The 49,327-nt window shown below is 44.2% G+C and carries 40 protein-coding genes; 14 read left to right on the top strand and 26 right to left on the bottom strand.

Going from position 1 to position 49,327, the window contains the following annotated elements; genetic code table 11:
* From B3014_RS11035 to ileS, 10 genes are all read right to left on the bottom strand, one after another.
* A partial coding sequence (locus B3014_RS11035; RefSeq protein WP_289286981.1) for a cbb3-type cytochrome c oxidase subunit I occupies positions 1-902 on the bottom strand: 902 nt, incomplete at its 3' end.
* Between the two features lie 389 nt (positions 903-1,291).
* Positions 1,292-1,678: an MTH938/NDUFAF3 family protein gene (locus B3014_RS11030; RefSeq protein ID WP_289243850.1), complete on the bottom strand. Its 387-nt coding sequence runs from the start codon at positions 1,676-1,678 to the stop codon at positions 1,292-1,294.
* A gap of 5 nt (positions 1,679-1,683) precedes the next feature.
* The gene (locus B3014_RS11025; protein WP_286305202.1) at positions 1,684-1,977 is read right to left on the bottom strand and encodes an integration host factor subunit beta; all 294 of its coding nucleotides are present in this window, start codon (positions 1,975-1,977) and stop codon (positions 1,684-1,686) included.
* Between the two features lie 121 nt (positions 1,978-2,098).
* On the bottom strand, positions 2,099-3,772 hold the full coding sequence (rpsA, locus tag B3014_RS11020) for a 30S ribosomal protein S1 (protein WP_289243851.1): 1,674 nt from the start codon (positions 3,770-3,772) through the stop codon (positions 2,099-2,101).
* Between the two features lie 110 nt (positions 3,773-3,882).
* Entirely contained in the window at positions 3,883-4,548 is a 666-nt protein-coding gene (gene cmk / locus B3014_RS11015; RefSeq protein WP_289243852.1) for a (d)CMP kinase, read from the bottom strand.
* On the bottom strand, positions 4,541-5,860 hold the full coding sequence (gene aroA, locus B3014_RS11010) for a 3-phosphoshikimate 1-carboxyvinyltransferase (RefSeq protein ID WP_289243853.1): 1,320 nt from the start codon (positions 5,858-5,860) through the stop codon (positions 4,541-4,543). The genes cmk and aroA overlap by 8 nt, the downstream gene beginning before the upstream one ends.
* Positions 5,861-5,877: 17 nt before the next feature.
* Positions 5,878-6,765: a prephenate dehydrogenase gene (locus B3014_RS11005; protein WP_289243854.1), complete on the bottom strand. Its 888-nt coding sequence runs from the start codon at positions 6,763-6,765 to the stop codon at positions 5,878-5,880.
* On the bottom strand, positions 6,765-7,859 hold the full coding sequence (gene hisC, locus B3014_RS11000) for a histidinol-phosphate transaminase (protein WP_289243855.1): 1,095 nt from the start codon (positions 7,857-7,859) through the stop codon (positions 6,765-6,767). Before hisC ends, B3014_RS11005 begins: the two co-directional genes overlap by 1 nt.
* Complete coding sequence (gene lspA / locus B3014_RS10995) at positions 7,856-8,323, bottom strand: signal peptidase II (RefSeq protein ID WP_289243856.1); 468 nt, start codon at positions 8,321-8,323, stop codon at positions 7,856-7,858. The genes hisC and lspA overlap by 4 nt, the downstream gene beginning before the upstream one ends.
* A gap of 5 nt (positions 8,324-8,328) precedes the next feature.
* Entirely contained in the window at positions 8,329-11,133 is a 2,805-nt protein-coding gene (gene ileS / locus B3014_RS10990; RefSeq protein WP_289243857.1) for an isoleucine--tRNA ligase, read from the bottom strand.
* A 162-nt stretch (positions 11,134-11,295) separates the two neighbouring features.
* Here ileS and B3014_RS10985 point away from each other — a divergent pair, with 162 nt between their 5' ends.
* A complete protein-coding gene (locus B3014_RS10985) occupies positions 11,296-11,589 on the top strand; it encodes a DUF3579 domain-containing protein (protein WP_286305210.1) in 294 nt (97 codons plus the stop codon).
* Here the strand turns inward: B3014_RS10985 and B3014_RS10980 are convergent.
* The 5 genes from B3014_RS10980 to B3014_RS10960 all read right to left on the bottom strand — a co-directional run bounded on the left by B3014_RS10980 (position 11,586) and on the right by B3014_RS10960 (position 17,834).
* The gene (locus tag B3014_RS10980; protein WP_289243858.1) at positions 11,586-12,038 is read right to left on the bottom strand and encodes a CBS domain-containing protein; all 453 of its coding nucleotides are present in this window, start codon (positions 12,036-12,038) and stop codon (positions 11,586-11,588) included. The genes B3014_RS10985 and B3014_RS10980 overlap by 4 nt on opposite strands.
* Before the next feature lie 112 nt (positions 12,039-12,150).
* The gene (locus B3014_RS10975; RefSeq protein ID WP_289243859.1) at positions 12,151-14,616 is read right to left on the bottom strand and encodes a TonB-dependent siderophore receptor; all 2,466 of its coding nucleotides are present in this window, start codon (positions 14,614-14,616) and stop codon (positions 12,151-12,153) included.
* Between the two features lie 76 nt (positions 14,617-14,692).
* Positions 14,693-15,661, bottom strand: coding sequence for a FecR domain-containing protein (locus B3014_RS10970; RefSeq protein WP_289243860.1), 969 nt, complete (start codon positions 15,659-15,661; stop codon positions 14,693-14,695).
* A gap of 3 nt (positions 15,662-15,664) precedes the next feature.
* A complete protein-coding gene (locus tag B3014_RS10965) occupies positions 15,665-16,177 on the bottom strand; it encodes a sigma-70 family RNA polymerase sigma factor (RefSeq protein ID WP_289243861.1) in 513 nt (170 codons plus the stop codon).
* 79 nt (positions 16,178-16,256) lie between these two features.
* Complete coding sequence (locus B3014_RS10960) at positions 16,257-17,834, bottom strand: peptide chain release factor 3 (RefSeq protein ID WP_286305216.1); 1,578 nt, start codon at positions 17,832-17,834, stop codon at positions 16,257-16,259.
* A gap of 165 nt (positions 17,835-17,999) precedes the next feature.
* On the opposite strand from B3014_RS10960, the gene B3014_RS10955 reads away from it, so the two are divergent.
* From B3014_RS10955 to B3014_RS10935, 5 genes are all read left to right on the top strand, one after another.
* Complete coding sequence (locus tag B3014_RS10955) at positions 18,000-18,515, top strand: sigma-70 family RNA polymerase sigma factor (protein WP_286305218.1); 516 nt, start codon at positions 18,000-18,002, stop codon at positions 18,513-18,515.
* 2 nt (positions 18,516-18,517) lie between these two features.
* Complete coding sequence (locus B3014_RS10950; protein WP_289243862.1) at positions 18,518-19,492, top strand: FecR family protein; 975 nt, start codon at positions 18,518-18,520, stop codon at positions 19,490-19,492.
* Between the two features lie 60 nt (positions 19,493-19,552).
* Complete coding sequence (locus B3014_RS10945) at positions 19,553-22,273, top strand: TonB-dependent receptor (protein WP_289243863.1); 2,721 nt, start codon at positions 19,553-19,555, stop codon at positions 22,271-22,273.
* A gap of 8 nt (positions 22,274-22,281) precedes the next feature.
* The gene (locus B3014_RS10940; protein WP_289243864.1) at positions 22,282-23,403 is read left to right on the top strand and encodes a cytochrome-c peroxidase; all 1,122 of its coding nucleotides are present in this window, start codon (positions 22,282-22,284) and stop codon (positions 23,401-23,403) included.
* A 102-nt stretch (positions 23,404-23,505) separates the two neighbouring features.
* Complete coding sequence (locus B3014_RS10935; protein ID WP_289243865.1) at positions 23,506-24,273, top strand: DeoR/GlpR family DNA-binding transcription regulator; 768 nt, start codon at positions 23,506-23,508, stop codon at positions 24,271-24,273.
* Between the two features lie 25 nt (positions 24,274-24,298).
* Here the strand turns inward: B3014_RS10935 and B3014_RS10930 are convergent, their stop codons facing one another.
* Positions 24,299-26,617 (bottom strand): aminotransferase class III-fold pyridoxal phosphate-dependent enzyme, encoded by a 2,319-nt coding sequence (locus B3014_RS10930; protein ID WP_289243866.1) that lies wholly within the window; start codon positions 26,615-26,617, stop codon positions 24,299-24,301.
* Between the two features lie 142 nt (positions 26,618-26,759).
* On the opposite strand from B3014_RS10930, the gene fabG reads away from it, so the two are divergent.
* The gene (gene fabG / locus B3014_RS10925) at positions 26,760-27,539 is read left to right on the top strand and encodes a 3-oxoacyl-ACP reductase FabG (protein ID WP_289243867.1); all 780 of its coding nucleotides are present in this window, start codon (positions 26,760-26,762) and stop codon (positions 27,537-27,539) included.
* A 77-nt stretch (positions 27,540-27,616) separates the two neighbouring features.
* Here the strand turns inward: fabG and B3014_RS10920 are convergent, their stop codons facing one another.
* The gene (locus tag B3014_RS10920; protein ID WP_289243868.1) at positions 27,617-29,938 is read right to left on the bottom strand and encodes an FdhF/YdeP family oxidoreductase; all 2,322 of its coding nucleotides are present in this window, start codon (positions 29,936-29,938) and stop codon (positions 27,617-27,619) included.
* A 353-nt stretch (positions 29,939-30,291) separates the two neighbouring features.
* Here B3014_RS10920 and B3014_RS10915 point away from each other — a divergent pair, with 353 nt between their 5' ends.
* The 7 genes from B3014_RS10915 (at position 30,292) to B3014_RS10885 (ending at position 39,717) form a co-directional block, all read left to right on the top strand.
* Positions 30,292-30,807 carry a MarR family winged helix-turn-helix transcriptional regulator gene (locus B3014_RS10915; protein WP_289243869.1) on the top strand — a complete coding sequence of 172 codons (516 nt, stop codon included), beginning with the start codon at positions 30,292-30,294 and terminating at the stop codon, positions 30,805-30,807.
* The gene (locus B3014_RS10910; protein ID WP_289243870.1) at positions 30,804-32,006 is read left to right on the top strand and encodes a multidrug effflux MFS transporter; all 1,203 of its coding nucleotides are present in this window, start codon (positions 30,804-30,806) and stop codon (positions 32,004-32,006) included. The genes B3014_RS10915 and B3014_RS10910 overlap by 4 nt, the downstream gene beginning before the upstream one ends.
* Positions 32,007-32,120: 114 nt before the next feature.
* Complete coding sequence (locus B3014_RS10905) at positions 32,121-33,455, top strand: TolC family protein (protein ID WP_289243871.1); 1,335 nt, start codon at positions 32,121-32,123, stop codon at positions 33,453-33,455.
* Positions 33,452-34,621, top strand: coding sequence for an efflux RND transporter periplasmic adaptor subunit (locus B3014_RS10900; RefSeq protein ID WP_289243872.1), 1,170 nt, complete (start codon positions 33,452-33,454; stop codon positions 34,619-34,621). Before B3014_RS10905 ends, B3014_RS10900 begins: the two co-directional genes overlap by 4 nt.
* Positions 34,618-37,746, top strand: a complete 3,129-nt coding sequence (locus B3014_RS10895; protein ID WP_289243873.1) for an efflux RND transporter permease subunit — start codon at positions 34,618-34,620, stop codon at positions 37,744-37,746. The genes B3014_RS10900 and B3014_RS10895 overlap by 4 nt, the downstream gene beginning before the upstream one ends.
* Before the next feature lie 2 nt (positions 37,747-37,748).
* Positions 37,749-38,420, top strand: coding sequence for a response regulator transcription factor (locus tag B3014_RS10890; protein WP_289243874.1), 672 nt, complete (start codon positions 37,749-37,751; stop codon positions 38,418-38,420).
* Between the two features lie 70 nt (positions 38,421-38,490).
* A complete protein-coding gene (locus tag B3014_RS10885; RefSeq protein ID WP_289243875.1) occupies positions 38,491-39,717 on the top strand; it encodes a sensor histidine kinase in 1,227 nt (408 codons plus the stop codon).
* Here the strand turns inward: B3014_RS10885 and B3014_RS10880 are convergent.
* The 9 genes from B3014_RS10880 to B3014_RS10840 all read right to left on the bottom strand — a co-directional run.
* Complete coding sequence (locus B3014_RS10880) at positions 39,671-41,599, bottom strand: sensor histidine kinase (RefSeq protein WP_289243876.1); 1,929 nt, start codon at positions 41,597-41,599, stop codon at positions 39,671-39,673. The two genes, B3014_RS10885 and B3014_RS10880, sit on opposite strands and share 47 nt — an antisense overlap.
* Positions 41,578-43,791 (bottom strand): EAL domain-containing protein, encoded by a 2,214-nt coding sequence (locus B3014_RS10875; protein ID WP_289243877.1) that lies wholly within the window; start codon positions 43,789-43,791, stop codon positions 41,578-41,580. The genes B3014_RS10880 and B3014_RS10875 overlap by 22 nt, the downstream gene beginning before the upstream one ends.
* 169 nt (positions 43,792-43,960) lie before the next feature.
* Complete coding sequence (locus B3014_RS10870) at positions 43,961-44,731, bottom strand: ATP-binding protein (RefSeq protein ID WP_289243878.1); 771 nt, start codon at positions 44,729-44,731, stop codon at positions 43,961-43,963.
* Between the two features lie 48 nt (positions 44,732-44,779).
* Positions 44,780-46,003, bottom strand: coding sequence for a PepSY-associated TM helix domain-containing protein (locus B3014_RS10865; RefSeq protein WP_289243879.1), 1,224 nt, complete (start codon positions 46,001-46,003; stop codon positions 44,780-44,782).
* A gap of 32 nt (positions 46,004-46,035) precedes the next feature.
* Entirely contained in the window at positions 46,036-46,872 is an 837-nt protein-coding gene (locus B3014_RS10860; protein ID WP_289243880.1) for an energy transducer TonB, read from the bottom strand.
* Positions 46,869-47,297, bottom strand: a complete 429-nt coding sequence (locus tag B3014_RS10855) for an ExbD/TolR family protein (RefSeq protein ID WP_286305241.1) — start codon at positions 47,295-47,297, stop codon at positions 46,869-46,871. Before B3014_RS10855 ends, B3014_RS10860 begins: the two co-directional genes overlap by 4 nt.
* Positions 47,297-47,689, bottom strand: a complete 393-nt coding sequence (locus B3014_RS10850) for an ExbD/TolR family protein (RefSeq protein WP_286305242.1) — start codon at positions 47,687-47,689, stop codon at positions 47,297-47,299. The genes B3014_RS10855 and B3014_RS10850 overlap by 1 nt, the downstream gene beginning before the upstream one ends.
* The gene (locus B3014_RS10845) at positions 47,679-48,500 is read right to left on the bottom strand and encodes a MotA/TolQ/ExbB proton channel family protein (RefSeq protein ID WP_289243881.1); all 822 of its coding nucleotides are present in this window, start codon (positions 48,498-48,500) and stop codon (positions 47,679-47,681) included. The genes B3014_RS10850 and B3014_RS10845 overlap by 11 nt, the downstream gene beginning before the upstream one ends.
* Before the next feature lie 185 nt (positions 48,501-48,685).
* Positions 48,686-49,327: S1 RNA-binding domain-containing protein (locus B3014_RS10840; protein ID WP_289286980.1), on the bottom strand; the 642-nt coding region annotated here is incomplete at its 5' end.

Raw genomic sequence — 49,327 nt, 5'->3', positions numbered from 1 at the left:
GTACGCAGTTTGTCCCAGGCACCACTTAATGTGAACATACCGTTGATTGCACCACCCCATGAAGGAATGATCATCGCCAATGAAATAGCGGCACCTAATGAACCAGTCCAGTCAGGTAAAGCAGTATATTGAAGATGGTGAGCACCTAACCAAACGTAACCGAAAACTAAGGCCCAGAAATGGATAACAGATAAACGGTATGAATAAACAGGACGATTCGCTTGCTTAGGTACAAAGTAATACATGATCCCCAAGAAGCCAGCAGTCAGGAAGAAACCTACCGCATTGTGTCCCCACCACCATTGAATCATCGCATCTTGCACACCAGCAAACAGTGAATAAGATTTAAACAACTCAACAGGGATAGCCAAACTGTTTACAACGTGGAGGTAGGTAATCATGACCATCATCGCAATAAAGAACCAGTTTGCTACATAGATATGCGAAACTTTGCGAATTGAAATCGTCATGATGAAGTTAAATGTGTAGGCCAGCCAGACTACAGCAATCAAAATATCAATTGGCCATTCTAATTCAGCATATTCTTTAGATTGAGTATAACCAAGAGGTAAAGTAATGACAGCGCTGAGAATAACGAGATTCCAGCCCCAGAATGTAAACCAGGCTAATTTATTGCTCCATAACGGTGTACGGCAGGTGCGTTGCACAATATAGAACGCTGTAGCCATTAATGTAGAACCACCAAAAGCAAAAATAACCGCATTAGTATGTAAAGGACGTAAACGACCAAAACTGATATATGGGTTATCAAAATTCAGGACTGGCCAAGCCAGTTCTGAGGCGATATAAACACCGATACCGGTGCCAACGACCAAGTATACGCATGCCATATAGGCAAACCACTTGACCACTTGATAGTTATATTGTTGTTCCGCTTGCATAGCGACCACACCTTCTCTCTTTGGAAAACTCTCTCTCAATTTTGTTGTCAATCACTCAACAAAATTAGGACCCTTTTCTACGTGCCTCAATGAACATTGAAAGCAGTTAGAATTTTACATCAATCAGCTGATTTGCTTCACACCAAAACATTGATCTAGATCAAACGTAGTGTGATAAAGCACATTGTGCTGTGAAATGCCTCACCCGCACGTAACAGGGAATTTTCCTAAGATCAAAATCTCTGGTCAAGTTAATCAGTCTTAATGCCCATAAGCAGACATGCTTTTGTATTAAAAAAACAAATAGTTATGTTCTTTCATCAAAAAAAAAGAAATATCGGTGACGTTAAGATCAGGGGGGATTGCGGCTTATTATTTTATGTGTGACTTCAAGGACTAACAATGAGTATTACAGAACGATCTTCTACCAATAGTAAATTGTAGGTATGACAGGCAGAAGCTCGTGACATAAACTCAGTACCAATACCTTGTTTATTAAAATATTCGGCTACTTGTAATAACGGAAAAGAGAGGCTGGCATCCGAGGTAAATATAATGACTTCCGGAGCCAGCTCTTTTAGGGCAGACAGAGTGTCTGCTGATAAGTTTTTGATATCACTGACGTCTATATTTTCTAATATTTGGTTTGGCGTCAGTACAAACGCTGCGTCGTATGACGTCAATGTCTGTGTGTTTTTATGTCGAACAGTCACTGACTGTTCTGTATATGAGTGGATTTGGTTATATTCGTGAACCGCTTCCTGACTCAGTTTCATCTGTGTTACTGATATCCTGCCGCGTCGTTAACACGGTCACGCAACTCTTTACCAGGTTTGAAATGCGGCACGTATTTCTCATCCAGCTGAACTGATTCACCGCTTTTTGGATTACGTCCGACACGTGGTGGTCGATGATGTAAGGTAAAACTACCAAACCCGCGAATTTCAATTCTATCTCCTTGTGACAAACTATCACTCATCTGCTCTAGGATGAGTTTAACTGCAAGCTCAACGTCACGATAATTCAATAGAGATTGTTTTTCAGATAAAACTTCAATCAAATCTGATTTGGTCATGTCTTTAAAATTCCTGGAATAATGCGCTAAACACCAATATGAAGTATTGGTTTTAATCTTCTGAATCTATTAGAGAAAAACCCCTGAAAATTCAGGGGTTCATCTTTAATATGAAAAACGATTAGCTGTCTTTCTGATCCATTTGTTCTTTCAGCAAATCACCCAGTGTTGTATTGCCTGCAGAAACATTACTGTACTCTTTCACAGCTTCAGATTCTTCTTGATCATCTTTCGCTTTGATAGACAGAGTTAAGGTGCGGTCTTTACGTGACATACCAGTAAATTTCGCTTCGACGTCATCACCTACAGCCAGAATTTTGCTTGCGTCTTCAACACGTTCACGTGCGATATCCGCAGCACGAACATAACCTTCAACGCCTTCAGCTAATTCAATAGTTGCACCACGAGCATCAACAGCAGTCACTTTACCGTTAACAATACTACCACGTGGGTTTTCAGCTAAATAAGCTGAGAACGGATCGTCTTGTAATTGTTTAATACCTAAAGAGATACGCTCACGTTCTGGATCGATTGCTAAAACAACAGCTTCAACATCATCACCTTTCTTGAAGTCACGAATTAATTCTTCGTTGTCTTCTTCCCAAGAGATATCAGACAAGTGAATCAAGCCATCGATACCACCGTCTAAACCGATGAAGATACCGAAATCAGTGATTGACTTGATAGCGCCACTGACTTTGTCACCCTTGTTATGAGTCATTGCAAACTCTTCCCAAGGATTTGTCTGGCATTGTTTGATACCCAGTGAAATACGGCGACGTTCTGCATCAATATCCAGAACCATTACTTCAACTTCATCACCTAATTGAACCAGTTTAGATGGGTGAACGTTTTTGTTAGTCCAGTCCATTTCAGACATGTGAACTAAACCTTCAACGCCATCTTCGATTTCAACGAAGCAACCGTAGTCAGCAATGTTAGTGACTTTACCGTGAATACGTGTGCTGTTTGGATAACGGCGAGCGATATCTTTCCAAGGATCATCACCCATTTGTTTCAGACCCAGAGAAACACGTTCACGTTCTTTATCAAATTTCAGTACTTGAACTTCGATTTCGTCACCGATAGCAACAACTTCAGATGGATGTTTAACACGTTTCCATGCCATATCAGTGATATGTAACAGACCATCGATGCCGCCCAGATCAACGAACGCACCGTAGTCAGTCAGGTTTTTAACAATACCTTTAACTACTTTGCCTTCTTCCAGCGTTTCTAATAACGCTTCGCGTTCTGCACTGTTTTCTTCTTCCATAATCGCACGACGTGAAACAACGATGTTGTTACGTGGACGATCAAGTTTAATCAGTTTGAATTCGAGTTCTTTATTTTCCAGGTGAGTAGTATCACGGATTGGACGAACATCAACCAAAGAACCAGGAAGGAATGCACGGATATTTTCCAGATCCACGGTGAAACCACCTTTGACCTTACCAGAAATGATACCCATAACGGTTTCACCCGCTTCAAACGCGTGTTCCAATTTAGTCCATGCTTCGGCAGCTTTCGCTTTATCACGTGACAATTGTGTCGCACCAAAACCATCTTCCAATGATTCCAGAGATACATCGACTAAGTCACCAACAGAAACCGTTACTTCACCATTTTCGTTCAAAAATTCTGAAACTGGGATAGCGCCTTCTGATTTCAGACCGGCATTGACCATAACAACATCAGGACCGACATTGACTACCGTACCGGTAACAATTTTGCCTGGTTGCATTGGAGTTGAATTTAGACTCTCTTCGAAGAGATCAGCAAAGCTTTCGCTCATTGTTAAATATCCTTGACCCTGTTGAGGAAACAAGATCACCTAATTAATCACTCGCTCATGCGAGATCGTTAAACATCCCATTCGACAAGAATCGAACAGGCACCAAAAATTTAAATTGCACAATAACTGCGCACTTTTTCGTATACTGCAGAAATACCTAATTCGGTAGAATCCAGTATCAAAGCATCCTTAGCAGGTAATAACGGCGCGACTTTGCGTTCACTATCGCGTTTGTCACGCTCCGAGATTTCTGCAATGAGATCGGAAAGGTTACTCTCAATTCCTTTCTCTTTCAACTGCTTATGACGTCTTAACGCCCTTTCTTCTGCACTTGCCGTTAGAAACACTTTAAATTGTGCGTCAGGGAAGACCACAGTACCCATATCACGACCATCTGTGACCAGACCTGGAGCTTGGGCAAAATCACGTTGGCGTTGTAATAAAGCCGCTCTGACAGATGGGATAACGGCCACTTTCGATGCGGCATTGCCCGCTTTTTCTGTTCGAATTTGTTGACTGACTTCTTGCCCTTCTAAAAGTACTTTTAATCCATTTTCATCAAGTTCAAATTGAAGATCTAAGTGTTGCGCTAACTGCACAAGGGCGCCTTCGTCAGAAGCTGGAATCTGGTGTTTTAAACTAGCAAATGCCAATACCCGATATATCGCACCACTATCTAGATAATGCCAACCTAATTCTCTGGCCATCATTTGAGCAATGGTGCCCTTACCAGAACCACTCGGTCCATCAATGGTTAAAATAGGCATATCAGTCATCAATTTCTTCAACCTGCAGGCCGACTTTATTCGCTAACTCGACAAAGCCCGGAAACGATGTAGCCACATTGGCACAATCATTAATCTGAATAGAGCCGCCCGCTTGCAGCCCTGCAATAGCAAACGACATAGCAATACGGTGATCACTATGACTATCTACTTCACCACTACCAATGACACCACCGTTGATAACAATGCCGTCAGCTGTGGGTTGTGCGTCAATACCCAAAATCGTTAGGCCATCAGCCATAACTTGGATACGATCGCTCTCTTTTACTCTTAACTCTTCAGCACCGGTGAGGACGGTCTGCCCCTCAGCACAGGCAGCTGCAATAAATAAAGCAGGAAACTCATCAATGGCTAAAGGTACTTGATCTTCAGGAATTTGAATGCCTTTTAGTGGCGCATATTGAATACGAATATCTGCTACAGGTTCACCACCAGTGACTTTTTCATTACTGAGCGTAATGTTGGCCCCCATCTCACGTAAGATATTGATAACACCGATACGAGTAGGATTAACACCGACATGTTCCAGGGTAATATCTGACTCTGGAGCGATGGCAGCCGCTACCATAAAAAAGGTGGCTGACGAGATATCTGCGGGTACATCTATTTTTGTTGCTTGTAACTTACCACCACCGACAACTGAAACTGTGCTGCCTTGCTTCTCAACCTGATAGCCCATACCTTGCAACATTCTTTCTGTATGGTCACGTGTTGGTGCAGGTTCTGTTACTGAAGTTTTACCTTCAGCATACAAGCCAGCGAGAAGTAAACACGATTTCACCTGCGCACTGGCCATGGGTAAATCATAGTCGATGCCTTTCAAATGACTGGTCTTATGCAAAGTCAAAGGCGGCTTACCTTCAGTGGTATCGATATTGGCTCCCATTAGAGCAAGCGGATCCGTCACACGCTTCATCGGTCTCGATGACAATGATTTGTCTCCCGTCATCGTGACATCAAAGCCTTGGCCTGCCAATAGACCTGAGAGCAAACGCATGGATGTACCACTGTTGCCGAGGTTTAATGCTGTTTCAGGTACTTTGAGGCCGTGCATGCCCACACCATGAATAGTCACATTACCTTTCTCTGGACCGATAATATCAACGCCCATACCACGGAAAGCGGCCAGTGTTGCCAGTGCATCTTCACCTTCTAAAAAACCAGTTACTTCCGTGGTGCCCTCAGCAATGGAACCAAGCATAATCGAGCGATGAGAAATCGACTTATCACCAGGTACTCTTACCTGACCTGTGATCTTACCGCCAGGGTGCACAATATATCGTTTATTAGTTTCACTAGACACGTCAGTTGGTTCCACGTTTATACTTCACTATTATCGACCAAATCAGGATCGGCAAAACGGCTATCTCGCGCTTTCTTTGCCCGTTCGAATACCTCAACCAGATACTCACCGTCATCCTCTTTAATCGCTTGTTCGATTTTATTGATCCCTTGATGAAACTCATCAAGTAAATCCAGAATAGCTTGTTTGTTACCTAAACAAATATCTCGCCACATCACTGCATCGCTTGATGCAATTCGGGAAAAATCACGAAAGCCACCGGCGGCATAACGCAAGACTTCATCACAATCATCACGCTGAGCAAGCATCCCCACCAAATTGAAGGCAAGCACATGAGGTAGATGACTGGTAGCGGCTAACACGGTGTCATGATGCTCAACATTCATTTCAAAGACTTCTGCCCCTGTTAGTTGCCACATCATTTTAATTTTTGCTGTTGCTGCTGAGTCTGTTTCACTGACAGGTGTCAGCACAATACGGTGATTTTCATACAAAGTAGCAAATGCAGCCGCTGGTCCGCTTTTTTCTGTACCAGCAATCGGGTGACCGGGAACGAATTGTTTGAATTTATCGCCCAAAGCCTCTCGCGCTGATGAGACGACTTGTGCTTTGGCACTACCACCATCAGTAATGATGGCTTCAGGTCTGATATGCTCACTCATCTCTGCAAAGACAGATGCCATAGCGCCCATAGGCACGGCAACAAAGACCACATCGGCATCGACAACAGCCTCAGCAATCGAGTCTGCAGCCTTATCTATAATACCTAGAGAGAGCGCCTCTTGTCGGGCTTCATCACTACGTGAATAACCGACAACTTCATTAACGGCCCCTTTTGATTTCAAGGATAAAGCGAGAGAACCACCGATCAGCCCAACGCCTATGACAGCAAGTCGATTAATCATTAACCACGACCCAGAATAGTGGATAACGCATCAAGAAAACGTTGATTTTCTTCGGCTAAGCCAATGCTCACACGCAGGTGCTGTGGTAAGCCATAGTTAGCCACAGGCCGAACGATGACACCTTCGTATAGCAGCTCATCGTAAACTTCAAACGCATTAGTATGAACATTGACTGTAATGAAATTGGCTCGGGAAGGAATGTATTGCAGACCCATTTTTTCAAAGCCAGCAATAAGCTGTTTCATACCCGCTTCATTCACATCACGACTTTGTTGGAGATAAGCTTCATCACCTAGAGCAGCCACTGCCGCTGCTTGAGCTAAATGGCTAACATTAAAAGGCTGTCTGACACGATTGATAAGATCGGCAACTTCGGGGTGTGATAAGGAATAGCCCACGCGTAAACCTGCTAGTCCATATGCTTTAGAAAATGTTCGAGTAATGATAAGGTTATGAAAATCCTGAAGCCAAGGCACTGAATTCTCTTCCATATTCAGATACTCGACATAAGCTTCGTCCAGTACAACCAGCACTTTTTCCGGCACTCTCTCTAGAAATAATTTAATTTTTTCAGGCTCTAACCACGTGCCAGTAGGATTGTTAGGGTTGGCGATAAAAATAATTTTGGTACGCGGACTAATGGCTTTATGAATGGCGTCCAGATCATAACCATAATCTTTCGCTGGCGTTACCACAGCTGTCGCGCCAATAACCTGAGTAACAATAGCGTAGACAGCAAAGGCATGCTCTGAAAATATAATTTCATCACCAGCACCTGCAAAAGCACGCGCAATCAACTCTAAAACATCATTAGAACCATTCCCTAGGGTGATTTGCTCAGGTGCCACTTGATGTTTTTCAGCTAATGCCAGCTTTAATCCGTAACCATTACCATCCGGGTAGCGGGCCATGTCTTTCGCAGCCATCGCTACCGCTGCCACAGCCGCTTTAGGAGGGCCGAGCGGGTTTTCATTTGAGGCTAATTTAATGACATTACGGACACCATATTGACGCTGTAACTCTTCAATCGGTTTGCCCGGAATATAGGGTTGCAGATGCGCTACCCCACTTACTGCAAGATCACAAAAACTCATTTCTGCTCCGTTTTATTTCTGAAGCTATCGAGAATTAACAAAATAGCGCCTATACAAATCGCCGAATCAGCCACATTGAATGCAGGCCAGTGATATGTGCCATAGTAGACATCAAGAAAATCAATAACATAACCATGAATAACACGATCAATCACATTACCTAAAGCCCCACCCAGTATTAAAGCAAGAGAGATAGCTTCCAGTTTTGCATCTGCTTTCAGGCGTTTCAGCCAAAACAACAAAACAATACTAACGACGACAGCTAAGCCAGTGAAAAACCATCGCTGCCAACCGCTCTCGCTGGCTAAAAAGCTGAATGCAGCGCCGTGGTTATAAGCCAATGTAATATTGAAGAAGGGCAAAACAGCAATAGACTGATAAAGCTCCAATGCGCTGTTTGCCCACCACTTGCTGAGTTGATCGAACACAATCACCAAAGCAGAAAGATTCAACCATTTCAGCATAATTTCTAGGCGAACTGTCTTTGTTCACCGTCTCCTTCGATATTATCAATACAACGACTACATAGTTCAGGATGGTCACCATTTTCCCCAACAGAATCCACCTGATGCCAGCAACGTTCACAACGTTTGTGTTCAGACGCTTTAATAGCCACCAAAATCCCAGGCATACTCGTCGAGACTGCTTGCTCGGCTGCTTTATCATCTAAACGGTGAAGACTGACTTTGGATGTAATCAATACAAACTTTAATTCATCCTCTAGCTTGCTCAATAACGCCATAAGACTGTCATCAACGAACAAACTAATTTCAGCCGTTAGACCACCTTTGATGTTACCGGCGTTACGCTGGTTCTCAAGCTCTTTGGCGACGACTTCTCTGACATTGAATACTTGATTCCAAAATGGCAGATCAAACGCTGTTTCCTTATCTAATGGTGCTAATGCATCACTCCAAAGATTAAGTAATACAGACTCATTATGCTCACCAGGCAGATATCCCCATAATTCATCGGCTGTAAAACTTAAAATCGGGGCGATCCAGCGAACCATCGCTTCCAGGATAAGATACATAGCCGTTTGAGATGAGCGTCGACCTAAGCTATCGGTCTGCATGGTGTACTGGCGATCTTTAGTAATATCCAGATACAAACTACCCATCTCATTCGCACAGAAATTATGAAGCTTTTGATAAATCACATGGAACTGATAGCTCTCATAAGCAGCAAGAATGTCTTGTTGTAAATGATATGCACGATCTAATGCCCATCTATCTAATGGTAGTAAATCATTCACGGCCACCATATTTGTTGCGGGGTCAAAATCATCAAGGTTCGATAATAAGTAGCGAGCGGTATTACGAATACGGCGATATGAGTCAGCTGTGCGTTTCAGTATTTCATCTGATACGGTCATTTCACCACTGTAATCAGCTGAAGCGACCCACAGACGAATAATATCCGCACCGAGATTGTTCATCACTTTCTGTGGAGAAACCGTATTCCCCAGTGATTTAGACATTTTTTTACCATTAGCATCGACAGTGAAGCCATGGGTTAATGCCGCTTTGTAAGGCGCTCCACCGGTTGTTGCCACTGAGGTCAACAATGAAGATTGGAACCAACCACGATGTTGATCGCTGCCTTCCAGGTATAAATCAGCAGGACGGTTTAGGTAATCACGGCGAGCTAAAACACATGCATGAGACACACCGGAATCAAACCAGACATCCAAAGTATCACTGACCTTTTCATAGTCAGCAGCTTCCGCCCCCAGTAATGCTTCTGGCTCCAAATCAAACCAGGCATCAATCCCCTCTTGCTCTACTTTTTGAGCAACGGTTTCCATCAACTGTTCAGTATCAGGATGTAATTCCCCTGTTTGCTGATGTACAAATAATGGAATAGGCACACCCCAAGTGCGCTGACGAGAAATACACCAATCCGGGCGACCTTCCACCATATTTTCAATGCGTTTTTGGCCCCAAGCTGGCATCCAATCGGTATTAGCAATCGCTTTCATAGCGGCTTGTCGTAAACCATTCTGGTCCATGCTGACAAACCACTGTGGCGTGGCACGGAAAATAATCGGTGTTTTATGACGCCAGCAATGCGGATAGCTATGCTGAATGTCGATATGTGCCAACAAAGCGCCTTTCTCTTTTAAAAGGGCAATAACTTCTGGATTCGCTTTAAATACAGATTGGCCTGCAAAAATTGGCGTATCAGGTAAAAACACACCATTGCCGCCAACAGGGTTATCAACTTTTAAGTTGTATTTCTGACCAACAACAAAGTCATCCTGACCATGGCCTGGCGCAGTATGCACAGCACCTGTACCTGCATCCGCTGTCACATGATCACCCAGAATAACCGGCACTTGGCGATCATAAAATGGGTGCTGTAATTGCAGACCTTCCAGTTGTTCACCTTTAAAACGTGTAACAACTTCAGCTTCAATTCCATAGCGCTGAAGCGCCGCTTCGTACAAAGACTCAGCCAGTACTAATTGCTCACCTTCGGCTTGCAAAAGTACGTAAGTAAATTCAGGGTTAACAGACACGGCTTGGTTCGCAGGCAGCGTCCAAGGTGTTGTCGTCCAGATAGGTAAGCTGACCCTACCCTGCCCTGACTCCCCGACGGCTTGCTCAAAAGCAGCCTGGTCAATGACCTGAAAGCGTACATCAATTGCTGGCGATGTTTTATCTTCATACTCGACTTCTGCTTCAGCTAACGCCGAACCACAATCCACACACCAGTGAACAGGTTTCACCCCTTTATGCAGGTGACCTTGTTTGATGATTTCACCCAGAGTACGAATAATGTCAGCTTCAAAGCTGTAATCCATAGTGAGATATGGGTTATCCCATTCACCCAAGACGCCTAAACGTTTAAAGTCTTCACGCTGACCATCAACCTGTTTCGCCGCGTAGTCACGGCATGCTTGACGGAATTCTTTTGCGGTGACTTTGACACCGGGTTTACCCACTTTCTTCTCGACATTCAGCTCGATAGGTAAGCCATGACAATCCCAGCCTGGAACATAAGGCGCGTCAAAACCACTCAGCGTTTTGGACTTGATAATAATATCTTTCAGAATCTTGTTTACCGCATGCCCGATATGAATATCACCGTTTGCGTAAGGAGGACCATCATGCAAAATGAACTGTGGTCTACCTTTAGCTTTTTCACGAATTTTTTCGTAAAGGTTCATTGTTTGCCAATGTTCCAGCATTTGTGGTTCACGATTAGGCAAACCAGCTTTCATTGGAAATTTGGTCGCAGGTAAATTTAGCGTTTGTTTGTAGTCAGCCACAAGATTCTCGTAGAGTAGGAAAACTAAAAGCGGAGATTATACGGATTTTTATTGCCGACCTAAATCATTGAAAGCACTTTTATTTACAGTCAGTGCTTATGCAAACAAGATTATTTGCAGTAGAATGCCGCTTTTAACCCATCACAATTGAGCTGACGCTTTATGTCCATATCAGAAAAGGTGATCATCCGCGGGATTACTCTGGACGGAGGAAAGTTTCGTCCAAGTGATTGGGCCGAACGCTTATGCGGAGCAGTTGCCTCGTATGGCCCTGGGCGTCGCATCATCTTTCACCCTAATGTCAGGCTAGCGACTCTTGACGGAATCAAATGTGTCGTCGTGGATGCATCATTGGAAAGTACAGATGAAATGCTGTTCGAGTTTTTGATGGATTTTGCTAAAGACAATAAGCTGCAGATTGATCGCACAACCAATTTTCCACCTGAGCCAAATTAGATTTCCTGTTCGGCATCCGGCCAGTTCTGGATATAATTTTTTAAAAGCTTATTCTCGAACTTCGCTTTTTTCAGCAACTCTTCCACAATATCAGTGATAGATAACATCCCTTCCAGTTTGCCTTTGTATACCACTGGCAAGTGACGAATATTATGCTCCACCATTTTATTCATGACTTCTTCAAGCGTATTATCCGGCTCGCAGGTATAGGGATTTGGGGTCATGGCATCACTCACCAACATCTGACTCCATTGTTCTGGATGAGTGTCCAGTATTTTAAGAATGTCCCGCTCAGATAAAATGCCCACCATCGCACCTGTTGGCTCAGTGATGATTAATGAACCGATTCGGTGCTCCATTAACATCGCCACCGCTTTATTCAAGCTATCTGTTGGCGATAAGCCAATGACAGGTTTACCTTTATTTTTGGTAATCGATCTGACTTTCATGGTCCTGCCCCTCTTCTCTGAAGTGCTCAGGACTATTCTGCTTGAGTCAGTAAGTGTTTGGCAACAAATAAGAAAAAAGGGTGGCACGATAAGTCATGCCACCCGTTGAAAACTACCAGTTGTAGGTCGCTGAAGCTATTACGCGACGGCCATCACCAAAGTAGCAGACTAAGTCATTACACGTTGTTGTGTATTCGCGATCAAATAAGTTACTGACATTCAGCGCCAGTCTGACATCATCGAAGTCATAACGAATACTGGCATCAGTTAATGTGTAACCACCAGTTTCAATATCCACCGTAGATGTGCTCAAACTATCCGTACCTATATACGTACTCTCCCCTACATAACGAACACCAGCGCCCATTCCTAAACCTTTCAATACACCCGTTGTTTGTGTGTAATCCAACCATAAGCTTGCTGTTTGTCGAGGCTGATTTGGAATAAGGCTATCTTTTTCCCAGCTATTGGGGCTCTCAGTAATTCGGGCATCGACATAGCTATATGCGGCTGAGAGTTTTAGTTGTTCTGACAGTTCTAAGCCAGCTTCAATCTCAACCCCTGTCGAATTAACCTCACCTACCTGACGAGACACACCATTAGAATTGAATGCATCATATTCTGTAATCACATAATCATCTTTGGTCAAATCAAATACGGCAAGACTAATAAAACCATCCATATTTCGAGGTTCATACTTCACGCCCACTTCATACTGCTTGGCTTTTTCTGGGTCAAATAACTTGCCATTCACATCTGTGCTTGTTACTAAATTAAATGATTCGCTGTAGCTAACATAAGGTGAAAGACCATTATCAAACTTATAAACCAGACCAACCCGTCCTGAAAAATCTTCCGCAGACTTATCAGCATCAACATCAGTACTATTGGTGAAATTCACATCAACATCATTCTTCACCCAGTCATAACGTCCACCAATCAATAAACGCCAATTTTCATAAGCGAGTTGATCTTGAATATAAATCCCCGTTTGACGTGAATAAATATCCCTATCACGGCTCAGAGATAGACTACCGACTGGCGAGCCATACTCAGGGTTGATATAACTTATTGTTGAAGCAGTTCCAGTGTAATTTTCTTCGTCAGCTTGGGAGTAACGCCAATCCAAACCAATAAGAACATCATGAGAAATCGAACCAGTATTGAAGTGTGACAATAGTTGATTATCGACAGCTAAAGCATGAAGTTCCTCATGTATTCGTGAGGCACTTCTACCGAGCGTACCAGCTACCAAATTAGTACCAGGAAGTGCTGAATTTAATGTTCTGTAATCAAGTTCTACTTCATCGTAACGAAGATTTTGCTTGAAAGACCAGGTGTCATTAAACGCATGTGAAAACTCGTACCCAACTGATCGATAATCACGGTCAAATTTATTAAAATCTTCCTCACCATCAAAAAAGCCGAATTCACGATCAAATACTTCTGCACCTCCAAAATTACGACTAAAGTAATTCAAAACATTGGAAGTAAAATGCGTATTAAAGCTATAGGTTTGCTCATCGTGCTGCTCAACAGCCAATACGGTTAGTTGTGTGTCATCACTGATATTCCAGGTTAATGAAGGTGCCACCATCTTGCGTTTGGCATCGTTATAATCGACTTCAGAATTAGCATCATTTCCGACAAAGGCCAGTCGATAAAGAAGCTTACCTTCATCATCAACCTTGCCACTAAAATCCCCCGCTAACTCAAAAAAGTCATCGCTGCCGGCTGATAGACGTAACTCTCGTAAGGTGTCTTCTGTAGGCCGCTTGCTAACTAAGTTAACCAAACCACCCGGTTGCGCTTGCCCATAAGTGACAGAACTCGGGCCACGAATGACTTCAACCCGCTCCAGTGCGTAGCTATCTGCTCTCGGCAAGCCATAGGTACTCGTTGGTATTAAAAGACCATCACGATATACCTGCGATTTAGCATCAAACCCACGCAAGCTAAACCAGTCGTAACGCGTGTCATAACCAAATGGCACACTCAAGCTTGGCGTATATTGCAAGGCTTGTGCCACGGTTTTCACACCGCGATTAACTAACTGCTTCTGTGTGACCACCGAGATGGACTGTGGGGTATCAATAATGGATGCATTCGTTTTTGTCGCACTAGCGCTCCTCTCCGCATTGTAACTTTCTATCGGGTCATACGCTGAAAATGAAGTTTGCTGTCCAGTGACAGTCACGACGGGTAAATCGGCTGATTTATCATTGCTTTTAGTCAGCCGATAACTGGTTTCTGATTGTTGAACGACGGACAGAGGCGTACCTCGCAATAAGGTTTGCAGTCCTTCATTAATCGGATATTTACCTTTCAGTCCTGAGGTTTTATAAGCTGCCGTGAGCTCAGGTGAAAAGCTGAGTAAAATGCCAGCTTGTCGTCCAAACTGATTCAGAGCCGTGGCCAAATCACCTGCCGAAACATTAAAGCTTATTTTTTTATCACTCTGCGCCGAAGTCTGTTCCGCAGCCAGCACAGGTGTGGTGGATAAAAGGGTCACGCCAGCTGTAGCGAGCAAAGCAGTGGTTAGCGTCATTGCGCTTAATAAAGCGGGTTTATTGAACATGAGAGTCCTCACTTTCCATTAACAAATAGGTGTCTATTTGTTGTGTCACGTGAGAATGAAAAACAGACCAAAAAATTTAAATTTTCTGCTGTGGTTTGAGTGTAATCCAATAGCGTGTTCTATACACCAACTCAAGCTGAAGTGTTGCCGCTAAAGCTTTTAGAACTTGATCTATATTATTTAGAGGGTAAGTACCAGATACCCGACGTTCTGCTATTAAAGGGTCACAGCGTAACCAGCCATGATGATAATTTTGTAACTGAGCCACTATCTCAGCTAGAGGCATGTTATCAGCCACTAGCATATATTGTTGCCAAGCCAGCATGCTTTCCTGTGCGGACATAACGCTTCCCAGCTCAGTGGCATTAAAGCTGATCTGTTGCCCAGCCTTCACTCTTAACAGTGGCAGATGGTTTCCCCGGATAAAATCGACAGCACCTTCATAAACAGCCAACAATGCCGTGTTGTCTCGCTGCCTGACATAAAAACGCGTGCCTACTGGCTTGAGATCAGCCCAGTCCGTTTTCAATAAAAAAGGTCTGGTATCTTTCGCGGTGGTGATCATAATGTCACCGCTGATTAACGTCAGGTGTCGTTGGTTTTCTGAATACGCAATAGAAAAGGCACTATTGGCATTCATGTCCACTTGGGTGCCATCTGAGAGTGTCAACGAACGGGTTTCACCAATTCCAGTCCGGTAATCAGCCAGTAACGGGAGCAAGAGAGTCTCATTCTTAAAATAAACCCAGCTGCCACCACTCATAACCGCTATACCAGCCAAAGAACGTAAGACATGTCGCCGACTTTTATCTGTTTTGAACAGCGTTTTTTCCGTAATAGCGCGTGATAATGGCGTAGGTAAGGTATTAAGTCCATGATTGACTTGTTCAATTCTTGACCAAGCTAATTGATGCTGAGGATCGGCTGCCAACCACGACTGCCATTGCTGATACAAGAGTTTGTCGTCCGTCTGTTCGGATAACGCCAGATACCACTCAATAGCCTCTAATGCGATTTTTTGTTCAAGCTGTATTGCGTCTGACATGGATTATTTGACGGTGATTGCAAAATAACATTGCGCTGCTGCGCGAGTTAAGTATCGCTTAACAGTGGACACTGACACCGCTAATTTTTCAGCTATTTCCTGTTGCTTCATACCATCCAATTGCGCGTAGAGGAAAGCCCGCTTTACATCCAATGGTAAGCCCTGCAAGCGCCGGTTTATATCCACTATGGTTTCGACAATGATGGCACGTTCTTCTTCTGAAGGCTGGAGACTTTCAGGCATATCGGTAATGACTTCCAAATACGCTTTTTCTACTTGTTGACGTCGCCAGTGATTAGCCACACTTCGCTTTGCCAATGTTGTCAAAAAAGCCCTAGGTTCTGTGAGTACGAGTTGCTCTTCACGCGCCAGTAATGTGACAAAGATATCGTGGGAAATGTCTGCTGCAGACTCGGTGGATTCGACTTTGCCGCGTAACCACCGAAACAGCCAAGTATGATGTTGACGATAGAGATTAGATATCGTTTGTTGCTCTGACTCCTGAAGAACGGACATAGCCTGCCTGATGGGTTAGATAAATGAGAATCATTATCATATAATACCGAACCTCAATCAGGCAATAACTATTCAGTCATCAGAGATGTTCGCGTGTGGAGCGGAAATCAATATCCGGCCAGCGTTCCATCGTCAGGTCAAGATTCACCCGCGTTGGTGCAATATAAGTCAGATTCCCGGCACCATCCAATGCCAGGTTTTGCGACGCTTTCTTTTTAAACTCTTCCAGTTTACGGACATCATCACAATAGACCCAGCGGGCGGTGTATACCTGAACCGCTTCATAAGCACATTCCACGTTATATTCACCTTTCAAACGATGAACCACCACGTCAAACTGAAGCACACCCACCGCACCCAGAATGAGATCATTATTATCAAGTGGGCGGAATAACTGTGTTGCCCCTTCCTCACTCAATTGCTGCAAGCCTTTCAATAAGGCTTTATTTTTAAGCGGATCTTTCAATCTGACACGACGAAATAACTCTGGTGCGAAATAAGGAATGCCGGTGAATTGAAGATCTTCGCCCTGAGTGAATGTATCGCCAATCTGAATCGTGCCATGATTGTGCATGCCCAAAATATCACCTGGATAAGCTTCCTCAGCTTGTTCGCGTTCCGCCGCCATAAACGTCACGGCGTTCGCGATAGTGACATCTTTACCAATACGTGTCTGATGCAGTTTCATACCTTTTGTGTATTTACCCGAACATACGCGTAAAAAAGCAATGCGGTCACGATGTTTCGGATCCATATTGGCCTGAATTTTAAATACAAAGCCACTAAAGTTCTCTTCACCAGACTCAACAACGCGTGTTTTTGTCTCACGAGATTGTGGCGGTGGCGCATATTTCACAAAGGAATCCAATAACTCTGTAATACCAAAGTTATTCATCGCTGAGCCAAAAAACACAGGTGACAACTCGCCAGCTAAAAACAGCTCCAAGTCAAATTCATTACTAGCACCACGCACCAGCTCAATCTCCATGCGTAAGTCTTCCGCCAGCCCACCGAATAGCTCATCTAGGCGAGGGTTATCAAGCCCTTCTATGACTTCACCCGCTTCTTTGGCATGCGCTTCGAACAAATGAACATTATCATCTAATAAGTGATAAATCCCCTTGAAGCCTTTACCCATGCCAATAGGCCATGTGATCGGCGCACAGCCTATATTTAGAATCGTTTCGATTTCATCCAACAATTCAACAGGCTCACGACCTTCCCTATCTAATTTGTTAATAAAGGTCAGAATCGGCGTATCACGCAGACGACAGACTTCCATCAACTTAATAGTCCGTTCTTCAACACCTTTGGCACTATCAATTACCATTAAGGCTGAATCCACAGCGGTCAATGTGCGATAAGTATCTTCCGAGAAATCAGCATGGCCCGGTGTATCAAGCAGATTCACAATCTCATCACGCCATGGAAACTGCATCACTGATGAGGTGACAGAAATGCCCCGCTCCTTCTCCATTTCCATCCAGTCAGAAGTGGCATGTTTATCAGTCTTGCGAGATTTAACACTGCCCGCGGATTGGATCATGCCACTGAAATAGAGGAGTTTTTCAGTGATGGTCGTTTTACCGGCATCAGGATGCGAAATAATCGCAAAAGTGCGGCGCTTTGAAGCCGCTTTTTGGACTGGGCTAGACATAATTTAATCACTTTCAAGAGTTTCAGTATCGTCATCGACGACAAACGAACCATTTTCTCGCATCAATGCCTGTTTCTCAAATATAAATTCTTCCACTTTACAGTTGCCCCACAACAAATGATAATAAGAAACATTATCATTATCACCTATAAAAATATCTCTTGAATGAAACATACTAGTTCACAACAACACGCTTCTAAGCAGATTGAAATGTTGTATATCCATAATCAACAGTGGCTGCGAAGTTGGCTGTATAAACAATTGGGTTGCAACCACCTGGCTGCTGACTTACTACACGATACCTTTGAGCGCTTGTTAAAACGGGTAAAAAACGATGTTATTGAAGATAGTGATGCTTATTTAAAAACGGTCGCTCGCCACCTATTGACCGATCATTGGCGTAAAAAGAACATTGAAACTGCCTATCAGCAATGCGTTAGCGAACTTGAGCCAGATTTAGCGCCATCAGCTGAAGAGCAAGTGGAGCATTTAGAGTTATTAATTCAGGTGGATAACCGACTAAGACAACTGAAAACAGATGTTCGTCAAACATTTATCGCCGTTCAGCTGGAAGGCTTAAATTATGCCGACACAGCCAATAGACTCGCTATATCGATCAGCACCGTGAAGCGGCATTTGAAGCAAGCCATGTTGTGTTGTTGTTTTAATTTGTCAGTATAACGATGCGATCACTCCACGAAAGTACAATCCCACTCACCATTGCAGAAGAAGCGGCCGATTGGTGGTTGGAGCTACAAAATTCTGATAATCAGACTTTAACTCAACAACGCATTAGTTCATGGCGACAGCAATCATCGGTTCATGATGAAGCCTGGCAGAAGATTGCTGCTTTTGACATGATGCTTAATGATATTAACGCGCCACAATGTCGTCCAATCAGCCAACACGTTCTCAGTCAGCCATCTCCCGGACCTCGCCGTCAGTTGCTTAAATCTCTATTTGGTCTTGCGGTTATTGGCTCAACCCCATGGTTTATCGGTTCACCTGTCACCCATCAACAAAATAAGACACTCGCCACCAAAGTAGGTGAACACCGTAGCTGGACACTGGCAAATGGTGTTGAAGTCCACCTCAATACTGACACCATCATTGAGATAGACGAAACGAATACATTGATGACTTTCGTACTCAAGCAAGGTGAAGTAGCGATCATCACCCATGCCGAACAACACCCTCAACAACTGCTGAAAGTGACAACAGCTATTGGAGATATCACACCGATAGGCACCCACTTTGTCGTCAGACAACACCCTGAACTGATACAAGTCACACTATTAGAAGGTCAAGTAAACGTGACCGATAAGCACTCTCTGACATCATGGACACTTCAGGAAAACCAGGCAATGACATTGACTGCGTCAGGAGAAATGTCGATGTTCAAGGCCAATACACAAACGCTTGCCTGGCAAACAGGCATGTTAATCGTATCTGATATGCCCTTGAACAGCTTTGTCTCTGAACTCAGTCGATACCATCATGCCTTTATCCGCTATGAACCACAGATTGCTAATTTGAGAGTCTCAGGCTCATACCCAACCGACGATTTAGCAGCAGTTATGAATGCTGTTAGTAGAGCGCTCAACCTAAATTACACAAAACGTTTTGGCATCTGGTTTCATTTATCTGAAAAAAAATGAGCTGATTTTTTCCCTGGTTCGTCCTGAGTAATAACAACAGAACAAACCACGGAATCCATTATGAATCGAACTTATTTATCTTCGACAATACTCAATATTCTCCTGCTATCCAGCACAAGCATTGTCTTTCCCTCCGTCAGCTTTGCAGAAGATACTTCATCAAAGCGCACTAGCGTTATTACTAAGTCACAGCAAATTTCCATACCTGCTGGGTCTTTGGAGACTGCCCTGAACCAACTCGGTCAACAAACAGGTTTACTGATTAGTTTTTCAGCAGATTTAGTCAGGGATCAATCAAGCCCAGGTGCTAAGCAGGCTCGCAGCATTTATCAGGCTTTAGACCAAATACTGGCACACAGTGGGCTCAGATACGTCCAAAATGGTGAGTTAAGTTACACCATCCTTCCTATTCAGAGTGCGGATCAATCGGGCGTAGATTTACCACAACTGAATATTGAAGCATTACCTCATAACCCAGAAATAAAAACCCTCACCTCTATCGAAATGCGCCAATCGATGAGGTCAGATCTGGCGGAGGCACTCAGTATTATTCCATCGGTTCGTGTCGATAACACGGCCAGCTCAAGTCTACAACAAGGTGATATCAAGCCAGCAGAATTATCGATTCGTGGCGCAGCTCCCTATCAAAATAAACTAATGCTTGATGGGGCGAGCATAGACAGTCGGCTGGATCCTGCTCTTGAAGAAAGTGCATCGAACTACACACGGGTTGCCGGACACTCTCAAGGTTTATTTGTTGATCCTTCTTTTCTGGATAATTTAACCGTCATTGATGTGAATGCTTCAGCCAGTGAGGGAGGATTTGTTGGTGGCGTCGTCAAAGCAGAAACCAAAGCATATTTAGGACGAGACGAATTTCAAATCAAACACCGTAAAACCCAAGACAGCTGGACGGAATTTCATGTTGATGAGTCTCAAGAAGGTGAGTTCTTTGAAGATGGGGCAAGACAATTACCAACTGGCTTGCCCGGAGATTATCATCCTAAGTTCCGTAAATCAGAGACAGCTCTGCAAGGCGCGACACGAATAGGTGATATAGGTGTTTTTGCAGGTTATAGTGAAAAAGAATCACATATTTCCCAAAAGCAACTGGTGCAATTAGATTTTGATTACTTTGCTGACACAGGACGTATATTTAAACCTTCCGATGAAAAAACCCTAGATAAAGAATCACGTTACGGCGTGGTTAGATTTGACCTGCTCGAACGTGATTATGATCTCAATGCCTCAGTCGCCTACAGCGATTATTACGAAGACAGTTTTCTGATTAACTACATTGGTTCAGACTTTGAAGGACAACATCAAGGTCTGAATGCGAGTGTTAATTTTGGGAAACAATTCGCTGACACTCGTATGGATCTTAATCTCAATGCAGGTACCAATGCCGATCAACGTGAGTTTGAAAGCAACACCATTGATCAATATAAATACACCAGTATCTATGAAGCGGGGATTTTTGGTGGTTATGGTGATTTAGCCAACCGTCAATATACGATTGGTTCAACACTTAACTTTACCACCTCACTGAATGAGTCCCATGTATGGCGCTATGGTACCGAGCTGAAATGGGCTCGTTACATGCAAGATCGCGGAAATGACTTTACCTTCAATGAATACACCTTAGACTTCACTCAGCCACTCCCTCCTCAAACCTCACCGGGCTCATGGGCGCCTAGCGATCAGTTTCATAGCCGGGAAGTCATTTACCAGGCGGGGAAAATTGCCTTTGATAATATGGATATTTCTGCATTTACTGAATTAAACGGTGACTACCAGCATGTCTTTTGGCGTGCTGGTGTGCGAGTGGAACATGATGATTGGTTAGACAATGTCAATTTAGCACCAAGAATTCAAGCAGGTGTCTATTTAAACAACACGCAAACAGCACGTATTACCGTTGGTGCAAACCGTTACTACGGTAAGTCCTTTTTATCTTATCGCTTACGAGAAGAAGAACGTAGTCGCATGAGCATTCGTGAACGCGATAGTGCAAGTGACAATTGGACCACTATTGATCCAACACAAGAGTGGGAGTTTCGCGACCTCGATACACCTTATGATGATGAATACAGCGTAGGACTCTATGCTGAAGTATTAAGTGGGCAAGCAGGCCTCCAATACGTAGAGCGCCAGGGACGTAAACAAATTCGAACCCATTATGATTCTACTTCCGAAGTCAGTTGGTTTGAAAACTCAGGCAGCAGTAATACACAACAAGTCGATCTGTTCTGGCGTTCTTCACCTTTCCGATTTGCTGGTATGAAATGGTTAGTTAATTCAACCGTGAGTTGGATGGATAAAGACACTGATGCTCGCTATGGTGATAGTGGCGGTTATCTATCTAGTGTCGATGCGAATGAACAGGTCATATTTGAAGGTAATCAAGTCGCTCGCCGAGCATTACCCGCCGGTGACTTCGCCACACCAGTGACAGCTAATCTGGACATTATCATGCAGGCATTTGATGATCGTTTACTGGTTAAAAATAGCTGGGCCTTTACCAACGGTTATAAATATTTAAAAAGTTTAGGTAAAGATGATGATACCGGCCTGGATAGTTATGAAACAGAAAATCAAGGACGAACCACGCGCTGGGATATCAGTGTTGAATACGCGCTACTTTCACGCCCCTCCTCACCTTACATTCGCGCCGATATCATTAACGTCTCAGATAAGCGAAATGTGGTGACGACGGAATCAGGCACTCAATTATTTGGTTTAGGCCGTCAGTTCTGGTTCGAAATTGGGTATCGCTACTGATGTCGACGATGAACTATATAAACAGCCAGCTGCTGGTATTAGTCCTGATGATAATGATGCCAACAACGGCGTTTGCAGAAAATGAAACAATGACGCTGATCGAGCAATACAGGCAAGGTGTCACACACTGGCCCGAAGCCAAACTTGATGATGGGGTTGAGGTACAACCACTCATGCCTTTACCCCAGCAGATTGAGTTTCCACTCGACAATCCCTTTTCTGAGGAAAAGCAACAGCTCGGTAAACATCTTTTTTTCGACAGACGATTATCACAATCACAGCAGATTGCTTGCGCCTCTTGTCATGATCCAGATTTAGCCTGGGCTGATGGCAGAAGAAAAGCGATTGGACATAATCGTATTCAAGGTGACATCAACTCACCCTCTATCGTTGATACTGGCTTGCTGAAGCAATTGTTTTGGGATGGCAGAGTCAACAGTCTGGAAGAACAAACACTGGCAAGTTGGACCAACCCGATTGAGATGGCAGCGAATCCTGAAAATGCAGCAAAACGACTGGCGAAGACCGCATCTTATCCTGCTCTTTTCAAAACCGCTTTTGGTGACGAAAACATCACGCCTGAACGTATCGTTCAGGCTATTGCCACTTTTGTGCGAACAGTTCGCTCATCGCCATCAGACTTTGATCGCTTTATGGATGGTAAGCAAACGGCACTGACCGACCAGCAAATTAGAGGCCTACACTTATTCCGCACAAAAGCGCGTTGTATCCATTGCCACAATGGCCCCTTACTCAGTGATAATCAATTCCATCACTTGGGTACATCATTTGACCAAGTCGGTAATTTCCAGGGCCGCTATAAAATGACGGGAAAGGCAGAAGATGTCGGTGCCTTTAGAACACCTGCATTACGAACAGGCATCGCTTCGCCACCCTATATGCACAATGGCCTTGTTACGGATTTGGATATGCTGCTAGCTATGTACAATATGGGATGGTGGCAAAATGCGAAACTCGATGATAAAACCGATGATATTCCCACCGCTCAATTATCGCCACTAATAAAACCCTTAGATCTGTCAAAACAAGAACTGGCCGATCTGAAAGCCTTTTTACTCGGCTTATCCAGTCATCTACCGCAGCCACTTCTTCCAGAAGAATTACCCTAGAAAGGCCACTCCATTCACTCACTCGATAAAAAACCTTATAACAGAGATGTTGGCCATCAGTAATTTTATGATAACTTCTAGGTTCTTCATAAGGCTGTAACCATGTCACGGAAAAAAATCGCAAGACACAAGGCAATCATTGACGAGCTCACCATCAATCCTTCTATGCGGGTGAGTGAATTAGCAAAAACCCTGAAAGTTACGACAGAAACGATTCGTCGTGATTTAGAAGAGTTAGCCGAACAAAACCTAATTAGTCGTACTTATGGTGGCGCCTTACTGAGACAGGCAGCAGAACCTGTATTAAATGAGCGACATAAAGCCAATCTGGCCGAACGCACCGCCATTGCCAAAAAAGCAGCGCCCATGTTGAAAGGTGCCAAAGTCTTGATGATAGGTTCGGGGGTGACCACCGTCGAAGTCGCCAAGCGCATAGCCTATGAAATGAACAATATTACGGTCATCACCCATGCCTTTGGTGTGGCAACCGTCTTGTCGTTTAACCCGACGATTAATGTGATTATGGCGCCCGGTGTCTATCATGGTGAAGAAGGCGCGACACATGGTTCACAAACCTGTCAGTTTTTATCCGATTACACGGCGGACTGGGCCATTCTGGGTGCTAGCAGCTTGGCACCAACTGGCCCTGCTGATGCGCTTACCGATGCTGCTGATGTTTATAAGCAGATGATTCGCCAAAGTGCCAACAATATGGTGGTGGCTGATCACAGTAAATTCGATCGCATGGCCACGGCGCGTTATGCCAGATGGAATGAGATCGATCATTTAGTCACTGATCGCCAACCCAGTGGCCCCTTAAAGAAAGCCTTAATGGCTGATAAGGTAAACATCATTGAGGCGGCAGTCTGAACCCCACCTCAATGATGAATATGGCTTACACGTGCTTAGATAAAGCATCTAAAAAGAAATCAGCTTCATAACGTGTCAATGTCAGCACAGGACGAAGCTTCAAGGTCGCTCCATACTTGCCTGCTGCACCAATCAATACGCCGGCATATTTTAAGCCATTAATAATTTGTCGGGTCTTGCCTGGATCTGGGATATGTTTATTATCTCTTTCACCAATATCAATCCCCAAAAATAAGCCCTGACCACGTACATCAGCAATGAAAGACGACTGTTTTGCCATAAACTGAAGTTGCTGCTTGAGATAAGCACCCATCTTGCGTGCATTTTCCTGCAGATTGTCCTGTTGAATTGTATTCAGAACCGCCTGACCAGCTGCCGCAGCGACAGGATTACCCCCAAAGGTATTGAAGTACCCCACATCAGCACAAAAGGATTCCAGATAATCTGGTCGTGTTGCAACAGCAGCCATGGGGAAACCATTTCCCATCGGTTTTCCCATTGTCACAATATCAGGCGTCAGTCCATGGAAGTCAAAACCCCAGAAAGTATCGCCCATGCGGGCAAACCCAGGTTGAACTTCATCAGCGATAAAAACGCCGCCAGCGTTGCGGACAACCTCAACAGCTTGTTTCAAAAAGCCACGAGGTTCGGAAAAAATACCATCTGAAGAAAAAATGGTATCTACCAACAGTGCCGCCACTCTGATACCACGCTGTTGTAAGGTTTCAATTGCCTCCGCGACTTTTGCAGCAAAACCGGCAGCTATGTCTCCTTCGTACACAGACGATGATGGTGCCGGAATAGCTACCACATTATCGGGCAAACTCCCTTGCTTAATAATGGAGGGTGAGACGGTTGTCACCAGACTGGTATTACCATGGTAGGCATCTTCCGTCACAATAAAGCCTGTTCCGCCTGAAGCCTGCTCAGCCAAACGCATCGCTAAATCATTGGCTTCACTACCCGAGCAGGTCATCACGACATTAGATACTGACTCTGGTAGCGTCGCTTTCAGTGACTCCAGATAGTCATCCACCACACTGACCAAATAGCGTGTATGTACATTCAATGTCGCAATTTGTTTTGACACCGCAGCAACGACACTTGGGTGACAATGACCAAGACAAGGCACATTATTATAAAAATCCAGATAACGTTTACCATCAGCGGCTTGCATCCAGGCACCTTGTGCAGACACCATTTCAATAGGCTCTTGGTAAAACAAAACCGAAGCAGCACCAAGATTATCAAGACGCCGTGTGACGTTCTCCTTGTGCTGACCCGATTTAGCCTCAAAAGCGTTCATATCGAGAATACGTTTTTCACTTAGCGGTGATGTGTCTTGCTGTTCATTTTCGGCAAGATATCGCTTTGCTAACTCAATAGTGCCTTGCGTGTACTGATCAAACCCGGCTTCTGCTGCTGTTTCTGTTTCAGGGTGAATTGCCACCCAGGCAGTGAGCAATAGTCGACGGAACATCACAAATGTGGATATCATCGCTTCATCTTCTGCAGATAGCGGTGAGATGGATTTATAGCCTCGAACCCAGGCTCGTTCTAATTCCGGCAACAATGGCGACAACTCAAGAAACGAGACGGCTGAAGCAAAGTCATACATAAACCAGCTAAAACCACAATCATCAAAATCGATCACACCAAGATCATGGCCGTCTGCTAATAAATTCGCTAAACGCAGATCTGCATGAACTAAGCCGAAGCGGTCTGCTCCCTCACCATAGGCCTCTAACTGTGACTCGAGTAGCTGACATAATTGCTCAAGTACCACTTTCCCCTGTTCATCCAAGCCAAGCGCTTCTCGCCAATCCCCCCATAAAGGCTCAGGTCCAAAGGCACTCTCAAAATTCCATTTTTTACGTTCAAAGCCATCCGGCAGTGTCCAGTTTTTCGCATGTTGATGAAGTTTTGCTGAGGTGGCACCGAGTAATTCAAAGCCTGCGACTAAAGATTCATCCTCATTTGGCTGCTCTCCAGGAAGAAACTCAAAGGCCACCACGTATCTAGCTGTCCCCTCATCATCAAATTCTGCCACTAAACTTCCATCTGACATTGTTAATGGCTCGGGTGTATTCAAGACTTGCTGTTGACGTAGTGATTGAATCCACATCAGTTCAGACAGGATCTCTTTTTTAGAATGATAATTTGGTCTGTGAACGCGAATAATGAAACGCTGATTTCGTGCCTCATCTTGAATCAGAAATGTGGCGTTTTCAGACACAGTCAGTAAGGAAATGTTGGCCTTTTCTGAGACATCCCACATTGGAAGCAAGCCTTTCACACCGCGTGTTAGGCGTTGAACAAACTGGGAATTATATAAACCCGCCATAAAGATAACCTCTGTAACTGTGTAAATTAGCCACATTTATAACTTCATTTTTACTGACTTGCAATATTTTTGTTGCAAAGTAACAGATTTATGTTAAAAATACAGTCACACCATTATTCACTAACTCTCGGGAGAATCGCGCATGCTCACTTCTATTAAAAATAAATCTGTCATCGTTACAGGCGGCTCAAAAGGCATTGGAAAAGGCATTGCCAGTGTATTTGCGAAACAAGGGGCCAAAGTGATGATTGCCGCTCGTGGAGAAGAGGCGGCTAAGCAGACTGTTGATGAAATCAATACCCACGGTGGTACTGCAGATTACTATTTATGCGACGTATCCAGTTGGGAGCAAGTTCAGGCTTTAGTGAAATACACGGAAGACACGTTTGGTAGTGTCGATATTCTCTGTGCCAATGCCGGTACGTTCCCACAGAAAAAAATCATCGATTTAACGCCTGAAGACTGGGATGACATTATGTCAGCCAATCTTAAGAGTACTTTTCTCTGTGTCAAAGCCTGTATCCCTCAATTTGAGAAACAAGGCAAAGGTCGCGTTGTGGTGACCTCTTCTATCACTGGCCCAATCACAGGCTATCCTGGCTGGTCGCACTACGGAGCAACTAAGGCTGGTCAGTTAGGTTTTATGAAAACAGCCGCGATGGAACTGGCTCGTTATAACACCACCATTAATGCCGTAATGCCCGGTAATATTTACACTGAGGGCTTAGCTGATTTAGGTGAAGAATATCTCAATAGTATGGCGGCTGCGATACCGTTAAAACGCTTGGGTGCCGTCGAAGATATTGCCAATGCGGCTTTATTCTTTGCTGCTGATGAAGCGGCTTATATCACTGGACAGCAGATCGTGGTTGATGGTGGTCAGACATTACCTGAGTGTATGGAAGCCGTCGATGAGATCTAGTCAGCCATAACACTCCCCGTTCACATACAAAAAAGGCACTGTATTAACAGTGCCTTTTTTTATTATCGAAGTTTTGTTTAAGCCACCGAGGAGCGGACAACGTCACCCGCTTCATTTGCACTCGCTATCATTTTAATCGCAATGAATTTCGAGGTCGGTGTAAAGGTTTTATCGCCATAACTTTCCAGTGGGACTAATGGGTTAGTTTCTGGATAGTATGCAGCAGCCTGCCCTTGAGGGATGTCATAACTTAACAAGGTGAAGTTGGATACTTTTCGTTCTTTACCATCTTCCCACACGGTAATCATATCTACTTTCTGCCCGTGTTCCAGGCCAAGGCGTTTGATATCAGCTTCGTTAGCAAAAACGACATCACGCATGCCATACACACCTCGATAACGATCGTTCATGCTGTAAACCGTCGTGTTGTATTGATCATGAGAACGCATGGTTTGCAAAATCAGATCGGGAGACTGCCCGTTCTTGGTAACCTGGTCCTGAAGCAATGTCTTAGGTAAAGGATTCGCAATAAAGTTAGCTTTACCTGTATTGGTGTTCCATTGATACTCTGCTGCTGGGTTACCCAAATAAAAGCCACCAGGATTCTGTATTTTCTTACTGAAATTATCAAAGCCTGGAATAACATCTGCAATCAGATCACGAATGCGGTCATAGTCTTCTACCAACCATTCCCAATCCACCGGTTTATTACCTAGGGTCGCTTTAGCAATGCCAGCAATAATCGAAGCTTCAGAGCGTAATAAAGGTGAAAAAGGTTTTAGCTGACCGTAAGAGATGTGCACCATGCTAAAGGTATCTTCAACGGTTACACCTTGTAATCCAGATTTCTGGAAATCTTTTTCAGTGCGACCCAGACACGGTAAAATCAGTGCCTCTTTACCTGTAACAAGATGACTACGGTTCAGTTTTGTTGAAATCTGCACAGTCAAATCACAGTTACGCATGGCTTTATGTGAACGCTCGGTATCCGGTGTGGCCTGAACAAAGTTACCACCTAGCCCAAAGAAGACTTTCGCTTGACCTTTTTCCATCGCATCAATGGCTTGAACCGTGGTATGACCATGTTCACGAGGCACTTTAAAATCAAAGCGCTGTTCAATGGCATCCAGTAACCATTCTGGTGGCTGCTCATCGATACCCATGGTGCGGTCACCCTGCACATTACTGTGACCACGCACAGGTGATAAACCTGCGCCAGGACGGCCAATATTGCCACGCAATAATTGCAGGTTCACAATTTCCTGAACAGTCGGCACAGAATGAAGATGCTGCGTTACACCCATCGCCCAGCACATAATGACCCGGTCAGCTTTACAATAAATCTTAGCCGCCATTTCGATTTCAGCCAGACTCAAGCCTGATTGTGATTCAATCAAATCCCAAGGCGTATTATCGATTTCGGCAAAATAGTCTTCCATGCCATGCGTCTGCTGCTGAATAAATGCATGGTCTAATACCGCCGGTTTACCTTTTTCTTGTGCTTCGCGATCCCATTGCAATAAGAACTTCGCCATACCGCGAATAGCGGCCATATCTCCACCTAAAGCAGGTCTGAAATAAGCACTATTAGTTGGCTCAGACTCATTAGTGAGCATTTCCATCGGGCTTTGTGGATGCTGAAAACGTTCCAAACCACGTTCTTTAAGTGGATTAAAACACACGACATGTGCACCACGTTTCACTGCTTCACTCAGCGGTTCCAACATACGTGGGTGATTGGTACCTGGATTCTGACCAATGACAAAAATCGCATCCGCTTCAGCAAAGTCTTCAAAGGTAACAGTGCCTTTGCCCACACCCAGTGTTTCAGACATACCAATACCACTGGCTTCGTGGCACATATTGGAACAGTCTGGGAAATTATTGGTACCAAAGGCACGGACAAAAAGCTGGTATAGAAAAGCCGCTTCGTTACTGGCTCGACCAGAGGTATAAAATTCTGCTTGATCGGGTGAGTCAAGCTGGTTTAAGTGTTTGGCAACCGTATCAAAGGCTTCTTGCCATGTGACGGTTTCATAGTGATCGGTGTCAGCGTTATAACGCATCGGATGAGTGATACGCCCCTGTGACTCTAGCCAAAAGTCACTTTCTTTTAACAACTCAGCGTTACTGTGCTTCGCAAAAAATGCCGGGGTGACTTTACGGCCTGTCGCTTCCCAGTTAACCGCTTTGGCACCATTTTCACAAAATTTAATCATGCCCTTTTCAGGCGTTTCTCCCCAGGCACACCCTGGACAATCAAGACCATGATCCTGATTCGTTTTCAGCATCGCACGGATATTGGAAATAGCATTTCTGCTACCCAGCCAGTTACGAGTAACACTGACAAGTGCACCCCAACCAGCAGCTGGACCATTGTAGGGCTTGTAATGACTCACTAGGACATCTCTCCGGACAAGATAATAAAAACAGCTAATAACCAAGCTCTAACACAAGCAAATGCTCGTATGCTAAGTTGCTTGTTGTCATAGCCGAATACGGTAAGTGAGATCAGAACGGCATGTTCTGCGTGATGAAACACGATTGTAATTTAATCCTGTCATCCTTCTGATCATTGCGATCATCATTATTATAGTTGGCTTGGATACCTTGCATCAATACAGACGCCAATTTCAGGAAAAAATTCCCAGCACAACCACTGAGATTCTTCTTTAAAAACAGTGAAATAAATTACCTTAACATTAATTATCTTTATGTTAAGATAAAATTACATTCTGAATCGGATACACCCATGTCGGGAAAAAAATTTGATGAAGTCGACCTCATCATGGCTCAGTGGCAGCAGTTAGGTCTTCATACTGACTTGGATGCCATTAAAATTATCGGTCGTGTTTTACGTCTGGCGAAAACAATCGAACAGCAAGTCGGCGAACTTCACCGCGAATTTGCGCTCAAACCTGGCGAGTTTGATGTTCTTGCTACCTTGAAACGCGAAAATAAACGCTACCTGACACCTTCAGAGCTCTACCAAAGTATGTTGCTCACCTCAGGTGCGATGACAAGTCGTCTTGATAAGCTGGAAGAAAAAGCCCTTATACAGCGCCAACACTGTCAGCAGGACCGAAGAAAAGTACTGGTGAGCCTAACCCCTCATGGCAAGAAACTCATTAATAAAGTGTATCCGGCACACTTTTCATTGCTGGAAACATTATTAGCCTCCGTTTCAGGCAAAGATAAAACCTTATTGGCGAACTTACTTAAAACAACGCTTGCCTCTGTAGACTCACCAACAACTGAACAATCATGAACCAGACAGTATCACCAACAAAGGCACTGATTTTATTATTGGCAGCTCTAACGGCGCTAACGCCTCTTGCTATCGATGCCTATTTGCCTGCCATCCCGCAAATGGCTTCAGATTTAGCCACCAGCATTCATGATACTGAAATATCATTGAGCCTCTATTTGGCAGGTTTTGCCATCGGCCAAATTTTTGGTGGACCGTTTTCTGATCATTTTGGACGCCGAGCAGCGACAGGGAGTGGTTTAAGCATTTTTTGTGTCGGCACACTTGGCATTATTTTCAGTCAGGATATTCACAGCGTTTGGCTGTTTCGGGTTATCCAGGCTATCGGCGGTGGTGTGGCTGTGGTGAATGCTGCCGCTGTTATTCGTGATTTAAGTCATGGCAAAGACAGTGCCCGACACTTGTCCAATATGGCGGTGATCATGATGCTCGCACCGTTATTGGCCCCGCTTATTGGCATGATCATTCTGCATCTCAGTGGTTGGCGGCTTATTTTTGTCTTTTTACTGGTCTATGGCTTGAGCATTGGTACAGCCTTGTTCTTGCGACTTCCTGAAACACGGAAAAAAGCCACCGAACGAACCAGTATGTTCAAACGCTACGCTATGGTACTTAGTCATCGATGTGCACTGGGATTTATCTTTTCTCAGTGTTTTGCCTTAGCGGGTATGTTTGCATTTATCACCGGCTCACCATCAGTTTATATGGGCTACTTTGATATCAGCGAGACCGTTTATCCATTTCTGTTTGGTTTGAATGTGATTGGCATGATGCTGGCGAACCGTCTCAATATTCGTTTATTACACTATTACAGACCACAATTTTTATTAAGTATAGGACAAGCGGCACAAGTTCTGACCAGTCTGATTTTATTATCCTATGTCAGCCTGGCAACAGAACCTAACCTAGTGATTATGGTGATTTTATTAATTTTATTTATCGCTTCAATGGGCTTAATTGTCTCCAATGCAACTTCAAGCACGGTAGAGTTTTTCCCACACAATAGTGCCACCGCGACAGCTTTACTGGGTTCCATTGGTTTTGCAGCCGGTGCATTAAGTGGCTCATTAGTGGGTTTACTCGGTGATGGTACGCCATGGCCTATGGTGATCATTATGTTTGCCTGTGCGCTCATAGGTCCCCTTGTCAGGACCATGCTGCAATACGGTCAGCCAACACCAACACATAACCATTCTTAACCCAGCGTTAACTGACAGCCGTTTATGCTTTTGCCAACGCTAGCTTAGTTATGCAGTAAATTAATCATCTCCGAGGTATACGTGAAGTCAGTTCGTAACAGACAATGCATGCTAATGACACTCTTGAACGCAGTATTGCTGCTCTCAGGCTGTGCATCTATGTCTACCAGTCCTGATTACCAAACAAAGATACAACAAGAGCAAACTCTGCCCGCTTGGTCACAATCCGATGAGGCTGAGTCCGTTATATCACTGAACAGCCTGATTGCTTCAGCGCAACTTAATCAGTTGGTAGAAACAGCCATCCAACATAACCCCACCCTGCAACAAACCTGGTTAACACTGCAAATTCGTCAGACGCAATTGCAGCAAACCGATGCAGCTCGTCAACCACAAATCAGTGCTGCAGCAGGCGCAACGCGCAGCGAGAACGCTGATGATAATTTTACCAGTCGTATCGATATCAGCTGGCAAGCTGATTTATGGGGTAAGTTAAAAGCCAATAGCCAGGCAGCCACTCAGGACGTGAACGAGCAAGCCCTGCTCTATCAAGCGGCTCGTGATAGTTTGAGTGCGGAGGTCATGAAAGCCTGGCTAAACCTCACCGCAACGTCACATGCCATCACCATAGAAAAGCAGCGTTTGAATACCTTGGAACAAAATGAACGCTATATCGTGCAACGTTACAGAAACGGTATTGGCACATTGGAAGATTTAGATAATGCACGTAGCTCCAGTGCCCAATCAAGGGCCAACCTTGCTGCCTTTCAGGAAGATTATCGTCAGCAACAACGAGACTTAAAGACACTATTAGGACAGACCAACACTGCCGATATTGAGGCGCCAGCCAGCTATCCAGAAGTCAAACTGGCCTGGGCTGATTTACCCGAACAAACTTTAGCACGTCGCCCCGACTTACAGGCGGCCTACATCGCTATTAAAGCAGACCAGCTACGCACTGAAGTGGCCTATAAAGAACTTTTACCAAGCCTGGACATTGGTGCCGCTCTTGAAGATGCGGCCTCTTCTCCTCATCAGGCATTAATGGGGTCACCACTCTGGTCATTACTCGCTCAGCTGACAGCGCCTATTTACCAAGGTGGGCAATTACGTGCAGCAGCTAAGGAAGCCGAATTAAATGAGGCCTATAGCTATCAGCGTTATCGTGAAACCTTATTAACAGCCGTTAATGAAGTCGAGCAATATCTTAGTCTGGAGCAAAACCTGTTAACCCGCCAGCAGCACATTGCGGATGCATTAAAAAGTGCACAAAACAGCTTAGAGCAGTATCAGACAAGTTATCGAACGGGGTTGGTCGATATTCTGGATTTACTGACGGTACAGCAACAAACTTACAACCTGGAAGCCACTCTGGATAACCTTATTTATCAACGCCTGATTAACCGGATTAATCTTGGCTTAGCACTCGGCCTGAGAACCACACCATGAAGCGTCATTTCCCCAAAATCATTCTGTTCATTCTTGCTTGTGGCATCCTTTTTGTCACAGTTTTAGTGGTCAAACATCTATCAGCAGCACAGGCCAATAGGCCAATGCCCGTGCAAAAAGAACCAGTGCCCAGCCCCGATGTATCCGTGATGATGGCGACACCAGGCAGTTATACATCAGCAGTCCGTGCTTTTGGTGCCGCCAGCCCGCACTTCAATATCACGCTTACAGCGCAGGTAAGCGGTCAGATTGATGACATATCCCAACAATTTGAAAGTGGTCGACGTTTAAAAAAAGGAACCTTGTTGGCCCAGCTTGAAAATAGTGATTATCAGGCCGCTGTGGAAAGTGCGCGGCAAGCCTTAAGCTCTGCCCAAGTCAGTTTATTAGAAGAACAACGCCAAGGTCTGCAAGCCTTGAGTGAGTGGCAATCTTCAGGACTTGAAGGAGAACCAGACTCAGACTTGGTGCTACGTAAGCCACAACTGGCTGCCGCCAAAGCGGCGGTGAAAGAAGCCGAGGCCAATCTCAAGGCGGCTGAAAAGGATCTGGCTCAAACAACCATTAAAGCGCCCTTTGACGCACTGATTATTGAACGTTTAGTGTCCCCTGGCAGTTATGTTCAGACCGGCACTGAAGTCGCGACCTTGTATAGTACCGATCACGTGGAAATCTCTGTGGCTTTATCTGCTCAAGAATGGAGCAATCTCCCCAGTTTGTCTGTGCTGAATAGTGGCAAATGGCCGGTCACGGTGACGAGTGTTGAGAATTCGCATTCCTGGCAAGGTTATGTACTTAGAGCGGAACAAAGTCTTAATCAGGAAACTCGTCAACGCAGTTTGATCATTGCCGTCGATAAACCTTTAGATATTGAACCTGCCTTGTTTCCCGGCACGTTTGTAGAGGCCCACATTGAAGGTCGTGATATAGCAGGCGTATGGAAACTGCCAACCAGCGCCTTAAGTCAACGCGGTGAAGTCTGGTATGTATCAACTGATAACACCCTGAAAAAATTCAGTACCAGCCCGCTCTTTTCAAGCCGCGGTTCTATCTATATCGCGCCTCCTGAGTCACTAACAAATGCCACGGTTCCTGTACTTGTCAGCCCTTTAAATAGTTATCTTGAAGGCATGGCCGTGACAGCTGTTGAGGTGTCACAGTCATGATAAAAAAATCCTATTCAAGCAGCATCATCGCTTGGTTTACGGCCAATCCTGTGGCCGCGAATTTATTAATGATTCTGGTCATTATGCTGGGTGTGCTTGAATCTGGTCAGTTGCGAAAAGAAGCCTTTCCAAGCATGGATCCCCGCTCACTGACCATTTCAGTCTCGTACGACAGTGGTTCAGCCAAACAGTCTGAAGAAGGTTTGGCCATCAAAATAGAAGAGCAACTGGAAGATGTTATTGGTATTAAACGCATTACCAGTACATCAACAGGCACCGGCGTAACAGTCACCGTTGAAAAGCAGAGTGAGTATGATTTAGACACACTTCTTCGTGATGTCAAAACGAAAGTGGATGCCATATCGACTTTCCCCGCCGATGCCAAAAACCCGGTTATTGAGAAAGCCCAACGGGAAGAGCATTCACTGTGGCTGCAACTCTACGGTGATACCGACAGGCATAGCCTGCAACAACTTGCCTATAACTTAAAAACGGATCTGATAGCTAACCCTAATATTAGTTCTGTCAACATTTCCGGTTGGCTGGATCCGATGATGGCCATCGAAGTAGATGATGGCAAACTACAATCCTATGGGCTGACTCTATCGGATGTTGAACAAGCGATAAATGCAGGTTCTTCCAATACGATGACCGCTGTTCTGCGTAATAAAGCGGTTTATCTACAGCTAAAAGCATCTGAACAGGCTTATTTGAAAGAAGATTTTGCCGATATCCCTCTATTAACACTCGCCAATGGTAATCAGTTGCTGCTGGGTGAAGTCGCCAAAATTAATGACACCTATGATGACACCACCTCGGTCTTAGCTCGCTTTCAGGGTCGAGACAGCATTGCTTTACAGGTCATAACCACCGGCCTGGATGACATCACTAACACGGTGGAGGCGGCTGAAAAAGTCGCTAAATCATGGCAGGAAGAAGGCAAGCTACCCGATAACGTGAAGCTTGAAGCTTGGTATGACCGGAGCGAATCCATACAACAGCGCTTGGAATTATTAGTTAAAAATGCGTTTACCGGCATCGTGATGGTGTTTATCTTGCTGGCATTATTCCTGAATTTGACCGTTGCTTTCTGGGTGGCCATGGGCTTGCCCTTTATTTTCTTTGGCACCCTTTACTTTATGGGGGATGCGTTTATGGGACTGTCCCTCAACGAGTTCACCACGTTTGGCTTTCTATTAGCCTTAGGCATCGTGGTCGATGATGCGGTTGTAGTGGGTGAATCCGTTTACGATGTCAGGTCCAAGGAAGGCGACACCATAGAAAATACGATAAAAGGCACTATGATTGTTGCTGTCCCCACATTATTTGGTGTGTTCACTACAGTTGCTGCGTTTTACGCCCTCTCACAATTAGAAGGCGGTTTAGGCAGACTCTACGCTCAGTTTGCAGCCGTAGTGACTATCTGCCTGATTTTATCGATTATCGAATCCAAATTAATTTTGCCTGCTCACCTGGCTCATCTGAACACACGCCGACAAGTAAGCAAACATGGCTTACTCAAAATCTGGCATAAGATTCAACATACCATGGACAGTGGTTTGCAGTGGTTTAATCAGACCTGCTATCGCCCCACCATCAATTATGCACTTGAACAACGCTATGCGGTGGCGGTGTTATTTATCGCCTTATTTATCTTTGTTATGTCGATGCCCATGACAGGCATGGTGAGAATGAGCTTTTTCCCATCCATCCCAGGCGATACCGTTCGTGCTCAGCTGACCATGCAGAATGATGCGAGCTATGGTCTGACGCATAACGATCTGGCCTTGATGGAACAACTCGCCTACCAGGCCGACAAAGAACTTGGCGGGAATGGTGATATCGCTAATCTGCAGATTTTGTCTTCCAGCGACCAGGCCGGCACTGTCACTGTTGAACTCAAACCCAGTGCGCCTTATGACATTACGACGTTCAGCCGTCATTGGCAGCAACTCGTTGGGACACCTGAAGGCGCCAAAACAGTCAGTGTAAGAACCCGACATGGTCCTGTTGATGATCTGAGAATTGAGTTACGGGCGAATGATGATCAGATTCTGGAAATGGCCGGGAACGAGATTAAACGTACGATGGAAAGCATTCCTGCGATCAGTGGTATAGATGATAATCTCGAACCAGGCCAACCACAGCTACATTTGTCGTTAAATCAACAAGGGCGTGCATTAGGCATGACGACAAACGATCTGGCGATTCAAATTTTACAAGGCTTCAGTGGGCAAGTGGTACAGCGCTATCAGCGTAATAGCGACGAGATAGAAGTCAAAGTGCGCTATCCCGAAGATGAGCGTCAGAATGCCGCCGATGTATTAAACTCGCGTGTTAGAACGCCCAATGGTGATGTGGTGCCTTTATCCAGTGTCGCTAATGTCAGCTATGGCTTTACACGGGATTCCATCACTCGTATTGATAAAAAACGAGCCGTTTATATTTCGGCAGATGTGAATAAAGACAGCTTATCCACCACTGAACTCGTCGCTCAACTACAAAGTAATATGGTGCCTGATCTGGTCAGAAAATATCCTGGATTAGATATCCATTTTGCCGGAGAGGCTGAAGAGCAGGCTGAGACAGAATCATCGATGGTCCATGTATCATTGATTGCCTTATTAGTTATTTATATGTTGCTAGCAATTCCGCTTCGCTCTTATCTCCAGCCTATGTTGATTATGACCGCGATTCCTTTTGGTATTGTGGGTGCCATTCTAGGACACTGGATGAACGATCTGACCTTGGGCATTTTATCGCTCAACGGCATCATTGCCTTAAGTGGCGTAGTGGTGAATGATAGTTTGTTATTGGTCTCCCGCTTTAACGATATTCGCCACGATTATGATGATATTAAACAAGCCATCAGTATTGCTTGTAGGAGTCGCTTGCGAGCCGTGTTATTAACCTCGGTCACGACTTTTGCCGGATTAATGCCCTTGCTCAGTGAAACATCTCGCCAGGCACAATTTCTAATTCCTGCAGCCGTTTCTTTAGGCTACGGCATTATGTTTGCCACCGTCATCACATTGATTTTGATACCCAGTTTATTACTGATTCAACATGACGTTATACACGTATTTAAGCGAAAAGCTGTCACAAAAGCAGCCGGAGTAAACTAGCCATGTTGCACGTGTTATTAGTCGAAGATGATCTGGATCTGGCAGAAACAGTGATTGATTATCTCAGCCTTGAAAATATTGAATGTGATCATGCCAGCAATGGCCTTGCCGGCTTAGAATTTAGTCAACAACATCAATACGATGTGCTGTTACTGGATTTAAACCTACCCAGAATGGATGGATTGTCGGTCTGTGAAAAGTTACGTGAACAAGGCTATGACGTGCCGATTCTGATGCTAACCGCCCGTGATCAGCTCAGTGACAAAATCACAGGGTTTAATGCCGGTACTGACGATTATCTGGTCAAACCATTTGAACTGGATGAACTGATTGTGCGCATTCAAGCCTTATCACGACGTCGTAGTGGCCAAGTACAACGCTTACAGTGTGATGATCTCATCATGGACCTTCAGACAAAAACGGTGACACGTAGTGGACAGAGTTTAAAACTGTCGCCCACTAGCTGGCAGTTATTGGAAGCATTGATGCGCGCTTATCCCGATGTAGTGGCTAAACAAAAGTTGGAAGCGGCTGTCTGGGGCGATACACCACCAGATAGTGATAGCCTGAAAGTGCATATGTTTCACTTAAGAAAAGCTGTTGATGCACCGTTTGAAAAAAATTTAATTCACACCATCCCCGGTCACGGATTTGCCTTAAGAAATGAAACTTAAACTGAGTCTTAAATTTTACATTGCATTAGCCTTCCTCGTTCTGGGGATAACGATAGTGGCAGGATATTCTATGCTCAGTATCCAGTTCTTTTTCAGAGGCATGGATAATATTATTTCAGCCAATATGGAAAATGCTGCAGAAGAGTATGTACGTGCTCAACAGAATAGTCACCAGGCGCCTTATGCTGATGGTTATACCATTACTCGCAGTTGGGAGGCGCAATCTCCTACGATCAAGCAATATTTCAATAAGCCAAAGCGTTATGCAGCTTTGCAGAAACATTACCAACGTGGCGAGACAGGGCGCGGTTCTGGCGTGATGTACTTTCTTATTAAGTTAAAAATTCAGAACCAAGACTATTTTATCAGCCGCCCCTTTACCAAAGCGGATGCTTCTCCTTTGGTTGGAAAAAATGCCAGACAAAACCGCCAGTTTATTATTACCTTGAGTATCGGGATCACCCTACTTCTGGCCTTATTGACCTGGTTGTTGATGAAGCGTTTATCACAGCCTGTATCCCGACTGACCACATGGACACATGAACTGACCCCAGAGACATTAAAACGCCCACCTCCTGACTTTGCTTATCCCGAACTCAACGAGATGGCCGCCTTAATTCAAGGGTCATTATCATCCGTTAATGAGGCTATGGAGCGAGAGCAAAACTTCTTGCGTTATACCAGCCATGAATTACGCACCCCCATCAGTGTTATTCGTAACAATATTGAATTAATACATAAACTGCAGCAGAAACAGCCCGCTGACCTCAACGAAAAACAACAAGACATTATTGAACGCATCGATCGTGCTAGCCTCACTATGCAACATCTATGTGAAACCCTGTTATGGCTGAACCGAGAAGAAACAGAGTCTCTGGCAAAACAACATTTCCGTCTCGATGAGCTGATTCATAGTCTTGTTGATGAAATGCGTTATTTGCTGAAGAACAAACCCGTTGATGTCAAAGTTGAAACAACTGAATCGACGCTATATGCATCATCCGCGGCAGCCAGAATCATTATCGGTAACTTAATAAGAAATGCGTTCCAGCATACCTGGGATGGTCATGTGGTGATTCATCAACACAAACATACAGTCACTATCCGTAACCAAAGCTCGCCATCTGACAAGGAGAGTGTTGAAAATGATCAAGGGTTTGGTCTAGGCCTGCAGCTAACGCAGCAACTGTGTAAAAAATTGGACTGGCCATATCAAAACCAAGTGAATCCTGACGGACACTATGTGACCCTTACGATTGTGACGATGAATCCACATCAACAGGAAGTAACACAATAAACGTCGTACCCTGACCAGGTTCAGAACTCACGCTAATCGATCCCTTTAACACCTGGGTCACCCACTGATGACAGAGATGTAACCCTAATCCTGTATGACCGGCTCCCCTCGCCCCTGTCACAAAGGGATCAAAAATCGTTGTCAGCTGCTCGACATCAATCCCATGACCATCATCAGACACACTGACAGATATATCATTCATAGACGTCTGTATGACTTTAATGTGGATATGTCCATTATCACGTCCAGCAAACCCATGTGAAATGGCATTGCTAATAAGGTTTTCGAATAACTGCGAAATAATACCAGCGTAACTCTGTATCACTAACTGTTTCGGTCCCACGATATCCAGATGGATGTGCTGCTGTTTCAATCTATGCTTAGACGTGGTGGCGACATCATTTATCACCGTCATCAAATCAAATTCCGTTGATTCATCTGTATGTCTATCAACGGCTAAACGTTTAAAGCTCTTCACAAGTTCCGCCGCTTTAGCGATGTTTTTCCTGGCCAAGGCAATGGTCTCAGCTGAATGGGTCAGATAATCTTCTAATTCGCTCTTTCTCAAGCCATCGCTCACGGCCTGTTGTAATTGCTCACGTGAAGAGTCAAGACTGGATAAAGTCAGGGCAGCACCACCAAGCGGAGTATTGAGCTCATGCGCTAAACCGGCCACCATCATTCCCATTGATGATAACTTACGTAGCTCAACCAGGGTATCCTGCATTTGCTGTTGTTGCTCATATGCCAGTTGCAGTTGTTGTTTAGACTTGGCTAATGCTTCTTTCTCGACAGCCAGCTGTCTGAATAAATCATATTGCTTACGACCATCGTAAAGAAATCGCCCAATCAGAAATAACAGAACAACGAGCACTAAAACGGTCGGAATAAATACAACCAAGGCAACCCTGTATTTTAGGGAACCTAATAAATCAGGTGCAGAGCTATCAATAAAAAATAGACGATGCCGGTTATCTGGACCATTTTCACCGATGTCTATCACGCTATAGCTTATTAATCTTGAGCCGTGAATGAAGTTATGTAATTGCCGTTGTTCAAGTATGCCCTTAATCACTGCCTGGCTTAATAGTCGTTCTGTTCTGACAAGATAGTCAGTATAGGACCGAAATGCCATCGAAGGGTTGGGGTGCATCACCCAATAACCTTCATTATCGATAATACGCAGTTTATTATCTTGCTTTTGATTCAATGACTCAAACATGTCATTCAACAGAAAATTAATGACAAGCACGCCATCATGTAGGCCATCCTGCTTACCTGTTCGCATGACGGCTCGGATTGTTTTTTCGAGAGGTAATACGATTTGTCCATTTTCAATATTTGGATTAATGGCAGAGATATAAACTTCATCCGGTTCCAATCTCATACCTGCCTTCACATATTGCCGTTTCGATTTATTTTGTAATGCTTCAGGAGCAACCTTAATCACCCCCTTATCAGATATGTTCATTCTCAGCTTTTCAACGCCCTTTTCATCGAGCCATCTCAATTGACTAATATGAGAAGAAACGTTGGAAAAATCAGTAAACACATTTTCCAATGACTGATAATCAATCGACATACCAGCTTGCAATGCTTTTTCAAACTGTTGGTTGTAACGAAGTAAGCGAATAAGCTGATGGATATGGCCCAGCTCTCGCGAGAAAGTATTCACAGCATTGTCCAATCTGCTTTGCTGTGATTCAAAATAAGGCTGGTAGTTGGACTCAAAAATATGCCAATAAATGTGATAACTGAAAAAACCAGCAAGCCCCAAAATAGGAATATAGATAAGGATTAGGCTGCGCCATACATGTCTGAACACATATGGCACACGAAAAGAGGTTGATTCAGCCGTTGCTAAGAATTCGCCATTGCCCATTGAACTGCCTCATCAATGGGCATAGGACGAGCACAGAAATAGCCTTGTCCAATGGTGCAGCCTAACTCAATAAGCTTATCTCTTTGTAATGCTGTTTCCACCCCTTCAGCAATGACTTTCATACCAAAGCGTGTAGCTACCCGAATGATCATATCCACGATATGTTCAGAAGAAGATTTTTCACCGAGATACTGCACAAAAGATTTATCAATCTTGAGTGTGGTGGCTGCTAATTCTGTGACATGTGACAGGGATGAAAACCCAGTACCGAAATCGTCAATACTGACATCCATGCCCAGCTGGATCAGCTTGCGTAATGTGGCGGAAACCTCTTCATAATTTATCATTGCCAAGGTTTCGGTAATCTCCATATCTACTTGCTGTGGAGCCACATTTTCGGCGGCTAAAACCTCGAGGATGGAACTGGAAAAATCACTTAATAATAGTTCATGACATGAGACATTAAAGGAGATGGGTACCTGAATTCCGGCGGCTTCTAACTGTTTTATGGCCGAACAGGATTTTAATAAGATAACTCTATCGAGTTGCTCCACTAGCCCTGATGCTTCTGCGATAGGAATAAAAACATCAGGTGGCACCATCTCACCACTCGGTTTAAACCATCGCGCCAAGGCTTCAAACCCCACCAGCTTTCCAGTAACCATATTCACTTTTGGCTGTAGATAAGCCTGTACTTCATCTCTGGTGAGACCAAGATTAAACTCATTTAACAAACGGATATGCTTTGAAAATATGGCCTCATTATCGAGAGAGACATGGTGGAAATGGCTACTACTTGTGGTGCGTAAGCGTAATAAATGACTCTCCAACTGACCTAATAAACGCTCAGGACTGTGATTTAATGAGTGCGTGAGCTGCGCGGATACCGCCTGAGCAATCACTTTATGCTCAAGGTGTTGGATATGATTTTTTTTGCCTAAAATTTGTTCGAATTTTTCTGCCGTCAATAGCTGTGATTTTTCCAATAAAATGGCAAAAGCATCCCGACTGATGATGGCTATGGCTTGTATGCCAGTTATGTCTGACAATTCAGCATAGACAGTCTCAAGTAACTGAATGACAAACTTTTCTCCGAATGTCACCGTGATATCACTCAACCTATCGATCGAGATCAACACGATTTGAGCGTTATTATTCCAATAGGCTTCATTCTCAAGCTGTTTGCAGAACCAATTACGGTTATAGATACCTGTCTGCCAATGTTTGAATGCTAACTCATTGAGATAATCAGTGAGTGCAATATTTGAAAAGCCATTCGCAATGTTTTCAGCAAACACTTTCAGAAGATGGATATTAGACTCAGTCAACACATCTGTTGATTTCACAACAATAACGTAATAGACAGGGTTGGGCTCTTGGAAAGAAAAATACAATAAAGAAGAATGACCATCAAATATATGCTGCTTTTGCTCTAACAGTTGTTGTATTCGTTTTAATAACAAATTATTTTCAATAGAAACGAGTGGCTGGCCAACGTAAGGTTGATATTGGCCGGTAGCCGCTAAAACAGCAGAATCATTGTTAAGGTCAAGTGGATCAGACATCTTTAGACTCATAATGCCGCCATCACTAATGCCAATAATTTGATCAATCTGCTCCAGTACGGTTTGAGAGAAAGGTGATAAATTATGATGGCATGAAATTTTTTGTGACGCAGTCACAACTTTCTCCAGGCCCTGATGAGCTTTTTTGAGGTCACTCATACGTTGCCACGTCTTGAGGTTGCCATTCATAACATTAAATAAATGCTCTTCTCCCAGCTCAGTTTTACACCAGTAGTCATCAATATCATATTGCTCCATCACTGAGCGGTTGGGCGCCATACCAGGCTGCCCTGTTAATAAAATAATACGAGTGATGGGGTTCTGTAAGGTAAACCGAATATGATCAATCAGACGTAAACCGGCATCATCAGTTTCCATGACAACATCAAGTAGGACAAGGTTAATATCGGGACGTTGTTCAAGCACGACTTTAGCTTGTTTCGCAGAGGAAGCGGTGAGGATTTCCAGTGTTTTGCCTTGAATAATCATTCTCGACAAAGCACTCACCAGAGACTGCTGAAAAATATCATTATCTTCAACCGTCAGAATTAACCAGCGTGACTTGGGTGATGTCGAGGAGTAATCAGTCTCTGTATCAAACTCGAAAAAAGAATTGTCTCGACTCATTTCGGATCATCCTTTGTGCAATTCAAGCCACGCTGTTTTTTAGGATTGTATTAATTCACTATTATTCTTATCGTCACAGTTTGTTACGTTCGTTATTTATCATTTCTACTGTAGAGCTTAGTTAGCCAAAATTGCATACAACAATCAACCAAGCATTTATGTGGTTTTGTTAAAACTGAGCACGATAGTACTGATAAAACTGCTTAGCCGTTCTGCCACTGTGACTTCCTCGCCCCATGGCATATAGGCGTGCCGCTTCGTGTAATTGGCTCTTATCAGTATTGATATCGGCAAATAGAGTTTCAACTATAGCGAAATAATTTTCCCAGTTAGCAGGATAAAAAGATAAGGTGAGTCCGAAGCGGTCCGATAAAGCCAGTTTATCCTCTAAACTATCGGCATAATGCACTTCACCATCCACTACCCCGCTCAGCTGATTTTCAGACTGTTTCTCTGGCAATAAATGACGGCGGTTTGAAGTCGCATACAGACGCACATGCTCTGGGGGTAACTCAAGGCCACCTTCCAATAATGTTTTGAGTGGCTTATAACTGGATTCGCCGGCTTCGAAAGATAAATCATCACAGAAAATGATAAAGCGAAATTGCTCACTTTCTTGTTCTAGATCATCCAGAATTTCAGGTAAGAAGCCCAGATCATCTTTATCAATTTGTATAATTCGTAGGCCCTTTGGTGCCATTTCGTTCAGTAAGGCTTTAATGACAGAGGACTTGCCCGTACCTCTGGCTCCCCACAACAATGCGTGATTACTGGTTTTGCCTTCAAGAAAATGTTGCGTGTTAGCGATAATCGCTTGCTTTTGTCTGTCTATGCCTTGAAGCTCATCCAGACGAACAGGATCGAGGCGAACAACAGGTTTTAGTTTTTGACTTTTACTTCGCCAGATGGCGGCGTAAACCTGATGCCAATCAATGCGCATAAGCTATCCTTCATTTATTCAAATAAAGCTAGCATAGCATCATCTATGCTAGCGAAGAGAAGAAGACATATTTAATGCTTGATTGGTTCTCGTTGATACTCTGGCTCGACGTTTTTTGGCCCAGATAATGATGCCTGTGACACTAAAAATAGCTATCATCAATCCCATAATTGAGACCATAATTCGACCAGGCAAACCCAAAATACGACCAGAATGTAGAGGGAACTGGACTTGAATGAAAATATCACCTGCCGTGCCTTGCCCAGGTATCTTACCGCCGAGGTAGTCACCACTTTTACCATCGAAATAAAGCCACGGATTGCCTAAACCACCATCGCCATGATCATTCTCCGGCTTATAAAATCCCACGCCATAAACATCGTAATGAGACGCATAAAAAATCCCGCCTGCAGGATCTGAAATGCCTAACTTGTCGGCTTGTTGGCGTGCAATCGGCAGAATCTGTTCACGACTCAACTCGGCATTGATGGGTTCATCCAATGGTGTCGGTGTACGCTCATCAAAGGGTGTAGGCGTCAGCTCGGAGAAAACGGATAATACTGGACGCATCACCTCATTATTTAGATTCATCGAGATAGATGTCACCGCTAAAATCAGCACAAAGCCCCATAACCAGACGCCGCCAGAGCGATGAAGATCAAAGTTTAATTTGTAGCCGCCTTGTTTCCAACGGAACCGTAATGACTTCTTCCAGCTTTTTGCTTTTGGAAAACTTATCCATAAGGCAATGAAACTATCTATTGTCCAGACGACAGCAATAATGCCCATAAATAGAATACCGAGTTCCAAACCAAAACCATCTGGTATATGCATGCTGTAGTGAAGCTTATAGAGAAAAGGTAGGATGTTCTCGCGCGTTAGCGAAATCTCCCCCCACATTCTATTTGCCTGCACCTCAGAGGTCGCAGGATCGATGGCTACCTGATTAAAATCCACGGCAGCCGCTTTGCCAGTCTCAGGAACAGGTCTGGGCATGACTGTCATCATTAAACTATGCTCAGCCTCAATATTGAGCGGCATAAAGCTGACCATTAACTGTGGATTGTCAGCTTCAAACTTGTTAGCAAGAGATAAAGCATCAATTGCAGCAAAGTCCACATCTTGTGTTTTGGCTTTATATAGCTGTGGATTGAGCCATTCGTCCAGCTCATGGTCCCAGGAGATAATGGCGCCGGTAAGACCGGCTATGAATAAAAACACAGCACTGGCCAGTCCAAACCAGCGATGAATAAGTACTCCGATTGATCGCATATTAACCACCGTAAAACATATTAAAGCCGAACTTATGTATTAAGCTGGAAAGCAATCGGCACATTCACCTCAAGCTGAGACTGCAACATGTCATCCGGAAACGAAGGTAACGGTTGGGCTTTTTTTAACATGCTTATAACCGCTTCATCTAAACGTTTTGACCCCGAACTTTGTGTAATACGAAAATCCAACACCTTGCCATCACGATCAACCACAAAAAACAGCTTGACGATCCCTTCTTCACCACGACGTCTTGAGGCCATGGGATAACGTTTATGCTTGGCCAGTGTTGCAGCCAGCTCACTGTAGTAAGATTTTTGCGCTGCTATCTGACCACCACTTAGCTGTGCACTTGCTTGCCCGGTTGTTTTCTTCTGGGCAGTCTGTTTATTCACGTTTGTACTGGTCGTTGTTGTCGCGACTGTTTGTTTTTTCACCGGCTTTTCTGGTGTGACTTCTTTTTCGATAAGCTCTTCAACCACTTTTTTTGGTTCTGGTTTAGGCTTGGTTTGTGCTTTTACCTTTGTTTCTGTTTTTTGTTTTGCCTCAACTTTTTTTGGCTCAGGCTCTACAACAGGTTCGGGTTCAACCACAGGTTCAGGTTCAACGACAGGTTCTGGCTCGACAACAGGTTCAGGTTCCGGCTCTTTTTCTGGTTCAGGTTCGGGCTCTGACTCCGTCGCTTTTTCTTGCGTTTTTTCTACGTCACCAAGGTCACCAAGCATACCCAGATCAATTTCTACACCTTGTAAGCCAGTTAGCTCAGCACCATCTTCTTCTTCAGGCTGATAGGTAAAAAAGACGAAGCCAGCGGCATGAATAGCAACGGCCACCAAAAGCGCAAAGATCCAATAACGATTTTTTGTCATGTTAGTTCTGCTTGTTTTTGTGTCGCCAATGAGACACGCTTGATGCCAGATTGCTTGATTATGGTCAGCACATCTTGAAGCCTTTCCACCGGCAGATTGCCATCCACTTTAACTAAGATATGAAACGTATCTTTATCTTCTGTCGCTTCAAAACGTTTGTTGATGGTGGGTAATAGCGCCTCATCATCTGTAATTGCCTGATCAATCGCTACTTGCCCATCTTCAGATACGATAATAACTAAGGGTTCTTCGACTTGCTTTGTTTCACTCGCAGATAAAGGCGGCTGTACCTTAATAGGGTCAGACTGACTAATGTGTCCCGCGACCATAAAAAATATGAGCATCAGAAACACAATGTTAATCAACGGCACCAAGCTGTCATCTTGATCAGGCTTTTTATGTTGAATCGACTGTCCGACTTTCATCAATTTATCCCTGCCAGGCTGACAGATTTAGCGCCTGCCTGTTTAAAGGCATCAAGCAGATCAATCATACTTTGTGTTTGAATACCTGATTTAACCTCGATGACATAGACAGCATCAGGATCTTGATTAACCACCGTAACCACAGAGTTTGCATCTTTTAAAGACAAGGTCATATTACCAATTTTGTATGTACCGTCATTTGACACCAGAGTGACAACACGTTGCTCACGAGATTCTGCCTGAGATTCACTTGGTGCCGACACATCAATTTGCCGCCACTGGATAAAGGTCGAAGACAACATAAAGAACAGCAACAGAATAAACACCACATCAATAAGCGGTGTCAGACTAATGGCTCTTTTATGTCTTGGCGGTTCTGTATTAAGCAGCATGGCGCATGGTATTGTTTTCAGCAGACACTGGCTTAGCAGGTGCTGTTGTGAAAATCTGGGTGACAGTGTCATTCATCAGCGATGCAACACGCTCAACTTTACGCTCCATCCAGTTATGTACTGTCACAACCGGTATGGCCACAGCCAGACCAACTGCTGTTGTTAATAATGCTTGCCAGATACCACCGGATAAAACAGACGGATCCACCTGATTCCCTGCAGCTTCCATTTGTTGGAAGGCGATAATCATCCCCAACACGGTACCTAACAGACCTAATAAAGGACTTAATGTAGCGATAACCTCCATTGGACGAAGGTAAGCACGTAATTGATTGAGGCGCAGTGTAGCAACACGATCAAGCTCTTCTTTTAAGGTCGCAAGATCCATTTTATGCTGAGTTAGACCTCTAATCGACATTAGCACCAGCTCATCCACTGGTCGTTTTGGATTCAACATCATCATGGCTTCGGCAGCATCGCCTTTTTGCCAATGTTGAATAACAGACTTAAGGTGTTTGGAGGATTCTGGTCGCGCTGACATGAACTGCCAGAGTTTAATGAGTGTAATCGCTAATGCGATTACCGAAAAACCTGTCAGAATCCATACAACAGGTCCACCTACCTGCATGAACTCCACAAACTGTGTCATCGCATCTGCTTGCGGAGCCAACGTTGTTGGATCTGTACTAGTTAAAGCATCGGTCATTGCTGGCGAGACTGTACTTGGATCGGTATTTACGTCTGTCACTGCAGCGCCGTTATTACTGATATTCTCAGTTGTACCTAATGCGTCGTCGTTTTCTTGAGCCATAAAATTCCCCTTTTCGAGCCAGCAATGATAATCGTTATCATTTACCTTATCAAGAGAGTTATGCCATATTTACAGCCGTGATTGTGTGAATTGACCTATATCTCATCCGTTAGAAGAAATTTTTTACTCATGCATAAAAAAAAGCCCCGCAGTACGGGGCTTTTTTGCGAAGTAGCGCAGAAGACTTACTCTTCTTCTTTCACTTCTTCATTAACCGCTTTCATACTAAGACGGATACGGCCTTGACGATCGACTTCCAAGACTTTGACTTGGATTAAATCACCTTCAGACAATTTATCTGACACATTCTCAACACGTTCTTCTGAAATTTGAGAAATATGTACCAGACCGTCTTTACCTGGCAGAATGGTCACAAATGCACCAAAGTCCATTAATTTAGCCACACGACCTTCGTAGATCTTACCGACTTCAACTTCTGCAGTAATATCTTCAACGCGACGCAATGCTTGTTGTCCAGCATTGTAGTCAGAAGAGAAAATCATCACGGTACCATCGTCCTGAATATCGATAGTAGCACCTGTTTCTTCAGTGATGGCACGGATAGTGGCACCACCTTTACCAATCACGTCACGAATTTTATCTGCGTGGATTTTGATAGTAATAATGCGTGGCGCAAATTCAGACATTTCCTGACGGTGCGTGTTAATAACTGCATTCATCTTTTCAAGGATATGCATACGACCATCACGCGCTTGAGCTAACGCAGTACGCATGATTTCTTCGTTGATACCTTCGATTTTGATGTCCATCTGCAATGCAGTGACACCTTTATCAGTACCAGCTACTTTAAAGTCCATATCACCTAA

This window comes from Methylophaga sp. UBA678 (genome assembly GCF_002299105.1).
Classification (GTDB): domain Bacteria; phylum Pseudomonadota; class Gammaproteobacteria; order Nitrosococcales; family Methylophagaceae; genus Methylophaga; species Methylophaga marina.
Note: the sequence above shows the minus strand (reverse complement) of the source record. Positions and strands in the feature narration are given on the sequence as shown.

Bases quoted from the DNA above. Each gene is read 5' to 3' on its own strand.
- B3014_RS11030 (WP_289243850.1), bottom strand. From the start codon at position 1,678: ATGAAACTGAGTCAGGAAGCGGTTCACGAATATAACCAAATCCACTCA.
- B3014_RS11025 (WP_286305202.1), bottom strand. From the start codon at position 1,977: ATGACCAAATCAGATTTGATTGAAGTTTTATCTGAAAAACAATCTCTA.
- rpsA (WP_289243851.1), bottom strand. From the start codon at position 3,772: ATGAGCGAAAGCTTTGCTGATCTCTTCGAAGAGAGTCTAAATTCAACT.
- cmk (WP_289243852.1), bottom strand. From the start codon at position 4,548: ATGACTGATATGCCTATTTTAACCATTGATGGACCGAGTGGTTCTGGT.
- B3014_RS11005 (WP_289243854.1), bottom strand. From the start codon at position 6,765: ATGATTAATCGACTTGCTGTCATAGGCGTTGGGCTGATCGGTGGTTCT.
- hisC (WP_289243855.1), bottom strand. From the start codon at position 7,859: ATGAGTTTTTGTGATCTTGCAGTAAGTGGGGTAGCGCATCTGCAACCC.
- lspA (WP_289243856.1), bottom strand. From the start codon at position 8,323: ATGCTGAAATGGTTGAATCTTTCTGCTTTGGTGATTGTGTTCGATCAA.
- B3014_RS10985 (WP_286305210.1), top strand. From the start codon at position 11,296: ATGTCCATATCAGAAAAGGTGATCATCCGCGGGATTACTCTGGACGGA.
- B3014_RS10980 (WP_289243858.1), bottom strand. From the start codon at position 12,038: ATGAAAGTCAGATCGATTACCAAAAATAAAGGTAAACCTGTCATTGGC.
- B3014_RS10975 (WP_289243859.1), bottom strand. From the start codon at position 14,616: ATGTTCAATAAACCCGCTTTATTAAGCGCAATGACGCTAACCACTGCT.
- B3014_RS10970 (WP_289243860.1), bottom strand. From the start codon at position 15,661: ATGTCAGACGCAATACAGCTTGAACAAAAAATCGCATTAGAGGCTATT.
- B3014_RS10965 (WP_289243861.1), bottom strand. From the start codon at position 16,177: ATGTCCGTTCTTCAGGAGTCAGAGCAACAAACGATATCTAATCTCTAT.
- B3014_RS10960 (WP_286305216.1), bottom strand. From the start codon at position 17,834: ATGTCTAGCCCAGTCCAAAAAGCGGCTTCAAAGCGCCGCACTTTTGCG.
- B3014_RS10955 (WP_286305218.1), top strand. From the start codon at position 18,000: ATGAAACATACTAGTTCACAACAACACGCTTCTAAGCAGATTGAAATG.
- B3014_RS10950 (WP_289243862.1), top strand. From the start codon at position 18,518: ATGCGATCACTCCACGAAAGTACAATCCCACTCACCATTGCAGAAGAA.
- B3014_RS10945 (WP_289243863.1), top strand. From the start codon at position 19,553: ATGAATCGAACTTATTTATCTTCGACAATACTCAATATTCTCCTGCTA.
- B3014_RS10940 (WP_289243864.1), top strand. From the start codon at position 22,282: ATGAACTATATAAACAGCCAGCTGCTGGTATTAGTCCTGATGATAATG.
- B3014_RS10935 (WP_289243865.1), top strand. From the start codon at position 23,506: ATGTCACGGAAAAAAATCGCAAGACACAAGGCAATCATTGACGAGCTC.
- B3014_RS10930 (WP_289243866.1), bottom strand. From the start codon at position 26,617: ATGGCGGGTTTATATAATTCCCAGTTTGTTCAACGCCTAACACGCGGT.
- fabG (WP_289243867.1), top strand. From the start codon at position 26,760: ATGCTCACTTCTATTAAAAATAAATCTGTCATCGTTACAGGCGGCTCA.
- B3014_RS10915 (WP_289243869.1), top strand. From the start codon at position 30,292: ATGTCGGGAAAAAAATTTGATGAAGTCGACCTCATCATGGCTCAGTGG.
- B3014_RS10910 (WP_289243870.1), top strand. From the start codon at position 30,804: ATGAACCAGACAGTATCACCAACAAAGGCACTGATTTTATTATTGGCA.
- B3014_RS10905 (WP_289243871.1), top strand. From the start codon at position 32,121: ATGACACTCTTGAACGCAGTATTGCTGCTCTCAGGCTGTGCATCTATG.
- B3014_RS10900 (WP_289243872.1), top strand. From the start codon at position 33,452: ATGAAGCGTCATTTCCCCAAAATCATTCTGTTCATTCTTGCTTGTGGC.
- B3014_RS10895 (WP_289243873.1), top strand. From the start codon at position 34,618: ATGATAAAAAAATCCTATTCAAGCAGCATCATCGCTTGGTTTACGGCC.
- B3014_RS10890 (WP_289243874.1), top strand. From the start codon at position 37,749: ATGTTGCACGTGTTATTAGTCGAAGATGATCTGGATCTGGCAGAAACA.
- B3014_RS10885 (WP_289243875.1), top strand. From the start codon at position 38,491: ATGCTCAGTATCCAGTTCTTTTTCAGAGGCATGGATAATATTATTTCA.
- B3014_RS10880 (WP_289243876.1), bottom strand. From the start codon at position 41,599: ATGGGCAATGGCGAATTCTTAGCAACGGCTGAATCAACCTCTTTTCGT.
- B3014_RS10875 (WP_289243877.1), bottom strand. From the start codon at position 43,791: ATGAGTCGAGACAATTCTTTTTTCGAGTTTGATACAGAGACTGATTAC.
- B3014_RS10870 (WP_289243878.1), bottom strand. From the start codon at position 44,731: ATGCGCATTGATTGGCATCAGGTTTACGCCGCCATCTGGCGAAGTAAA.
- B3014_RS10865 (WP_289243879.1), bottom strand. From the start codon at position 46,003: ATGCGATCAATCGGAGTACTTATTCATCGCTGGTTTGGACTGGCCAGT.
- B3014_RS10860 (WP_289243880.1), bottom strand. From the start codon at position 46,872: ATGACAAAAAATCGTTATTGGATCTTTGCGCTTTTGGTGGCCGTTGCT.
- B3014_RS10855 (WP_286305241.1), bottom strand. From the start codon at position 47,297: ATGAAAGTCGGACAGTCGATTCAACATAAAAAGCCTGATCAAGATGAC.
- B3014_RS10850 (WP_286305242.1), bottom strand. From the start codon at position 47,689: ATGCTGCTTAATACAGAACCGCCAAGACATAAAAGAGCCATTAGTCTG.
- B3014_RS10845 (WP_289243881.1), bottom strand. From the start codon at position 48,500: ATGGCTCAAGAAAACGACGACGCATTAGGTACAACTGAGAATATCAGT.